Source organism: Nitrospirillum karajorum (genome assembly GCF_036348415.1).
Classification (GTDB): Bacteria; Pseudomonadota; Alphaproteobacteria; order Azospirillales; family Azospirillaceae; genus Nitrospirillum; species Nitrospirillum amazonense_B.
The window spans coordinates 1,542,579-1,598,163 of record NZ_JAZBQB010000001.1 but is presented as its reverse complement, the minus strand read 5'-3'; the positions used below and the strand labels follow the sequence as shown (position 1 = coordinate 1,598,163).

Sequence of the window (55,585 nt, the reverse complement as noted above, 5' to 3'; positions counted from 1 at the left end):
GATGGCGAGGGCGCCGAGGGTCTGGAGACGGCCGACGGCGATGACGCCAATGGTGAGCGCAAGAAGCGCCGTCGCGGCAAGCGCGGCGGTCGCCGTCGCGGCCGCCATGGCGCCGAGGGCGAAGGCACCGAGGGTGAGGTCACGGGGAGTGACACCTTTGAGGGCGACGATGGTGACGTCGTCGCGGCCGAAGGTGCGGAAAGCGACACCGTGATTGCCGAGGTGGATGCCGCCGTTCCGGTGCCCGCCACCGAGCCGGTGGTGAAAGCCCCGGTCGAAGCGGTGACGGCCCCGGTGACGGAGCCCGTCCCGGTCGATGCGGCCCCGGCCGCCGAGCCGGTCGCGGAGGAGGCCCCGGCCAAGCCCAAGCGCGCCACCCGTAGCCGCAAGAAGGCCACCCCCGCCGCCGAAGTCCCCGCCGAGGAAGCTCCGGTCGTGACCGAAGCCGCGGCCCCCGCGGCTGACACCGCGCCGGTCGCGGAGGAGGCCCCGGCCAAGCCCAAGCGCGCCACCCGCAGCCGCAAGAAGGCTACCCCCGCAGCAGAGGCCCCCACCGCCGAAGTTTCCGCCGAAGAAGCGCCGGTTGCCGAGGCGGCACCCGCTGCCCTGGCGCCCGAGGCGCCGGTGGTGACAGCGGAGCCGGCGGTAACGGAACCGGCGGCCGACGTGGCCCCGGCCGGCGAAGCGGCCCCCGCGGTGCATCCGTCGGTGGAGCTGAACCCGCCGGTGGAGCAGCCGAAAAAGGGCTGGTGGAGCCGCGTGCTGAAGTAAGCCCTTCTGGCCCTAGGCCCCTTCGGACAGAGGGCCTAGGGCCATAATCCTAAAAGAATCAGCCCTCCCGAACTGCGGTTTGGGAGGGCTTTTTCATGTACGATGTGTTTCAGATGAATGAATTCCCCGTGTGAAGGCGGCGGTGCCTTTGGGCGCGGAGTCGCTGGAAACCATCACGCGTGCCTCCCGCCGCCGCAGGAGCCGCCCGAACGCCAGGCAGTCCGAATGCGCACCGACACCGACGCCTTGATCCTGATCGACATCCAGAACGATTTCTGTCCCGGCGGGGCCCTCGCCGTCGCCGATGGCGACGCGGTGGTGGGGCCGGCCAATGAGCTGGCCGCCCATTTCGCCACCGTGATCCTGACCCAGGACTGGCACCCGGCGGGCCACCGGTCCTTCGCCAGCGCCCATGCTGGCCATCGCCCGTTCGACATGGTGCAGATGCCTTATGGGCCGCAGATGCTGTGGCCAGACCATTGCGTCCAGGGTACGCAAGGAGCCGCCTTCCACCCCGGCCTAGCCCCGGCGGTGGACAAGGCGCAGCTGGTGGTGCGCAAGGGCTTCCGCCCGCATATCGACAGCTATTCCGCCTTTTTCGAGAATGACCGGGTGACACCTACCGGCCTGGCCGGCGCACTGCGCGAACGCGGGGTGCAGCGGATCTATCTGGCGGGCCTGGCCACGGACTATTGCGTCGCCTACTCCGCCACCGACGCCGCGCGCCTGGGCTTCGAGGCGCTGATCGTGGAGGACGCCTGCCGGGCCATCGACCTGCACGGCTCCCTCACCGCCGCGCGGCGTGACTGGACGGCCGCTGGCGTGCGCAGCGTCAGCCTGGCGGATGTGCTGGCCCTGGACGCGCCCTTGGCCTCCGTCGCCTGACACACCCCCCGGCGCGGCGGCGTTCGCAAAGCGGCGACCTTCAAGGCGCGCCGCCGCAAGGCACCCCTGTCCTATCCAGCACCCCGGGGCAGGCCGCCCTTGTTGACGCTGGCGGCAAACTGTAGCTTCCTGCCCCAAACATATCCCGGGCGCCTCTGCCGAGGCGGCGGCCCGGATTTTTTCGTGCCCTCCGTGCGCCGAGGTGATGGGTTTGCGCTACACCATCCTGATTTCCGTCCTGAACGAGCAGGGCAACATCCTGCCGCTCCTGGAAGAGCTGCAAGCCGTGGCGCCCTACCCCGGGGATTATGAGGTCCTGTTCGTCGACGACGGCAGCACGGACGGCACGCCGGCGGAGTTGCAGCAGGCCAAGGCCAAATACCCGTTCGTGCGGGTCCTGCGCCACGGCCAGCGCGCGGGCAAGAGCCGCGCCATCCGCAGCGGCTGCCATGCGGCCAAGACCGACTGGATCATGATGGTCGATGGCGACATGCAGAACGACCCCCGCGACATCGCGCCCATGCTGGCGGCGGTGGAGCGGGACCCAGAGGTAAAGGTGGTGTGCGGCATCCGCCGCCGCCGCGACGACACCCTGGCCAAGAAGATCACCTCGCGCCTGGGCAACGGCATCCGCCGGTCGCTGCTGCGCGACGGCTGCCCCGACACCGGCTGCGGCTTCAAGCTGGTGCACCGCGCCGCCATGCTGGAACTGCCGCAATTCGACGCCATCCACCGCTTCATTCCGACCGTGGCGACCTACAGCGGCTGGAAGATGGCCAACGTGCCCATCAACGACCGCAAGCGCCACGCCGGCCGGTCCAAGTACACCAACATCGGCCGCGCCTTCGTCGGCTTCTTCGACCTCCTGGGCATGCTGTGGATGCTGCGGCGGAACACCATGCCCGGCACCGTGCGGGAGGTCTGAGAGCATGGTGTGGGAGCATATCGCCCAGTTCCTGGCGCACTGGTGGCAGGAAGCCCTGGGCAAGAACGGCTGGATCGCCGCCTTCGGCCTGTTCGGCCAGGCGATGTTCATGTCGCGCTTCATCGTGCAGTGGATTTCCAGTGAGCGCGCCGGCCGCAGCGTCGTGCCGGTGACCTTCTGGTATTTCAGCCTGGCGGGTGGCGCCCTGGTGCTGCTGTACGGCCTGCTGAAGCCGGACCTGGTCATCATCGCCGGCCAGATGCCGGGCCTGGTGGTCTATGCCCGCAACCTGCACCTGATCCACAAGCACAAGCGCGCCGAAGCCGCCGCCGCGACCTGACGGGACGTCCAATCGATGAACGATACTTTCCGCCCCGCCGTCCTGCGGCCCGTGCACTACGTCATCCTGGCGCTGCTGGCCCTGGCGACGTTCCTGCCGGGCTTCACCACCATCCCGCCCTTCGACCGGGATGAAAGCCGCTTCGCCCAGGCGACCCGGCAGATGCTGGAAACGCACGACTTCGTCTCCATCCGTTTCCAGGACGAGGCGCGCAATAAGAAGCCCGTGGGTATCCATTGGCTGCAGAGCGCAACCGTCACGGCGGTGCAGGCCGTCACCGGCGACCATGACCCCGAAACGACACCCATCTGGGCCTACCGCCTGCCCTCGCTCATCGGTGCCGTCACCGCCGTGCTGCTGACCGCCTGGGCGGGGCAACTGCTGTTCGGCGCCACCGCCGGCTTCGGCGCCGCCCTGCTCATGGCCGTCAGCGTGCTGCTGAGCGTCGAGGCGCGCATGGCCAAGACCGACGCCGTGCTGCTGGCCACGGTTGTGGCGGCCATGGGCGCGCTGGGCCGCATCTATCTGGACCGGCGCAAGCCCCTGCCCCCCACCTGGGGCCTGACCCTGACTTTCTGGGTGGCTCTGGGCGTCGGCATCCTGATCAAGGGGCCGGTCATCCTGCTGCCGGTTCTGGGCAGCATCGTCACCCTGGGCTTCGCCGACCGCGACTGGTCCTGGCTGAAGGGCCTGCGCCCCCTGCCCGGCCTGGCCATCGTGCTGGCCATGGTGCTGCCCTGGGCCATAGCCATCGCCGTGGCCACCAAGGGCCAGTTCTTCGCCGACGCCATCGGGCACGAGTTCCTGGGCAAAGTAAACTCCGGCCAGGAAAAGCATGCCGGCCCGCCCGGCTATTACCTCATCACCTTCTGGCTCAGCTTCTGGCCCGGCAGCTTGCTGGTGGGACTGGGCGCCGCCTGGGCCTGGCGCCGCCGCCATGACGACGCCGTGCGCTTCTGCCTGGCCTGGATCGTGCCCACCTGGCTGATCTTCGAGGCGGTGGCGACCAAGCTGCCCCACTATGTCCTGCCCACCTTCCCCGCCCTGGCCTTCCTGGGCATGGCGGCGCTGCTGTCGCGCATCGACGCCAAGGCGGCGGCCGGTCGGGGCAGCACCCAAGGCACGCTGGATCAGCCCACGACAGCCGGCCGCATCGGCCGCTGGGCCGTCGTCTTCGTCTACCTGGTCATCACCGTGGCCCTGGCCATCCTGGGCGCCGGCGCGCCGTTGCGGCTGGAGGGCACCAACCTACCGGCGGGCTTCGTCGCCGGCGCCTTGGCGCTGGCCACCGGCATCGCCTTCGTGGTGCTGGAGCGGATCGGCTGCCTGAAGCGGCTGACCCTGGCTGTGGCCGCCGGCGGCGCGCTCAGCATGATCACCATCCTGGGCCTGGTCATGCCCAGCCTGAAGGCCATGTGGCTGAGCCCCACCATCGCCCAGGCCGTGGCGGACCACCGCCTGTGCCCCACCACTGTGCTGGCGGCGTCGGGGTACACCGAGCCCAGCATGGTCTTCCTGGTGGGCACCAAGACCAAGCTGGGTGAGCCGGACATGGTGGCCAACCACCTGGCCGACGATCCCGGCTGTGGCCTGGCCCTGGTGCGGGACAAGGAGGAACCGGCCTTCGCCGCCCAGCTGGCCGCGCGCGGCCTGTCGCCGGAACTCATCAAGCATTTCCGCGGGTTCAACTACTCGCGCGGCAACTGGGCCAACCTGGCCCTGTACCGCGCCGGCGCGCCGGTCAACGCGCCCGCCCCCGCTGATCAGGCGCCCACGGATCAGCCGAAGCCGGCGACGCCCCAGCCGTGAGGCGTTCGATCCTGATCCTGGCCGGCTTCCTGGCGCTGGAAGCCGGGCTCATGCTGTGGGTGGACCGGCCCTTCGCCCTATGGGCGGCGCAGCTGCCGCATTGGGTCACGGCCGTCAGCCATCATCTGACGCGGGCGGGTGACAGCCTGTACAGCCTGGTGCCCCTGGGCCTGGCGGCCCTGGCGCTGACCACGGCGCGCGCCCAGGCGGAGGGGACGCAGCGGGAACGGCTGGGCCGTTGGCTGGGGGCCGTGGCCTTCGTCTTCCTGGCCGTGGCCCTGTCCGGCCTGGCGGTGGACGGCGTGAAGGCGGTGGTCGGCCGGCCCCGGCCCATCCTGTTCCTGAGCGAGGGCGCCATGTGGCCCCAGCCCTTCCACATGGGCTTCCGCTACTATTCCTTCCCCTCCGGCCACGCCGACACCCTGGTGGCGCTGGCCCTGTCGATCGGCATCCTGTGGCCCCGGCACCGGCGGGCGCTGGTGGGGCTGGCCCTGGCCCTGGCCACCACACGGCTGTGGGTGGGCGCGCACTATCCGTCCGACGTGGTGGCGGGCGCGGCCGTGGCGGTGCTCACCACCCGCCCGTTGCGCGATCTCTTCATACGCCGTGGCTGGTTGCCGGCGCCCAATGGCGCTATGGTCCCCGGCCGATAGCAGTTTCAGTCCCAACGATCCCATCATGGAGGAAGACATGGCCGGCCGTATCGACGCCCGTCTGAAAGAACTCGCCATCGAGCTGCCGACCCCGGCCATCCCGGTGGCGGCCTACGTCCCGGCCGTGCGCACGGGCAACACCCTGTTCCTGTCCGGCCAGATTCCGTTCTGGAACGGCGAACTGCGCTGCGTCGGCAAGCTGGGCGACAATTTCACGGTGGAACAGGGCGCCGAAGCCGCCCGCCTGTGCGCCCTGAACCTGATCGCCCAAGCCAAGGCCGCCCTGGACGGCGACCTGGACCGCGTGGTGCGCGTGGTCAAGCTGGTGGGCTTCGTCAACTCCACCGGTGACTTCACCGACCAGCCCAAGGTCATCAACGGCGCCTCCGAGACCTTCGTGCAGGTGTTCGGCGACGCCGGCCGCCACGCCCGCTCCGCCGTCAGCGCCGCCGCCCTGCCCCTGGGCGTCGCGGTCGAGGTCGAGGCCATCCTGGAAGTGGCCTAAGCCACCTCATCATTTGCACGCCACCCGCTCTTGTTAAATGCCGTTCGGCACCCGACTATTAGCCTGGGTGCCGAACGGATCGGGATAGCGTGATGGCGGATGGAAGCAGCGACTGGACGTCGGGTCTCAAGGTGGCCGTGGCCCCGCGCATCGGCGCGCTGGACGCGGCGGATTGGGACAGGCTGGCGGCCAGCGACGCCTATCCCGGCCATCCCTTCACCCGGCACGCCTTCCTGAGGATTTTGGAGGACAGCGGCTCCGTCGGGCGCAAGACCGGATGGCTGCCGCAGCACCTGACGGTGCGCGACGCCCAGGGCCGCCTGGTGGGGGCGGCGCCGATGTACCTGAAGTCCCATTCCTACGGCGAATATGTCTTCGACCAGGGTTGGGCCAACGCCTATGAGCGCGCGGGTGGGGAGTATTATCCCAAGCTTCAGGTCTCCATCCCCTTCACGCCGGCGACCGGGCCCCGCCTGCTGGTCGACCTCACTTGTCCCGATCCGCAGGGCGTACGGCGGCTCATGGTGGCCGCGCTGCGCAGTGCGGCGGTGGACAACAAGCTGTCATCCGTCCACGTCACGTTCCCCGCACCGGAGGATCGCGCCGCCCTGACCGGGGCCGGCTGGCTGGATCGCCACGGCGTGCAGTACCATTGGGAGAACAGGGGCTACCGCGACTTCGCGGACTTCCTGGCCGCGTTCAGCAGCCGCAAGCGCAAGGCCGTGCGCAAGGAACGCCAGGCGGTCGCCGACAGCGGGGTAGAGGTGCTGACCCTGACGGGCGGCGACCTGACGGAGGAACACTGGGACGCCTTCTTCCGCCTGTACAACGCCACCAGCGACCGTAAATGGGGCTGGGCCTACCTGACGGAAGACTTCTTCCATCGGCTGGGGGCGGAAATGGCAGACAGCGTCGTGCTGGTCATGGCCCGCGACCCCGCCCGTCCGGACGAGAAAGGCCGCCCCGCCTGGGTGGGGGGGCTCTGAACCTGATGGGCGACGATACGCTCTACGGCCGCAACTGGGGCTCCGCCGGCGACTACCCCTTCCTGCATTTCGAGGCCTGCTACTACCGCGCCATCGAGTTCGCCATCGAGCGTGGCCTGAAGCGGGTGGAGGCCGGGGCGCAGGGCGAACACAAGGTGCAGCGCGGCTACCTGCCGGTCACCACCCACAGCGCCCATTATATCGCCGACCCCGGCCTGCGCCGCGCCGTGGCCGATTTCGTGGAGCGGGAGCGCGCGGGTGCCGCCGCCGACATCGAAACGCTGATGGCGGAGAGCCCCTACCGCCAGGGCGACGGCGGGTCCGAATGAACATCGTCCACCGGCTGACCGTCGGCGCCCATGGCCTGAGCGTCCTGGCCGCCGGACCGGACCCGGTGGAGCAGGCGGCCCGTCCCATCATCCTGGTGCACGGCACACCGGGCAGCGCCGGCGGCTGGCGCTGGTTCCTGGGCCATGGTCCCCAGGGGGTGTCGCTGCTAGCCCCGGATCGGCCGGGCTTCGGCCACAGCGCCCCGCGAGAGGCGCTGATCGGCCTGAAGGCCCAGGCCGGACGGCTGGCGCCACTGCTGGCGCTCAACCCCGCCAACCCGCCGGCCATCCTGGTGGGCCATTCCATGGGCGGCCCCGTGGTGGCGCGCCTGGCACTGGACCAGCCGGAGCGCGTGGCCGCCCTGGTGCTGGTGGCGACCTCTTTCGATCCGGACATTGAACACCAGCATCCCTTGCAGCCCTGGGCGGATCGGGAACCCTGGCGCCGGCTGCTGCCCCGGCCGCTGCGCAACGCCAACCGGGAATTGCTGACCATCGTGCCGGAGCTTCACGCCCTGGCGCGGGACCTGGGCCAGGTACGCTGCCCCGTGGTCATCCTGCACGGAACGGCCGACCGGGAATCGCCCTACGGCAACGTCGCCTATCTGCAACACCACCTGTCCCAGGCGATGGTGGAGGTGAGGACGCTGGACGGGGCCGGCCATTTCCTGCCGTGGACCCGCCGCCACGATGTGATGGCGGCCATCGAGCGCGCCCGGGCGCTTTGCACCGTTTAGCGGATCAGAACGGGCTACGGTCTAGGACGCCAAACGCCAGGCTGAGCAGCAAGGCCGCGTTCAGCAGCATAAGCGGCGGGGTGACCCAGGCGGCGACGCCGCTGAATTGGCGTCCCACCGCCCGGCCGGCCACCGCCACGGTCATCAGGCTGGGGGCGGTGCCCACGGCGAAGGCCGCCAGCACCAGCGCGCCGCCGCCGGCGGACCCGCTGCTGACCGCCGCCGCCAGCGCCGCATAGACCATGCCGCAAGGAATGAAGCCCAGCAGCACGCCCAGAAGATAGCCATTCAGGCCGCGCGGATCGGCGAACAGCCGGCGCAACGGCCGGGCCAGCGCCGCCGTCAGGCGCGCGGCCCCCGCCGTTCCCAGGCTGAACCGGCCGGCCGGCACAAGACGCACAAGGCGGGGCGCCACCCGGCCCAGCCCGGCCAGGCCCTGGCGCAGGAACAGCAGCGCCGCGATCCCCAGGAACACGGCCAGCAGCCAGCGATATTCCGTCGCCCGCACCACCAGGCCGGATAAGCCGCCGGCGACGGCGCCCAGCGCGGCATAGGTGGTCATGCGGCCCAGGTGATAGGGCAACAGCAGGACGCCGGCGGGCCGTGCCAACGCTGGCCTCGCCGCCTCACCCGCCCCCACCTGCGCCAACACGAACGGGCCGCACATGCCGACGCAATGGCCAAAGCCGCCTGTCAGGCCGGCCATGAACACGGCGGCCATCAGGGCGGGCAGGCTCAACGGCGCGGACTGCAGCATGGACAGGTGGTCGTGCATGGGACGGTGTCCGGATCAGGATTTGCCTAATACGCGTGGCATTTGATCGTGACCGCTCAAATGCCTCCTCAGTCGCCGGGCGCCAGCATCCGCTGGCCAGGCTTCCTCGCTACGCCCTGCGGTGCTCGCTCCGGCGGACGCAGTCGCGTCCTACCAGCGGCACGAGCCAAAGTCTCGCGCCGCTGGTAAAAGCCATAAACCATGCGCCGGCCGCATCGCTTGATCCGGATCAGTCCTTTTCACTTTTCTCCAGGGATGGTTCGCCCAAACTCAGGTCGCTGGCACCAGGCGGTACAGCCCGACATCAATCACGCCGGCACGAAAGCCCGCCTCGCAGTACGCCAGGTAATAGTCCCACAGCCGGCGGAAATGGGGCGGAAAGCCCATGGCGTGGATATCCGTCCACGCGGCGTGGAAGCGCTGGCGCCATTCCGCCAGCGTGCGGGCGTAGCTGTCGCCGAACGTCTCCGCCCCCTCCAGACGCAGGCCGGCCGCCTCGGCCTCCCGCACCAGGCGCGAGGGGGACGGCAGCATGCCGCCGGGAAAGACGTGGCGCTGAATGAAGTCGACCTCGCGCCGGTAATGCTCGAAACGGGATTCGTCGATGGTGATGACCTGCAGCACGGCGACACCCTGATCGGACAGGCGCCGGCGCAGCGTCTGGAAATAGACGGGCCAGTAGCGTTCGCCCACCGCCTCCAGCATCTCGATGGAGACGATGCGGTCATAGGTGCCGGTCACGTCGCGGTAGTCCTGCATACGCAGGTCGGCCCGGATGCCCAGACCGGCATCCGTTAGACGTTTTTGGGCCACGGCCAACTGCGACGGCGACAGCGTCAGGCCGGTGACATGGCAACCCTGGCGCGCAATCCGCTCCGCCAAGCCGCCCCAGCCGCAGCCGATCTCCAGCACCTGCTCCCGCCCGCTGAGGCCCAGAAGGTGCACGATGCGGTCCAGCTTGGCCTCCTGCGCCGCCTCCAGCGTCTGGTCGGCAGCCGTGTACAGGGCGGAGGAATAGGCCATGCCCTGGTCCAGCCAGCGTGCATAGAAGTCATTGCCCAAATCGTAGTGGGCCATGATGTTGCGCCGGCTGCCCTTGCGCGTGTTGGCGCGGCCACGGTGGACCAGGGTCTTCACCATGCGGGCCAGGGGCGTGCCGGCGAAGGCGCCGTCCAGGCGGCTGATGTTGCGCGCGGCCAGTTCCAGCAGGGCCGGCAGGTCGGGGCTAGACCAGTCGCCATCGGCATAGGCTTCGGCGAAGGCCACGTCCCCGCCAAAGGCCAGGCGCCGCACCGCGCGCCAGCGATGGATCTCCAGCACGCCGTCCGGCCCGGGATGGGCAGCCTGGCGCGTCAGGCGGGTGCCGTCCGGCAGTTGCACCGTGATCCGCCCAGCCGCCACACGGGCCATGACGCGCGACAGCAAATGAGCCGCCAGCCGCCGCAAGGGCTGCGCCGAGGTCGGGGATTTGGAAGAGATATCCAAGGTAGACATGGGCGGAGAGATCCTACAGGCCGGAGTCAGTGGGAGAGACGATGGTGACGGGCCGGGACGGCGCCGGTGGGCTGGGGCGGAATCCGACGCCCTTCAACCACAGCTTGAGCGCCTGCCAGTGGATGGCGGCCATCACCTTGAGGGTAAGCAGGGGGTGCGCCGACCAGGCGGCCAGGATGCTGGCATCGTCCAGCGCCTGGCGCCGGCCGCTGAAGCAAGCGGACAGGATGGGAAGGCCCAGGCTGTCATCCTGGCGCACCTGGCCGCAGCGCACCTGTATGGCGACGCTCAAGCTTTCCGCCGGGGGTGCGATGCGGAAATCATAGCGGGCGTCCATGTCCATGAAAGGGGAGACATGCAGGCGCTTGGCGCAGCGCTGTCGGACCAGGCCGCCATCCCCGGCGCCGACGGGGATGACGTAGCTATGGCGCAGCCCAAAGGTGTTGTTCACCTCATGCACCAGGGCGCAGAGCGACCCGTCGCGGCGATGACAGAAATAGATGCTGAGGGGGTTGAAGACGTAGCCCAGCACGCGGGGCATGCACCACAGCCGGATGGGCCCGCCGTCGTACCCGGCGTCCGCCTCCGCCAGCAGGCGCGCCACCTGGGCGCGCAGGGGCTGGCCGGACCCGTCGCCATGGTCGGCGTCATGGAAGGACAGCAGGTTGAACCGGTTGTACGAGAATAGGCGCAGCCGGCGGTGCAAGACCGGCAATTCGTCCAGATCAAGCACCATGGACCAGACGCGGTACCGCAAATGATGGTGACGCGGCCAAGTGCGACGGTGCGCGACCACCCCGCGATAGAGGGCACTGTGGATGGCCGACGGGCGGGAAGTCTTATCCCCGTCCACCCCGCTGTCCCCATCGCAGGCCCGCGTCGCCCCCGTCATCCGAGCCATTCCTCCCGCACATCCGGCAGTTAATGTTTGCCGTTCCTATACGCGCCGCGGGCGATAGCGGATCAGTTGATAAAGGACTGATCCGAACCGGCCGTGGTTCGTATAGAGTGGCATGCATGACGCTCGCACCCTTCGCAACTCCTTCCCGCGCCGCCGGCCGTCAGCTGGCCGACCGGGCACGCCCTGGACTTTGCCCGGAGATGGCCGCCCTGCAGACGGTCGCGCCGGAGACATCCGCTTGACCGGCGGCGGTGACACGGGCCTGCCGGACGCAGGTCCGGCGGCCGCCCCGGCGGCTGGCACCGTGGTGCTGGAGGATGTCCACGCGCGGCACCTGCGGGCCATCGCCACGCAGGGCGACCGCGCCGCCTACTCCGCCCTGTTCCGACACTACGCGCCACGCATTAAAAGTTACTTGATGACCACGGGATTGCCGGCGATGGAGGCGGAGGAGCTGGCCCAGGAGGCCATGCTGACCGTCTGGCGCAAGGCCGCCATTTTCGACCCGGCCCGCGCCCGCGCCGCCACCTGGATATTCACCATCGCCCGCAATCTGCGCATTGACGCCGCTCGCCGCAGCCGCGCGGCGGAGGCGGCGCTGGCCCAGGAAAGCCTGACCCCGGCGGAGCCGGAGCAGGCGGACGAGGTGTTGTCCGCGGCGGAGATCGCCGACCGCCTGCGGGCCACGCTGGATACCCTGCCGCCGGATCAATTGGCAGTCGTGCGACTTTCCTTTTTCGAAGACGCGCCCCATCCCGATATCGCCCGCCGTCTGGGCATCCCCCTGGGGACGGTCAAATCGCGCCTAAGGCTGGCCATGGCCCGCCTGCGCGGCTTGATTGATCCGGTGGGGGTCAAGCCATGATCACCGCCATGAGCAAACCACCGTCCATCCCCCTGCCCACCCATCACCCCGATGCGGACCTGCTGATGCGGTACGCGGCCGGGACCCTGCCCGGTGGCCCCGCCTTGGTGGTGGCCACGCACCTGGACTTCTGCCCCGTGTGCCGCCGCCAGGTTCACGCCTGGGAAGCGGTGGGCGGCGCGCTGCTGAACAGCCAGCGGCCGGAGGTCCTGGCGGATGATGCGCTGGAACGCGCTCTGGCACGGCTGGATGTGCCACTCCCGGCGGCAAAGCAGCGTCCGAAGGCGGAGCCCAAGGCCGACATGGCGCTGCCGCCCGCCCTGCGCGCGCGCGCGTTGGGCCCCTGGCGCTTCGTCGCCCCGGGCATACGGGGTCGCGCCGTGCGGATGGACCCCGCCGAGGATTACAAGGTCATGCTGTTCCGCGTGGGCGCCGGCATGGCCATCCCCACGCACGGCCATCGCGGGATGGAGTACACCTGTGTCATCGACGGCGCCTTCAGCGACGTCTTTGGACGGTTCGCCTCCGGCGACATGGCGGCGATGGACGCGGCCGCCGAACATCAGCCCCTGGCCGATCCGGGCAGCGACTGCCTGTGCCTGATCGCCGTGCGCGGCCGGCTGCGTATCCACAGCCTGCTGGGCCGCCTGGTCCAGCCCCTGGTGGGACTTTAGCCGGTGACACCCCTGGCGCTGCTGCTGGCCATCGCACTGGGCCAATGCGCCCTCATGGCGCTCGCCTGGGCGGTGCAGCGGCTGACGCGGCAATCCGGTTGGGTGGACGCCACCTGGTCCTTCACCGTGGGTGCGGGCGGTCTATGCGCCGCCCTGATCCCGGTGGGTGACCTGCCGACCAGCGCCCGGCAAGTTCTGGTCGCCACGCTGGTGGGGTTATGGTCTGCGCGACTGGCCGGCCACATCGCGCTGCGCACCCGGGGCGCCGGCGATGATCCACGTTACGCGGAATTGATGCGCACCTGGGAGGCACGGGCGCCGTCCCGCCTGTTCTGGTTCCTGCAAAGCCAGGCGGTGGCCGCGGCGCTGCTGGCCGTCACGGTCTACGTCGCGGCGCGCAATCCCGCACCTGGCCTTGGTGTCCTGGATGTGGTGGGGACCCTGGTGCTGCTTGCGGGGATCGCCGGCGAAGGGATCGCCGACGCCCAATTGACCCGTTTCCGCCACGGCGCCGACACCCATGCCCCCAACGCCCAGGGGCGTATTTGCGATGTCGGCCTTTGGCGATGGTCGCGCCACCCGAATTATTTCTTTGAATGGGTCATCTGGCTGGCCTATCCCTGCTTCGCCCTGGTGCCGTCCGCCGACGGACCCTGGGCCTGGGGTTGGCTGGCGTTCATCGGGCCGGCCATGATGTACGGCCTGCTGGTCCACGTCTCCGGCATTCCCCCGCTGGAGGCGCACATGGCCCGGTCGCGCGGGGCCGCCTTCGCCGCCTATTGCCGGCGCACCAGCGCCTTCTTCCCCCTGCCGCCGCGGCGGCCGGACACGGATTAGCCCCTTGACCATCCCCCGGCGCTCTGTCCAATAGCTTGGGAAGGGTCGCAAAGGGGGATGGCATGCGCGCTTGGCTTAGGATTATGCCCGTCTTGGGCCTGGGTGCCAGCTTGGCGCTGGCAGGCTGCTCCGGCGAGGACCCGATGGGCCCCGGCCCGGACCAGAAGATGCTGCAAGCCGCCTGCACCTTGGACCTGCACACCACCCGCCCCACCGGGACCGACGTGCTATCCTTCTATCGCATCGAATTGCCACTGACGCCGGTGGACGTGCGCCGCGTCGAATCCATGGTGCTGGCCGATGGCCGCGACACCTATTACGTCCGCCCCAAGTTCAACGACCAAGTGTGCATCGGCGGCGATGTGGCGATGGTGTCCTTGGCGAATGGCAAGGTGCATGTCCACTATGAGATCGCGGATCTGGCGCATCTGGATATGGTGGGCAAGCCGGTTTTCACCCGGCTGACCCTGGACGACACCTTCGACTATACCCCCGGCCAGAGCGTCAACCGGACGGCCGGGGGCCGCTATTACGGCTTCCTGCTGAAATAGAGGGCGACGGCGCAGCCGGCCGTGGCCGCCAGGGCGGTCAGGACCGCCCCCCAGGCCATGTCCAGTGCCGTCAGCCGCGCGGACCACAGCCGCAGGGTGGCGTGGTTGGTCAGGTCATAGGTGCCATAGGTGAGCAGGCCGAAAAGCGCGCCCCGCACCAGCGCCTGGACCAGGGGGGAGTCCGTGCGGGTCGCCGGCTCGACAGCGAAGAAAACAATGCCGGCGCCCATCAGCAGATAGAAAAGCGCCGCCGGCCCGACGCGTGGCTGGTCTGCCACCATGTCGCCCATGACCTGGCGATAGAACCCGATCATGCGGGTCAGCCAGACGGCATCCAAGGAGACGAAGGTGATGAGGGTGGCCGCATAAATCGCGGCATGACGCAGCACCGGGCCCATAGGCTATCCCTTCCCCCGTTTCAAAGAAAAAGCGCCCCGGGATCAAGTCACGGGGCGCTTTTCTATACGGGGCGCCGACCCGGACGGATCAGCGCCGAGCCAACGGACGGCTCAACGGACGGGTGAGCGCGTCAGCGACTTGATGCGGCCGCGCGGGCTGCCGGACATGAGGGCGATTTCGCGGTCCTGCGCCTCGATGATGGCGCGCGCCGGTTCGTCACCATCCAGGCCGCCCAGTTCGGAGGACGGAACGCGGCGGTTGGACGACCGCGACCCATCGTCATAGAGGACATCGAACAGGACGAATTCGTTGACGGACTTGGATTTCGGCTTGCTGCTGCGGCCCATGGGGACCTCCTCTTCCTAAAAAACCATCACACTTCGAAACGACCCGCGGCTCAGCGGCGGCGGCGGGGACGGTCGCGGCCCTCACGCGTCGGCTGCTGCTGGTCTTCGTTCGCGTTCAATGCCGCAACGAAGCTGGAGAACGGGGTACCGCGGCCACCGTCCTGGGCGGGACGCGGGGCCTGGGGCCGGGGGGTGGGCCGGGCGGTGGGGTGGGCGGCGGCGGGACGGGCGCCTTGCGGCTGAGCCGGACGCGCGGCCTGCGGACGGCCCTCGGGGCGCGGGCCCGCCTGGGCGGGACGCGGCCCCTGGGGCTGGGCCGGGCGGGCCTGCTGCGGACGGCCACCGTCCGGACGGGCGGGACGCGGGCCATCATTACGGACGGACGAACGTCCTTCCGCCTGACCGTCGGAAGCCCGCGCGCCCTGGCGCTGCCCACGGCCCGGATTGCCACCGTTGCGCGCCGGGCGGGCCGGCAGCGGCGGGCGGCTCACCGGGGCGGCGGCGGCCTGGGGCGTAGCCTCCGGCCGCTCACCCACGGGAATGGACTTGCGGATCAGCTTCTCGATGTCGCGCAGGTAGCCGCGCTCCTCCCCATCGGCCGTGCACAGCGACACGGCGACGCCGGAGGCGCCGGCGCGGGCGGTGCGGCCGATGCGATGGACGTAGGTTTCCGGCTCGTTGGGCAGGTCGAAGTTCACGACATGAGTGACGCCATCGACGTCGATGCCGCGCGCCGCGATGTCGGTCGCCACCAGCACGCGCACGGTGCCGGCGCGGAAGCCGTCCAGCGCCTTCTGCCGGGCGTTCTGCGACTTGTTGCCATGGATGGCGGCGGCCTCGATGCCCGCCTGCTCCAACTGCGCGGAGACGCGGTTGGCGCCGTGCTTGGTGCGGGTGAAGACGATGCTGCGCTGCATGCCGGTATCCCGCCGGATCAGGTCGACCAGCACGTGGCGCTTTTCCGGCGCCGGCACGAAGATGACCTTCTGGTCGATGCGCTCGGCGGTGGTGGAGACGGGCGTCACCTCCACGCGCAGCGGATCGCGCAGCATCTTGTTCGCCAGCTCCGACACGTCGCCCGGCATGGTGGCGGAGAAGAACAGCGTCTGCCGGTTGGCCGGCAGCTTGGCCATGATCTTCTTCAGGCTGTGGATGAAGCCCATGTCCAGCATGCGGTCGGCCTCGTCCAGCACCAGCACCTCGACCTTGTCCAGGCGCACATGGCCCTGGGTCATCAGGTCCAGCAGGCGGCCGGGGGTGGCGACCACGATGTCGATGCCGGCGGCCAGCGCCTTGACCTGGTTACCCTGGCCGACGCCGCCCAGGATGACGGTGTGGCTGAGCTTCAGGCCGGTGCCGTAGTTGGTGATGCTCTCGCCGATCTGCACCGCCAGCTCACGCGTCGGCGTCAGGATCAGGGCGCGGGGCATGCGCAGCGGCAGGGCCGACGGGGCGGCGCCCAGGCGCTGCAGGATGGGCAGGGTGAAGGCGGCGGTCTTGCCGGTGCCGGTCTGGGCGATGCCCAGGATGTCGCGGCCCTCCAGCGCATGGGGAATGGCCCGCGCCTGGATGGGGGTGGCGGTATGATGGCCCAGCTGGGCCAAAGCGGCCTGAATCTCAGGACGCAGCGAAAGGGTATCGAAAGCGGTCAATGTCGTAGAATCCCAGGGCGACGCGCCGGCTGCGGTCAGGTGCGCGGCTGCGAAATCGCGGTCAAGCCCTTGCCCGGGCGCGTGCCGGCAGGCGTGGTGTCGAAAGGGTCAGCATGCCCTGGGTGCACAGGGGCGATTTGGCCGCCACCGCTACGCGCCACCCGGGGGATACCGCCAGGCCCAGCGGCCCGGCATGGGAACGGATGAGGCTCATCCATTCCTTAAGACCGCATAAGTGGCTGTGACCGCTCCCAGGTACAAGGGAAATCGCTCGGGGTGCCCCGAATTGCTGCCATGTCCGCGCCAGGGTAGGCCATGTCATACAACCGACAAGCTTGTCCGTCAGGGTGCTTGCCCCGACGTCAGCTACAGGTCGGCCAGCCCCTCCTCCACCGTCAAATCGGTGGCAAGGCGGTCCTCGGGCCCCATCAAAGCCACCGCCGCCTTGTGGCCACTGGCCAGGTCGCGCGTCCATAGCCGGCAGCCCTGGCCCACCGGCAGGGAACCGTCGTCGCGGATCAGGCGCGGCATATCCGGCTGGATGGCGAAGCTGTCGGTCGGCAACGACAGGCCCATACCCAAGGCCTTGATGTAGGCCTCCTTCAAGGTCCACACGCTCACCATGTCCGGCCCCGAGCGGCCGGCGGGGCGGGCGTCCAGCCAGGCCAGTTCCTCCGCCGCGAACATGGCCGTCGCCACGTCGGCTCCGATGTGGCGGCCGCCCGGCTCCACATCCACCCCCACGCGGCAGCCCGGCTGCAGCGTCACGACGCAGGCCACCAGGCCCTCGGTGTGCGACAGGTTGAAGTCCAGGCCCGGTGGCCCATCCACCAGGCCCGGCTTGCCCTGCACTGTGACCGGGGTGAAGGCCAGCGCCGCTGGCGGCCGCCCCACCAGACGGCCCAGCCATAGGCGCACGAGGCCGTGGGCCGCCACATATTCCCGCCGGTTGGCCTCGAACATGAAACGGTTGGCCCGCGCCCGCTCCCCCTCATCCAGCAGGGACCAGAGGCGGGAATAGGTTTCCGCGTCCAACAGGACCAGGGGCAGTGTCCGTAGCAGCGGCATGGGCGGGCATCCAACAGGTCGGCGATGAAACATCGGCCAGATCAAAACCCGCGCGCCCTTCTGTCAAGGCGGGCCTCGCCACGGCGGCGTCACTGACCAACCGAAGAGGGTCATCCGAATCCGCCGGGAACCGGAACAAGGCCGGCCCCATTTAAGCGCAGCATGACCGTAGCGGACGGCCCGTCCCTTGACGTAAAGGAACCGCCCCACGGCCTTGATGACGTCCGGCCGTGGCCGTCCCGGCTGGGACGATACCCACCTGGTAACCGGAGCGCCTACCGATGCCCATCCGCCGCAATGCCCGCCTCACCCTGACCGCGGCCCTGGGGGGCGTCATGGCGCAGGTTGCCGTCTTGTCCGCGCAGGCCCAGACGGCGGACGGCCTCCAGCTGAGCGCCGGCCCGGTGGTCAGCACCCTGGGCTTGGGCGCAGAGATCGGCGCCCGTTTCGACGACCGTTTCGGCCTGCGGCTGAACGCCAACGGCTTCGCCTTCTCCGCCAACCACACGGTGCGCGACGTGCGCTATGACGGCGACGCCACGCTGGAATCCTTCGGCCTGCTGGCGGACCTGCATCCCTTCGGCGGCGGCTGGCGCTTGACCGCCGGCGCACGCCTGAACCTGAACGAAGTCGACCTGAAGGGGACGCCGCGGAACGCCACCTACACCATCCACGGCATGACCTACACCGCCAGCGAGGTCGGCAGCCTGAACGGCAAGATCGCCTTCAACCGCTTCGCCCCTTATGTCGGCGTGGGCTATGAGGGCGCGGTCGCCGACCACTGGCGCTTCGGCATCGACCTGGGTGCCATGTACCACGGGACGCCCAAAGCCTCCCTCGACGCCACCGGCCCCGTCACCACCACCCCCGACTTTCAAAACCGCCTGGACGCCGAACGCCAGGAACTGCGCGACGACGTGAAAGACTACAGCTGGTACCCGGTGCTGAGCCTGACGATGAAGTACGCGTTCTGAAGCGGCAGAGGGCCTGAGAAGCGGCAGAGGGCATGAATCGAAAACGGGCGCCGTCGCCGACGCCCGTTCCGCTCAAGCCTGAACCATCCCGCCCGCTTACTTCCGGGCGAAGTCCAAGGCACCCGTCAGGTCGCCCAGGGCCGGGCTGCCGTTGGCAGCCAGGGCGGCGTCGCGCTGCTTGATGCCTTCCAGCTTCGGCAGGTCAAAGCGGCGGGTGATGAAGCGCAGGATGGAGGTGGTGTCGTAGAAGGTGTGGTCGACATAGCCCTTCTTGGCGAAGGGCGAGATGATGATGGCCGGGATGCGGGTGCCGGGGCCCCAGCGGTCGGCCTTGGGCGGGGCCGCGTGGTCCCAGTAGCCGCCGTTCTCGTCGTAGGTCACCACCACCAGCATGTTCTTCCACTGCGGCGACTTGCGCAGGTGTTCGATCACATCGGCGATGTGGGCGTCACCCGACTGCACATCGGCATAGCCCGAATGCTGGGTCAGGTTGCCCTGGGGCTTGTAGAAGGTGACGGCGGGCAGCTTGCCGGCGTCGATGTCCTTGATGAAGGCCTTGCCCGCCAGCCCGCCGTCGCGCAGGTGTTCCTTGCGCGCCGCCGTGCCCGGGGCCATGTCGGCGAAATAGTTGAAGGGCTGGTGGTGGTACTGGAAGTTGGGCACCGGCGCCGCGTTGCCGTGGTCCAGCGTCTCCTGCCAGGCGCCGCTGTACCAGGCCCAGCCGATCTTCTTCCGGCTCAGCAGGTCACCGATGTTGGGCATGGTCTGTGGTGGCAGCGTGGTGGGGTCGGACGGGTCGGCGAACCGCGGGTCACCGCCCGGCGCCGGCTTGTTGGCACTGGGCTGGTAGGGCGGCTGCATGGTGTTCACGGCATAGAAGTCGGGCGTCAGATTGCCGCTGTTCACGAACTTCGGCGGGCCCTGCAGCGCCGACTTGGGCGAGTTCGGCGCCTGGGTCAGGGTGACGCGGTCAGGCTCCACCACCGAGATCGACTCCTTGGCCGGCCCCTGGTCGGCATTGGGGTAGTAGGGCGCGCAGGAGCAAATCAGGATGAAGTGGTTGAAGAAGGAACCACCGAAGCCGCCCATGAAGAAGTTGTCGGCCAGCGTGTATTGCTGCGCCAGCTTCCACATCGCCTGCTTGGTTCCGTCATAGTGGCCCATGACCAGCGCGCCGGAATCGGCATAGGCGACGAACTTGTCGTTCTTGCCGCCATCGATCTGCATCTGGTTTTCATAGAAGCGATGCACCAGGTCGCGGGTGATGACGCCCTGCCCCTGGTTGAAGCCCTTGGGATCGTCGATGGCGAGGGGCTGGTTGGGCAGGTGCTCCGTCTGGGCCTGCGTCACCTCCGGCGTCACGCCGCGGGCGGTGAGGCCCTTCCAGATGGGCGGCAATTCCTTGAGCACCGTCCCGTCACGATCGCGCTGCGCCAGGCTGTCCTGCGGCGCGTTGGCGATGCCGTTGGCGCCGGGGAAGGAGCCATACAGGTTGTCGAAGCCGCGGTTTTCCGCGTAGATCACGACCACGGTCTTGATCTTGGCCAGGTCGGCGTCAAGGCTGGCGGCCTCGGAACCGGTGGTGGGGGCCGCTGCCATCGCCCGGTCACCAAACCCTGCCATGATCCCGGCGGCCAAGGCCACCGCGGCCACACCCAGACGCAAGCCACCGCTCCGACCCATGTCCACTGCCCCCATTTCCACTGCCATGATGTTCCCCTTCTTCGTTGTCTCGCTTTTGATGACGGTCTTATACGGACGCGTGGAAAAACGCATCCCCTGGCGCCGCGCCCTTGGGCTTGGCGCGGCAATTTGGCTGGCCGGCACGGCGGGCCTGACGCCCGCGACGGCCACGGCACAGGGGCTGAGCCGGGAGGAGGCGCGACGGCAGGCGGCGGCCCTGGCGGAGGTGGGGCGGCAACTGTTCTTCGACCCGCGCCTGTCGGCCAGCGGCATACTGGCCTGCGCCAATTGCCACGATCCGGCGCATGCCTTCGGCCCGCCGGATGGGGCGGCGGTGCGCCTGGGCGGCGCCGATGGCCATACGCCCGGCCTGCGCGCCGTGCCATCGCTGATGTACCTGCAGGACGTCCCCCCTTCGCCCAGCACTACCGCACCTCGGAAGATGAAGGGGATGAGAGCGTCGACAACGGCCCCACCGGCGGCCTGACCTGGGATGGCCGGGTGGACGGCCAGCGGGAACAGGCCCGCATGCCCCTGTTCAGCCCGTTCGAGATGGGGAACACCGACCCGGCCGATTTGGCCGCCCGCCTGGAAAAGGCAGGCTACGCCGCCCCGCTGAGGGCGGCCGTCACCCCCGGCGGCGAGCACGGGGATTTGGTGGACCTGGCATTGCGCGCGCTGGACGTGTTCCAGCAGGACGGATCGCTGTTCCACCCCTACACCAGCAAGTACGACGCCTATCTGGCGGGCAAGGCGGCGCTGACTGAGGAGGAGACGCGCGGGCTGGTGGCGTTCGAGGACCCGGCCCGGGGCAATTGCGCCAGTTGCCATGTCAGCCGGCCGGGGCTGGACGGCACCCCGCCGCACTTCACCGACTATGGCCTGATCGCCCTGGGTGTGCCCCGCAACCGGGACATTCCAGCCAACACCGACCCGACCTATTTCGACCAGGGCCTGTGCGGCCCCTTGCGCACCGACTTCACCGGCGTCACCGACTATTGCGGCCGCTTCCGCACCCCCACCCTGCGCAACGTGGCGCTGCGCCAGGTGTTCATGCACAACGGCGTCTTCCATACCCTGCGCCAGGTGATGGAATTCTATGCGGAGCGCGACAGCGATCCGGGCAAATGGTATCCGCGCGGCGCCGGCGGCAGCGTCATGAAGTTTGACGACATCGCCGCCGCCGCCCACGGCGGGGTGGCCGAGGCGGTCAACCAGGAACCGCCCTTCGGCCGGCGGCCGGGCGATGCGCCGGCGCTGAACGCACGCGAGATTCAAGACATCATCGCCTTTCTGGGCACCCTGACCGACGGTTGGTCGGCCAAGAAAACGGCCGGACGATAATCGACGCGCATCTCAGGATGATGACAGGACGCAAGGCCGCCAGCCCAACACCGAAACGGGGTTGGCAAAGCGATACGTGCGTCGGGCGCAACCAGCGACGCCTGTCACAGACGAAGCGCGCCGTCCAGGATAAGATTTAACAACCGCTTCTACTTGAACGAGCGCGCCCATGGTCTTGTCCCCGCTCTTCCCCACCCGGCGCGACGGTGGTGTGTTCAACCTGTTGACCAGCGCGGCGGTCCTGGTGGTGCTGCTGGCGGTTCTCACCTGGGATGGGCTGCGCGACGTGGTGGCGGCCGCCACCGGCCTCAGCATGGCGCGGGGAGAGATGCTGAGCCTGTTGGCCCTGCTGGCCATCGCCGGCCTGGCCCTCCATCTGGCACGCCGCATCTGGACCCTGATCCCCCACACCCGTTTCTCGGCGGATGAGCGGCGCATCCTGCGCAGCCTGCCCCACGCCGTGGCGCGTGGCGAGATCCAGCCCTACTTCCAGCCGGTGGTGGACGCCGGCACCGGCCAGGTGGTGGCGGTGGAAGCGTTGGCGCGCTGGATCAAGGCCGACGGCACCCTGTTGTCCCCCGGCCAGTTCATCGGGCTGGCGGAACGGGGCGGGCTGATCCGTCTGCTGACCAAGGGCATCATTGAGCACGCGGTGCGCACCGCCGCCGCCTGGCGCGCGGAGCATGACCTGGACATCCCCATTTCCATCAACCTGTCGGTGGAGGATCTGGAGGCCAGCGACCTGGTGGACCATCTGATCGCGCTGTGCGACCAGCACGGCGTGCCCCACGGCGCCATCCGGGTGGAACTGACGGAAACCCAGTCGATTGTTCATTTCGATGTGGTCGACAGGGCGGTGGCCACGCTGCGCCAGGCGGGCATGGCCGTGTACCTGGACGATTTCGGCACCGGCTATGCCTCGCTCAGCGTCCTGCACCGCATTCCGTTCACCGGAATCAAGCTGGACCAAAGTTTCATCCGCACCTTGCGCGATGATCCACGCGCCGATGCCATCGTGCGGGCCAGCGTGGCCATCGCCCAGGATCTGGGGTTGTCGCTGGTGGCGGAAGGGGTGGAGGATTGGGAGACGCGCGACCGCCTGGGCGAAATGGGCGTGCGGCACATCCAGGGCTTTGTCTACGCCCGCCCCATGCCGGCGCCCGAGCTGATCGCCTTCGCCCAGCAGGTGCAGCCGGCCCTGACGCTGTCGCTCTAAGCGGATCTTCCAGGGCGCGCCGACGCGGCCCAATGTCGCCACACAGACGGACAAAAGGTCACCGTGCCGTACAAGCCAGGTGAGCCCGCGTCGGTCATGCTGCCCATCGTGCCGCCCAGCCTTGAAGGAGATGACGAGAATGGCCCGCTATCCCGCCCTGTTCTGCATCACCTGCGGCCGCGTTGAATCAGTGCCGGGCCAGGCGGCGGCCTCCCCCGCCACGGCCGCCAACGACCCGATGGCCCCGGCCGCGTACGACACGACGAGTGAAGGAGCCCGCACCATGGCCAGCATGAACGCCTTGTTCCGCCTGTTGAGCCCGGCGCAACGCGCCATCCTCATGGACGACGTGGCGGCAAGCATGCAGGGGATGCCGGTGGCCCTGCAACAGCGGCAGTTGGCCCATTTCGGCCGCACCGACCCCGCCTATGGCGCCGGTGTCGCCGCACGGCTGGGCTTGACACCGCCGTCGGCGTCGCGGCCCACCCTGATGGAAGCCGGTCACCAAGCCGGCTGACCGGAGAAGGTCAGGCCCCGGTTGTTCCGCCTTCAATGCGCGTCAGCGGATGGCCCCCGGGGCGGCGCCACCTTGCGCATCGCCGGCGCCAGCAGCGTGGCGATGATGAAGCACACCATGATGACCAGGAAGGCGTCGGCATAGGCCATGGTCTGCGCCTCGCGGTAGGCCAGGGTCCACAGCTGCTTCAACGCCGCGCCCTGCCCCCGCAGCACATCGCCGCCCAGGCTCGCCCCGTCGGATGCCCCTACCTTGGCCAGCAGGGCGCGCAGAGGCGCGCTGGCAGGGGTCAAATGTTCGGCCAGGCGCAGGAAATGCAGGTTGGTGCGGTCGTTCAGGATGGTGCCGCACACGGCGATGCCGATCGCACCCCCCAGGTTGCGCATGAGGTTGAACAGGCCCGACGCCTGCTTCAGCCGCGCCGGCGGCAGGCCGCCCAGGGTCAGGGTGACGATGGGCGCCACCGCGAACTGCTGGGAGAAACCGCGGAAAGCCTGAGGCAACAGCAATTCCCGCCACCCCCAATCATGGGTGATGGGGGTGAAGTTCCACATGCTGAGGGCGAAGCCGGCCAATCCCACCATCATCAGCCAGCGCAGGTCCACGCGCCTGGCCAGGATGGTGTAGAGCGGGATGGCGCTGACCTGGAACAGGCCGGTGGAGAACACGGTGAGGCCGATGTCCAGGGCACTAAATCCCCGCACCCGGCCCAGGAACAGCGGCGTCAGGTAGATGGTGGCGAAGATGCCGATGCCGGTGATGAAGGAGAACAGGCAGCCCAGGGCGAAGTTGCGGCTTTTCAGCGCCCGCAGATCCACCACCGGCTGGGCGTAGGTCAGGCTGCGCACGATGAAGGCAACGCCGGCGATGGCCGAGATCCAGGCCGTCAGGCGGATGGTGTCGTCATCGAACCAGTCCCAGCGGGGCCCCTCCTCCAACGTGTATTCCAGGCAGCCCAGGGCAATGGCCATCAGCAGCATGCCGGGATAATCGGCCCCCTTCAGCAATGACCAGTCGGGCTCATCGATGCGCACCATCAGCGGCACGGCGATGGTTACGAACAGGCCCGGCACCAGATTGATGAAGAACAGCCAATGCCAGGAATAATGGTCGGTGATCCATCCGCCCACCGTCGGGCCCAGGGTGGGCGCCAGGGACGACAGGGCCCCCACCGTGGCGGCGGCCACCACCACCCGTGGGCCGGCGAAGAAGGCGAAGGCGGAGGTGAAGACCATGGGGATCATGGAGGCGCCCAGGAAGCCTTGCAGCGCCCGGAAGACGATCATGCTCTGAATGTCCCAGGCCCAGCCGCACAGCAGGCTGGTCAGGGTGAAACCGGCGGCGGAGACGGCGAACAGCCAGCGGGTGGACATGACCCGCGCCAGCCAACCGGACAGGGGGATGACGATGATCTCGGCGATCAGATAGCTGGTCTGGACCCAGGCCGTCTCATCCGTGCCGGCCGACAGCCCGCCGCCGATGTCGCGCAGCGAGGCGGAGACGATCTGGATGTCCAGCAGCGCGATGAACATGCCCACGCACATGATGGCGAAGGCGACGATCTTGCCCCGGGGGAAAGCTCCTTCCTTTGCGGGCCGGCTGTTTGCGGGAGGGCCGTCACGGCACCGTCTTCCCGGCTGCGGCGACCGCCTTGCCCCGGGAACCCGCGCCGTCCTTGGTGTTGATGGCGGCGGTGACCGACAGGCCGGGCCTCAGGCTACCCAGCAGGCCGCCTTCGCCCTCCAACAGGATGCGGACCGGGACCCGCTGCACGATCTTGGTGAAGTTGCCGGTGGCGTTCTCCGGCGGCAGCACGCTGAACTGCGCGCCCGTGGCGGGCGCCAGGCTGGCCACATGGCCCCGGAACTCGCGCCCCGGCAGCACATCCGCCACCACCGACACCGGCTGACCGGCCTTCAGGCCCGCGATCTGGCTTTCCTTGAAATTGGCGTCCACCCACAGGCCCCGCGCCGGCACGATGGCGATCAACTGGGCGCCCACCGTGGCGTAGGCGCCCGGCCGGGCGCTGCGGTTGCCCACCGTCCCATCGATGGGGGAGCGCAGTTCGGTGTAGCTGAGGTTCAGTTCTGCGGTGTCGCGGTCGGCGATGGCGCCGGCCAGCGCGGCCTCCGCCTGGCGCTTCTGGGTATCGATGACGTCGATCTGGCGCTCGGCCGCCTGCAGGGTCGCCGTCGCCTTCTCACCGTTCGCCACCGCCTGCTTGTAGGCGGCATCCGCCTTCTCGAAGGCCTGGATGGAGGCGGCGGCCGTGGCCGACAGCGCGCGGTAACGGTCCTGGTCGTACTTGGCGCGGTCGCTCTCGGCCTTGGCGGCCCCCACGCCGGCGATCGCCTGGCTGATGACCGCCTGCTGCAGGCGCCGCTGCGCCTCCAAATTGGCCAGCGTCGCCTCCTGCGCCTGCACCGCCGCCACGGCCCGGGCAAGGGCGGCGCGATAGTCGCGGTCATCCAGCGTCAGCAGCAGGTCGCCGGCATGCACCGCCTGGTTGTCGGTCACCGCCACCTGGGCGATGAAGCCGGACACCTTGGGCGCGATGACGGTGACGTCGCCGCCGACATAGGCGTCGTCCGTGCTTTCGATAAAGCGCCCGCTGGTCCACCAGTCATAACCATAGGCCGCAGCAGCGACGCCCAGGGCCGCCCCCAGGGCGGACAGGAGAAGCGCGCGGCCCAGGCGCCGCGGCTTCACCGGCGCGCCGGCTGGAAAGCCGTCCTTTTGCTCATAGGTCTGGCTGGTCATGGGGGCATCCTTCAAGCGCCGGCACACGCGGATGGGCATCGGTGTCGGCGGGCTGGATCTGCGGCTCGGTACCCGGAACCGGGGCGGGCGCTGGCGTGGTGGCCGGCCAGACGGGGTGGACCGCCAGGGTGTGGCTGTCGGCGGCGGGACCGGCCACGACACGGAACGCGGGGAACGCCAAGGGCTGGCCGCTGGCCCGGTCGATGAGCAGGGGATCGGCCGGCACGCCGGTGGCGCTGTTCACCACATGCACGGCGGGGCCCTCGGGGGCGAAATACCGGTTGCCCCAAGCCATGAGCGCCCACAACACGGGGCGGAAGTCCCGCCCCGCCTGGGTCAGCAGGTATTCATGGCGCACGGGCCGCGTGCTGTAGGGCCGCTTTTCCAGCAAGCCGTGCGCGACCATGGCACGCAGGCGGCGGCTCAGCATATTGGGCGCGATGCCCAATTTCTTGTGAAACTCGTCAAACCGCTGGGCACCCAGGAAGGCCTCGCGCAGGATGAGGATGTTCCAGCATTCCCCCACGCGCTCCAGGCTGCGCGCGATGGGGCACTGCAAATCGCCAAAGCTGTTGTGCTGCATGATGCTCGTCCCTATGTTGCTTTCATAATGAAAGCAACGACACCATCTAGGTTCCGTTACTTTCATTATGCAAGTGATAAACCACGCCATATCCTGCCAGGGGAGCGCACCACCCATGTCCGAAACGGCGGCCATCCTGTCCCAGCCCGGTAAGCTGTACCTGGACGACCTGCAACCGGGCCAACGCCATGTGACCGGCGCCCGCACGCTGGATGCTGACGCGATCAAGGCGTTCGCGGCGCAGTTCGACCCACAACCCTTCCACCTGGATGAAGAGGCCGCCGCCACCAGCTTCTTTGGCGGGCTGGCGGCCAGCGGCTGGCATACGGCGGCCACCACCATGCGGTTGATGGTGGACGGCCTGCCCATCGCCGGCGGCGTCATCGGCGCAGGCGTGGAGATGAGCTGGCCCACCCCCACCCGCCCCGGCGACACGCTGCAAGCCCATTGCGAAATCCTGGAGGTGCGGCCCTCCCGCTCCCGCCCTGACCGGGGGATGGTCACCATCCGCACCGAAACCCACAACCAGCGGGACGAGGTGGTGCAGCTGATGACCACCAAGGTGGTGGTGTTCCGCCGGCCGGCCGGCGCGTAAGGCCGCCCGTCTTCCCGCCGCCACCGCTTTTCGCCATACTGCGGCGGCAGCCAAGGGGACGCTCTCAGCGTGCCCACCCCGGCCCCCATCTCAGGAGTACCATTCCCGTGTCCAAGAAAAGCGGAGTCGCCATCGTCGTCGGCTCCTTCCACAAGAACGAATGCGAGACGATGCTGGCCGCCGCCGCCGGGGCCATCAAGGAACGCGACATGGACCTGCGCGCGGTGGTGCGCGTGCCGGGATCTTACGAAAAGCCGTTGGCCACCAAGCGCCTGCTGCTGCGCGATGATGTCGACGCGGTGGTGGTGCTGGGCATCATCGAGCATGGCGAAACCGCGCACGGCCGCGTCATGGGCCAGTCGGTCAGCGACGCCCTGGTCACCATGCAGCTGGAGTTCATGAAGCCCATCGGGGTGGGCATCATCGGGCCCGAGGTCTTCCCCACCCAGATCCAGCCCCGCCTGGTGGGCCATGCCGTGGCCGCCGTGGCCGCCGTGGAGGTCATGCTGGCCGGCGCCGAATCCCCCTACCCGATCTGATCCCATACGCTTGTGCCAAAGGCGCCCCGAAGCGCTGAACGCGAAAGCGCTGGCATGGCACGCCAGCGCTTTCGTCGTGCCTGCCCGGGGCCAACTTCGACTATCCCAAAATGATCAAGGGAAGTGCCAGGCAGGGCACCCCGGCAGGGATAGGCTGATGACCGCAGACGTGATGGACGCCCCACCAGCAGCCCCCGCCGATGGGTTGCCCGACAGGCCCCGGTTCTGGGCCATGGCCGCCATCCTCACGGCCGTCGGCATGGCGACGCTGGACACCGCCATCGCCAACACCGCCCTGCCCACCATCGCCGCGGACCTCAAGACCACCGCCGCCGATTCGGTGTGGGTGGTGAATGCCTATCAACTCGCGGTGGCTGCCGCCGTGCTGCCGCTGGCCTCGCTGGGCGACCTGCTGGGACAGAAGCGGGTCTATCTGGCGGGCCTGATGCTGTTCGCCGTGTCGTCGCTGGCCTGCGGCCTGGCCCCGTCCCTGACGCTGCTGGAATTGGCGCGCGTGGTGCAGGGGCTGGGCGCCGCCGCGTTGATGAGCGTCAACATCGCCCTGATCCGGCACATCTACCCCAGCCGCATCATGGGCCGGGGATTCGGGCGCAATGCCCTGGCGGTCGCCATCTCCTTCGCCATCGGGCCCACCGTCACCTCGACCATCCTGTCGGTGGCGACATGGCATTGGCTGTTCCTGGTCAACGTGCCCTTCTGCCTGTTGGCCCTGGGCCTGGGTATCGTGACCCTGCCCACCATTCCGCCGCTGGGTCACCGCTTTGACTGGATCGCGGCCGTGCTGACGGCGGGCCTGTTCTCCCTGCTGGTGCTGGCGATGGGGGAGGTGGCGCACGCGGCCGCCTGGCCCCGGGTGGCGGCCGAGGCGGCGGGGGCTGCCCTCTGCGGTGTCCTGCTGCTGCGGCGCCAGCGGGGGCATCCAGCACCCATGCTGGCCGTGGACCTGTTCCGTAACCGGGTCTTCGCCCTGTCGGCGCTGACGTCGGTCTGCACCTTCGTCGCCCAGGGACTGGCCTTCGTCGCCCTGCCCTTCCTGTTCCAATCGGTCATGGGCCGGTCGGCGGTGGAAACCGGCCTGCTGATCACCCCGTGGTCGGTGGTGGTGGCGGTGATGGCGCCCATCGCCGGTAAGCTGTCCGATCGCTATCCTGCCGGTATTCTGGGCGGCCTGGGCCTGGCGATGCTCTGCCTGGGTATGGTGCTCACCGCGACGATGCCGGCCAACCCGTCCAGCCTGGATATCGCCTGGCGGCTGGGCGTCTGCGGCGCCGGCTTCGGCTTTTTCCAGTCACCCAACCTGAAGGCCCTGATGAGCAGCGCCCCCCTGCACCGCAGCGGCGGGGCCAGCGGCATCGTCGCCACCGCGCGGCTGATGGGCCAGTCGACCGGCGCCGCCCTGACCGCCGCCTGTTTCGGCCTGCTGGCCAACCACGACCTGACCTATGGCGCCATCCTGGCGCTGTGGCTGGGCGCCTTCGCCGCCGGGGCGGCCAGCATCGCCAGCTTCCTGCGCTTGACGGTGAGGACTCAGCCCGCCGTCTGAATCTGGCATACCACCGTCTCGCACAGGCGGTGGGTTTCCAGCGCGTCGCGGGCGCTCAGCGTGCGGCCGGCGCGCAGCGCCGCCAGGAAATACTCCACCGCCTGATGGATGCCGCGCTGGTCGGACACCGGCGTCCAATCGCCCCGGCGGGTGCTGATATGGGTGCCGGCCTCGGCGATGTGGATGTCCGCCATGTCGACGACGCGATGGCGCAGGGCCTGGCCATGGTGGTCCATGCCCGAAACCTCCAGCACCTCCTCATTCACACCGGCGACGCGGTTCATGGTGCCGATGGCGGTGCAGGCGCTGGCGCCAGCGCCGCCCGCTAATGTCAGCACCACATGGTGCAGCAGCCCGTCCACCACCCGAGCATCCACCCGCAGGTCGCGCACCGGCGCCGGCAGGAGGAAGCGCAGCGTATCCACCACATGGATGAAATCGTCGAACACCACGGTGCGCGGGGTGTCGGCCAGATCCACCCGGTGCTTTTGCATCAACACCAAGTCGCGCGGCGCCGCCGCCAGCGCGGCATAGGCCGGGGCGTGGCGGCGGTTGAACCCGACCATCAGGCTGACGCCCCGCGCCTCCGCCAGGTCCACCAGCCGTTCGGACGCCTCGGCGGTATCCGCCAGGGGCTTGTCGACATAGGTGGGGATGCCGGCCGTCAGCAGGCGGGTAACCAGTTCCTCATGCGCGGCGGTGGCGGCATGGACAAACGCGGCGTCCAGGCCATCGCGCAACAGGTCATCTAGGTTGGTGTGGGCATGGGCGACGCGCCAATCTGCGGCAAGGGCCCGAACCTTGTCCGAGTCCCGCGACATCAGGGACAGGGTCAGGTCCCGCCGCATACCCAATACCGGCAAGTAGGCCTTCCGGGCGATATCCCCCAGGCCAATCATCGCCACGCGCATCCCCGCCCCCGTCGCATTCCAACATTCCGGCCCCACCTTAACGCCCGGTCCGGCGCAAAAACCAGCTATTGGCAGGTGCGATACCGCACGCAATTTAAAATCGAGGGTGAAATGTACAAGCGGGGGTTCAGGAACGGCGGCACCCTGCGCCTCGGTTCTTCCCGGAAACGATAGTCATGACAAAGAAATTGGCGGGCAAAGTGGCCCTGGTCACCGGTGGGTCGCGGGGCATCGGGGCCGCCACCGCGCGGGCCTTGGCCGGCCAGGGGGCGGACGTCGCGATCAGTTACCTGACCTCCTCGGCGCTGGCCGACGCCGTGGTGCGGGACGTGCAGTCCCGAGGTGGCCGCGCCGCCGCCTTCAAAGCCGATCAGGCCGATCCACACCAGGTCGATGGTCTAGTCCGCCGGGTGGCCGCGCAGTTCGGCCGCCTCGACATCCTGGTGAACAACGCCGGCATGTTCGCCACCGGCGACGTGGACGACCCCGATTGCGATATCGAGGCGCTGACCCTGCAATACGCCGTGAACCTGACCGGGGTGGTCGCCGCCATCCGCGCCGCCTCACGGGTATTGGCGGACGATGGCCGCATCATCACCGTGGGCGCCAGCGTGGCGTCCCGGGTGGGCTTCCCCAGCCTGGCCGACTACACCGCCGCCAAGGCGGCGGTGGCCGGCTATTGCAAAGGGGCCGCCCGTGACCTGGCGCGGCGCGGCATCACCGTGAACGTGGTGCAGCCCGGGTCCATCGACACCGACCTGAACCCCGCCATGGGCCCCTTCGCCACCGTGCAGACGGCGGAAAACGCCTTCGGCCGCTATGGCCGCCCGGAGGAAGTGGCCGCCGGCATCGTCTTCCTGGCCAGTCCCGACGCCTCCTTCGTCACAGGCACGGTCCTGACCATAGACGGCGGTTACGGGGCCTGACCCCGGAAGGCGCTTCCCACCGATGCCGGCATTCGGCACCGGCCGCCAGTCAGGCATCCGGCCTCAACTGGTCCAACAGGACGTCCGCGCCCTTGTCGATGCCGGTCTTCGCCGCCCCCAGCGACCCAAAGCTGGCGCCGATGTTCATAGCCCCGGGATATTGCTTGGTGATGTAGGCGGACAGCAGCTTGCCGCTGGCGGCATCGTGGATTTCAACGGCGTAGACGACGGCGCCGCTGATCATGCCCTCGCGTCCCCGGATGGCCTGGACCCCATTGTACAGCCCGCCGGCCAGATCGAAATGGCTGAAGGGGCCGATGACGGCGGGCGTCGTGGTGGCGCCGGTCAGGGTCAGATGGATGCGCAAGGTGCCGGGTGCCGGGGTCCCGGTGATTTGAAACCGGGTGGCCAGCCGCTCCCGGAATTGGGCCTGCATATAGTCGGCCAACTCCACCTTGTCCTTTTCATCCATGTCCCCGAACTGGCTATCGATGCCGTAATAGATCGCCACCGGGTCGACGATGACCCTGGTGTAGGTCCGCCAATCGACGGGTGTCGCATAGCGATAGGGGAAGCGGCCGGTTTCGTCGGCCGGATCGGGCCGCAGATAGCGGGCCGAGGCGATATCGCGGTACGGCGCCGGCTCTATGCCGCCGCAACCGGCCAAAAGGGCGCACGCCATCAGCGGCGGCAACAGCCGCCGGATCAACAGGTCGGACATTCATGTCTCCACAGGTCAAGGCCACGGGCGGGCCTGCGGCCCGGCCCGGGATGATGCCGGCGGCCGGCATCCATCCCTCGGACGCCACCTTAGCGACCCATAAACAATCCGTCTAGTCGGTTTTTATAAGTGCGCCCTGCCGCCCCGATGGGAATCCCCTGTCAGCCGGCGGCCTTACATCCCTTCCAGCGCGCGCCGTCCTGCAGCAGATCGAACAGGCGGTCGCGTTCCCCTTGGGTCAGCGGACACATCCCCATCAGGGCGGGGATGGCCAAGCCGCGCGCCGCCACCCAGCGCAGCAGGGCCATGTCCCGCATGTTTCCGTCCTGGGCCTCATCCTTCAGGGCCTGCAGCTTGGGCTCACCCGCCGCCCTGATGATGGACAGCAAATGGGGGTCTTCCGCCATGGCGCCGACCAGCGCGTAGGCGACGGAGGTCGGGTCCGTCGACACCTCGCGCAGCACCGCGATCTGCGCCTGCAGATTGGCCTCGCCGCTGGCCGGGTCGATCTTGGTCAGGTGGGCCTGGGTCCTCTGGTCCGAATGGGCGACCTGGTGGTCCAGCAGGGCCTCCAGCACCGCCTGCTTGGTGCGGAACTGGTGCATCACCCCGCCCTTGCTGATACCGCTTTCCCGGGCGATGGCATCCAGGGTCAGTTTCCCCGCGCCATCACGCGCGATAACGGTCAGGGCCGCCTGGATCACAGCGGCGCGGGTACGTTCTGAACGGGTGGCGTTATCCATGGGATCGCTCTTGAGGCTGAACGGATGTTCCAACCCCGGGCCCCCAGGGTGGCGGAGATCCGCAATACCCTGGCAAGCGGAAAAAAGCAATCCGCCCGGTCTGTTTTCTTTTGCCTGGATGGGGCCCTCAGCAGGCGATGCCGGGAAAGGGCACCACCTCTCCATCCCATGGATCACCGAGGCCGGACGGGTGGACGTCCGCCGGCAGCACGGATGGGGCGGGCCGCGCCGGGGCCGCCCCATCCGATGCTCCACCAGCCCCTGGACAGGCCATGTCCTGGCCAACCATGTCCTGACTTAGGGACGCCACCAGGTCACGGGCGGCGATCAGGTCGGCGGTCTGGAAACCTTCTGTGAATCGCCCCTGCACTTCCGTCAACAGCGCGTGGGCGTCGGCCGGCCGCCCCTGGCCGCGCCACAGCCGGCCCAGGCTGAGGGCCGCGCGCAGTTCCCAGGACAGGGCCCCCTGGCGTTGGGCCCAGGAAAGCGCGTCCTGGAAATGGGCTTCAGCCGCATGGGCGGTGGCCTGCGGGCCATCAGGGCCGTCCTCGCGCAGCAGCAGTTCGCCCTTGATGCGTAGCAACTCCGGCATGACCCAGCGGATGCCTTGCGTTTCCGACCGGTCCAGGGCCCGGTCCACGGCCGCAAGACCTTGGCGGCCCAGCCCGGCCTGGCCTAAGGCCTCAGCCCATTCACCCTGATAGCCGATAAGGCGCAGGCGGAAATTGAGAGCCTCCAGCTCCGCCAGCGCGGCCCCCATGCCGGCAAGGCCCGACGCCGTGTCGCCGCGAACCACCTGCAGGCGGTGTCTGAAATAGCGTGCCAACACCGCCCAAGGCCCCAGACCGTGCCGGGTACTTTGGTCCTGCAGCAGGCTGACATGGCGCTCCACCGCGGCCAGGTCCCCCACCAGGAAAGACACCTGGCATGCGGCGGTGGACAGGACATAGCCCAACGTCAGGGCATGGTCGATGCGCTGCGCCTCCTCCACCGCCATGGCCACCATAGCCGCGGCCTTGTCCGGATAACCCTGAATCCACAGGATGACCGACAGGGGCACGCAGGCGGCCACCCGCTGGTCGTACTGATAGCGGACCAGGTGGCCGCGATGGGCGGGCCGGACATAGCGGCGCATCCCATCCTCGATATAGCGCCGGCCGGCGGCATGATCGCCGATCAGATGCAGCGCGAAGCCACGCATGCGGTCGGCCGCCATGAGGTCGACGGGATCGGCGGAACGGACCGCCACGGCCCGGAAGCGGTCCGAAATCTCCAGCGCCTGGGCGTAATGTCCCTCGTTGAAGGTCTCCACGTACAGCCCCCACAAGACCCGCAACTGGTAATCGACGGCATCCAGCCGCCGCGCCAGCGTCAGCGCCTGGCCCAGGGCCGCCCGTATCTCCGGCGCCGGCCCTTTCGTGTAGATCAGCGACAGTCCCAGGGCCGACAACAGGCGCATGGCCGCTTCAGCCTCGGGGCTCGGCGGCGCGTCGGCCGGCAGCGGCGGCACCATTTCCAACGCCCGCCGCACCGCCTCGCGGCATTCGTTCATCAGCGACAATTGCATCCAGAGCGGCACAGCCGCGGCCGTCAGGGCGACGCCCAGGCACGTGTCACCCTCCGGCCCGAAGGCCCAGATCAGGGCGGCACGCAGGTTGTCGATCTGGCGGCCATACACGTCCAGCCATTCGGCCGTCGGACGCTGGTCCCATTCCTGCTCCGCCCGCACCAGCAGGTCGCGGTGGCACTCCGCATGGCGCCGCAGCACCCGGGGAAGCTCGCCGCTGGCGGAAAGCTTTTCCAGGGCATAGGCCCGGGTCATCTCCAGCAGCCTGTACTGGGGGCCGTTACCGCCCACGTCGGCGACCAGCAGCGATTTGGCGACCAGGTTCGACAGCGCCACCAGTATGTCCGTGCGGGTCGACAGGGCGTCGCCCGCCACGATGACGGCGGATTCCATGCTGAACCCCCCCGCGAATACCGCCAGGCGGTGCAGGACAGACCGTTCCACCGGCGGCAGCAACTCATAGCTCCAGTCCAGTGTGGCGCGCAGGGTCTGATGCCGGGGCAGCGCGGTGCGCCGGCCCCGCACCAGCAGCGCGAAGCGGTCGTGCAGGCGCTCGGCCAGGCCCCGCAGCCCGAACAGGTCCAGGCGGGCGGCCGCCAGCTCGATGGCCAGGGGGATGCCATCCAGGCCCCGGCAAATCTCGATCACCAGCGGCACCTCGGCATCGCCGAAGGTGAAGGTGCCGTCAGAGGCCGCAGCGCGCTCCACGAACAGGGCGACAGCGGAATAGGTCAAGGCCTGAGCCGCGTCCACCGCCGCCGTCACCGGCGGGGTTTCCAGCGAGGCCAGGCGCTGGACCCATTCACCTTCCGCCAGCAGCGGTTCGCGGCTGGTGGCGAGGATGTGGACACCCGGGGCGCCGCGCAGCACCGCCTCGGCCAACACCGCCGCCGTGCCCACAACATGCTCGCAATTGTCCAGGATGAGCAGCATCTTCCGGTCCTGAAGGATGCCGCCCAGATCGGCGATGGACTCGACCGCAACCCCCAAGGCCCCCGCCAGGACACTGGCCGCCAGGGTGGCGTCCCCCAGCGCGGCATCGGTGACGGGGGCGAAGTCCACAAACCGCACCCCATCGGCATAGCGGGCCCCGATAGCCTCGGCCAGGGCCAGCGCCACCGTCGTCTTGCCAATACCGCCCGGACCGACCAGCGTGACGAAGCGGCGGGCCGGCAGCTGTTGGGACAGGGTCTGGATGAGGGATTCGCGACCCAGCACGCGGGTCAACCGGACCGGCGGGGTGTGACCGCCCGCGCCGGGGCCGGGCGAGGTCTGCGGCGGCGGCATCACCGCCGTTTCCACCTGGACCACGGGGGCGACGAAGCAGTACCCCCGCCCCGGCACGTTGGTGATGTAGCGGGCGCCGTCGCGCCCCTCCCCCAGGGCCTTGCGCAGGGCCGCGACATGAACCCGCAGATTGGCGTCGTCGACCAGGCTGTCGGGCCAGACACTGGCGACGAGGTCGTCCTTGGCCACCACCTCGCCCGCGCGGTCCGCCAGGAGGATCAGGATGTCCAGGGCCTTGCCGCCCAGACGCACGGGGGCTTCGCCAGCCAGCAGAAGCTTACGGTCCGGCATGAGGCGGAACGGCCCGAACGTGAGCAGCCGTTCGGAGCTTGAACCAACCGTATCGGTCATGCCGCGCCCCTCAAGATTCCACATCCCTTCCATACACGTCCCCGCACACGCTCCTGTGTCCGGGAAAGCCTTCCATTCCTCTGGCGCCCAAAATGCCGCCGGTGGTGACGCGCCCGGCGTCGGCCCACGGCTGTACCGGCCCTCCGCCGCAAGTGCGACAAAGTGATGCTGGCGTACCATGCCGTAACGGGCAATCGTTCAAGAGGCAATACACCAACGAGACTGCGGAATTTAAAAATAGGTGTTGTTTTCGCCTATCGCCGCCGCAGCGATATCACGTCCGTTACTGCGGGGCGGACACCTCACCGGGCAGGATGGCCCGGGATGCGCATTGAGATCACCCCCGGCCTGAGTCGCACGCCGTTTACGGAACGTCACCGGCCCATCGCCCCCGGCGAGGTCACCATGTCGCCGCAGGAACATGCCGCATGACACCGGTGGACGGCCCGATGGCGGGGGTCTCGGCCGTGACCATTGCGCATGGCTGGCCCAATTGACGCAGAAATTGAAAATGACTTGAGTTTCACGCGGCCTCTCGCGCCATAGTGCCGGGGTAAGAAGGAACCCTATGCAGATCACCAGCAACAGCTTTCGTGACGGCGGACGCCTGCCAGATGCCTGCGCTTTCGCAGTGCCGTCCGCCATCGGCCGGGTTCGGCCTGGCCCGAACCGCAATCCCCATGTGGCATGGAGCGACCCGCCGGCGGGAACACGATCCTTCGTGCTCACCATGCACAGTCCCGACGCCCCTCACCACTGGGCCGACGCCAACCGCGAGGGCAGGACGCTGTCACCCGAGTTGCCGCGCGTGCCCTTTTACCATTGGATTCTGATCGACCTGGCGCCCCGCGTCCGGGAAATCAAGGAAGGGCGCCATAGCGTCGGCATCACCAACCGGGGCAAGGCGGGGCCGCTGGCGCCGGACGGCGCGCGCCACGGCATGAACGATTTCACCATCCTGTTCCTGGAGGACCGGGCGCGAACGGGCGACTACTACGGCTATGATGGCCCTTGCCCGCCCTGGAATGACAGTATTTTCCACCGCTACATCTTCACCATTCACGCGCTGGACGTGTCCCGCCTGCCGGTGGTGGGGCCCATCAACGGCACGTCCACCCTGCTGGCCATGGCCGGGCATGTGCTGGGACGGGCCAGCATGATCGGTGGCTATTCCCTGAACCCGGGCCTGCTGGGCGCGCCCTGACCTTGCCGGGTCAGGGACCTGGTTCCCCGCCGGCCAGGACCACGACCGGCTTGCCGCGCAGCGGATAGAGGGCGGCCAAGCTGACCAGGGCGGCGCCCGCCAGGTACAGCCCGACATAGGGCAGGCCGCCGGACTGGGCCAGGGACTGCGCCAGGGCGGGCGCCACACCGCCCCCCAGGATGCCGCCCAGGTTGAAGGTCATGGAGGTCCCGGTGTAACGCACCCGCGCCGGGAACAGGCTGGGCAGCCAGGCCCCCAGGGGGCCATAGACGAAGCCCATGACCATCAGGGCGAGGCAGAGGAACAGGCCGACGAGGGACAGCGATCCGCTGCCCAGCATCGGGGCCAACAGCAACCCGACGGCCACCGTCATGACGCAACCGGCCATCAGCACGCGGCGGGGGGAAGCGACATCCGCCCACCAGCCGGCGATGACGATGCCCAGGGCCAGAAACAGGATGGCGCCCAGTTGCACGCCCAGGAAGGCGGTGCGGCCATAGCCCAGGGTGGTGGTGCCATAGCCCAGCGCGAAGGCAGTGGCGAGATAGAACAGGGCGAAGCAGACGATGGCGGCGAAGGTCCCCCCACCGTCTGGCGGGGGTAAGCGCGCACCACCTCGGCCAAGGGCACGGCAGGCGGCGGCGCCTCCTCCATCGCCTTGGCGAAGGCCGGCGTCTCCGTCAGCTTCAGACGGACCCAGAGCCCCAGCAGCACCAGCACGGCACTACCCAGGAAGGGCAGCCGCCAGCCCCAGGCCTGGAACTGCGCCGGGGTCAGAAAGGCGCCCAGCAGCAGGAACAGCCCGTTGGCGGCGATGAAGCCAACCGGCGCGCCGATCTGCGGGAACATGCCATAGCGGGCCCGATGGCTGGCCGGCGCGTTCTCCACCGCCAGCAGGACCGCCCCGCCCCATTCCCCACCCAGGCCGAAGCCCTGGCCGAACCGCAGCAGGCACAGCGCCAAGGGCGCCAGCCAGCCGATGCTGTCATAGGTGGGAAGGACACCGATCAGCACGGTCGACCCACCCATCAGCAACAGCGACGCCACCAGCGTGGACTTGCGGCCCACACGGTCGCCGTAGTGGCCGAAGACGATGGAGCCCAGGGGACGGGCCAGGAAGGCGATGCCGAAACTGCCGTACGCCGCCAGCAACTGCGCGGACGGGGAGGCGGCGGGGAAGAACAGCGGCCCGAACACCAACGAGGCGGCGGTGGCGTAGATGTAGAAGTCGTAGAACTCCACCGCCGTGCCCACGAGGCTGGCCAGCAGCACCCGCGTCGGCGACGGTCCGCCGCGCCCTTCTGTCGACATGACCTTCCCCCCTTGTTTCCCTCGGCATACGCGATCCGGTATCGCCCGCAGGCCCCGCGGGGGTCAAGCGGGGGACGGAAGGAAAGGCCGGCTGAATGCACATTGACAACAGTTATTCTTTATAACAGTGTTCATCCAGTACGGTCCGCGAGAGATCGGCACGGGGAGGACGATATTGGGACAGCTGTACCCCCGCCCGGCGCAGCCGGCCACCAGCCCCATCCTGGCGCTCAATCCCGCCACGGATCGGACGGCGGCCTGGATGAAGACGGCCAACTACGCCCTGATCGCCACGGAAATGGAGGATGAGAGCGGGCTTGGCGCCATCACCGCCGCCGCCATCGAGGACGCGCTGGTGGAACAGGATTGGCCGGTCAACGCCGTCTGCGGCCCTGAAAGCATGCTGGCCAGCAATTTCGGCGTCAGCGTGCGCCTGGTCCGCCAAGCCTTCCGCATATTGGAAATCCGGGGCGCCTGCCGCATGCGCCGGGGACCATCGGGCGGCCTGGTGGTGCAGAATCCCCAGCGCGCGGACGCCGCGCGGGCGCTGGCCAGCCACATGCGCTGGACGGGCGCCACCCCGGCGGAGGTCTGGGCGGCGCGCCGCCTGATCGAGCCGATGGCCCTGCGCCGCGCGGCCATCAACCGTCGCCACCTGGACCTGCCCCTGGATACCGGCCGCCTGCCGCTGGGCAGCCTGGTGGGCAATCCCTGCTTCGCGCTGGCCCTGGACAGCCTGGAACAATTCCCCGGCGGCCTGTGCGAGACGGTCACGCCCCTGCGCCCTGATCTGCGCGCCGCGGTGGAACGGGGCGAGGATGAGCAAGCGGCCTGCCTGGCGCTGGCGGACCTGGAGGCCCGCGAGGCCGACTATTTCCGCCTCCATGGCCCGGAATGGCCGCGGCAGGAACCGCGGCAGGCCGTTAACGGCAACGATCCACACCGCAACCTGGCCACCGCCGTGGCGCGGCGCATCGGCGCCGATGTCCGGCATGAGCGATGCCGCGACCATGATCGCCTAGGGTCGTTGCCCGACCTGGCGCAGCGCTACGACGCCAGCCTGGCGGTGATGGTGGAGGCCGTGCGCATCCTGGAGGATCTGGGCGTGGTGGAAAGCCGGCGCGGCCGCGGCGGCGGCGTCGTGCTGTCCGTCCCCTCCCCCGCCTGCATCATGCGCATGGTCCATGGCTTCCTGGCGGCGGCGCGGCTGGATCGTCTGCAGTGCGACGACTTCACGGACGCGCTGAACACCGTCGTTATCGAACAGGCGGCGACCCTGGGGGCCGGCGGCCACATGCGGGCCCTTGAATCGATCGCGCAGGGCATGGAACAGACGCCCAGCCGGCCGTCCAACCTGCTGCTGTACCTGGAGATGATGCGGGGCATCTACGACATCGTGGGAAACGGGGTGCTGCATACCCTGATCCGCTGCATCGCCGGTCATAAGACCCGCATCTATGCCCGTGACATCCGCGTGTCGCCGCGCCACGACCCGACACAGGACCTGATGCGGGCCGGCCAGATGATCATCCGCGGCGTGCTGACCGGCGACCCGGCCACCGCCCGCCAGGGCCAGGATATCACCGCCGCGACCTGCCGCCAGGTCCAGGCCGAAGTCACGGGGACGGTCACCCCGCACATTGTGGGCTCTATTTAGCCCGCACCTCCCCTCCTAGACTGTGATCAGGCGTCCCCACCGGGAATGCCCAATAAAATCCTCGGGAGGCATCAAGATGGTGAATTTCGCTTCGCGCCGGAAGTCGGCGGCCCTGTTGGGGTCGGCCGCCGCGCTCTGCCTGACGTCGCAGGCCCTAGCCCAGTCGGCAACCGACACGTTGCAGGAGGTGGTGGTGACGGCCGAGCGCCGGACGGAGAACCTGCAGAACGTCGCCATTTCCGCCACGGCCATCAATGGCGACCAATTGGCGGAAAAGGCGGTGACCCGCCTGTCGGACCTGCAGTTCGCCTCCCCGGCCCTGACGGTGACGGACGCGGGCCTGACCCAGTCAGTCAACATCCGCGGCATCGGCCTGGCCAGCGGCTCGCCCCAGGTGGCCAACGGCGTCGCCACCTATGTCGACGGCCTGTTCCAGCCCCCCATCGTCACCACCAACAGCTTTTACGACATCGCCAATGTCGAGGTGCTGCGCGGCCCCCAGGGCACGCTGGTCGGGTCCAACTCCACCGGTGGCGCCATGTTCATCACCAGCAAGAGCCCCGAGTTGGACAGGGTCGAGGGATATGGCGAGTTGGCCTATGGCAACTACGGCACCGTGGCCACGCAAGGCGCCATCAACATCCCCCTAACCGACACGCTGGCGATCCGCGTGGCCGCCAACCATCGTGAGCACGACAGCTATTACGACGACGTCGGCCCCTACCACAACCAGCCCGGCGGCCTGAACGAGACCGACGGACGGCTGGGCGTGCTGTGGCGTCCCGGCGCCTTCCAGGCGCTGCTGAAGGTGGAGGCGGCCAACAAGAACACGGGCGGCTATGCCTACCGCCCCGTCCCGGGCACCCAATACGCGGACGATGCCGTTCCCGGCATCCGCAACCTGGACTACAACGCCCCGACGATGAATTCCGAGCGCGCCCTCATCAACAGCCTGGAACTGCGCTATGAGTTCGAGGACGGCATCACCGTGCGGTCATTGAGCGGCTTCCAGAACAAGCGCATCAACAACCTGTACGACAGCGACGCCACCGAGGCCGCGACCCAGACCGAGCAGCAGTACGTGCGCGAACGGGAATGGACGGAGGAGGTCAACATCCTCTCCCCCACCGATGGCCCCTTCAACTGGATCGTCGGCGGCTATTACCAGCGCAACAAGATCGACGTGGACATCCTGAACCAGGATGCCGGATTCCCCACCAACATCGGGACCAAGAACAACAAGCTGACCACCGGCGTGTTCGCCCAGGGCGGCTACAAGATCACGCCGGACCTGGAACTGCAGGTGGGTGCCCGGGAAAGCTGGTTCCATGTCACCGGCGACGGCGGCGTCTACATCGGCCGGGGCATTCCCGGCTTCCCGGCCAACGGCCTGAAGGTGGCCGACACCGCCGGCCGGCACGATGACAGCATGCCCACGGGCAAGGTGGCGCTGAACTGGAAGCCGGATGCCGACACCCTGGTCTACGCCTTCGCCGCGCGCGGCTACAAACCGGGCGGCTACAACTCCTCCACCTCCCAATTCAGCCCGGAGACGGTGTGGGATTATGAGATTGGCTGGAAGTCCACCCTGCTGGACGGGCACCTGCGCACCCAGCTGGGCGCCTTCTACAATGATTACAAGGGGTTCCAGTTCGGCCGCATCGACCTTACCAACGGCCAGAACGGCGTGACCAACCTGTCCAACGCCACCATCAAGGGCATTGAGGGCCAGGTGCAGGCCAAGTACGGCGGCTTCGGCGCCGATGCCGGCTTCGCCTATGTCGACAGCCAGTTGGGGTCCGTCACCGTGGTGGACCTGCGCCTGCTGCCCTCCGGCACTCTGGGGCCGCAATGTCCGGCCGGCAACGCCAGCAATCCCCCCACCTGCTTCGACTACACGTCCTACCTGCGCACCGGCGGCGGCGGCCCCAACCTGTTCTCGCCCAAATGGACCGGCAACGCCGGCGTGGACTACACCTTCGAGTTGCCCCGCGGCATAACGCTGACGCCGCGCCTGAACCTCGCCTATGTGGGCCCCAGCTACACCGACATCCTCTATTCCCGCGTGACCGACTATCTGGCCGGCCGCACCCTGCTGTCGGCCCTGGTGACGCTGCGCACCGGCGACTGGACGGTGGAGGCCTATGCCACCAATCTGACGGACCGGAAATATGTCAGCGGCCAGTTCGGCAACAACGAGTTCTATGGCGCGCCCCGGGAATACGGCCTGCGCGTGCATGTCGAGTTCTGACCCCCGCCAAGAGAGGGAAATCCCCATGCCATCCCGTTCCCGCGTCCGCCATTCCCACGCCCTCTTGGGCCTGGCCGCCAGCGCCAGCCTGCTGGCCCTGGTCCCCACAAGAGGGGCGCAGGCCGCCGACGCCGATCTCAAGGGCCGCTGCCTGGCGCTTGAAAAGACCATGGCGGGCCATTGGCCGGACGCCAGCACCCATATCGTCTCGGTCACGCCGCAGCCGGCGGGCCCCATCACCCTGCCCCCCATGATGCCGGGGGCGCCCGGCATCCCCCTGCAACTGCCGGAACATTGCGAGGTCTATGGCATCCTGCATGAGCGCACGGGCGTGGACGGCCAAGCCTACGCCATCCGCTTCCATGTCCGCCTGCCCGCCGCCTGGAATCAGGGCTTCTTCTTCCAGGGCGGCGGCGGCACCAATGGCGAGGTGGGCAATGCCATCGGTCCCACCGGGTTGGATACCCCGCCGGCCCTGGTGCAAGGCTATGCCGTCGTCAGCCAGGATTCCGGGCATGACAACCAGCGCAATATGGACCCGACCCATGGCGGCACCGCCGCCTTTGGTTTCGACCCCCAGGCGCGGGCCGACTATGGCAACGCCTCGCTGAAACCCGTTGCCGACGCCGCCAAGGCCCTGGTGGCCGCCTTCTACGGCAATGCGCCGCAGCGATCCTATTTCGTCGGCTGTTCCAAGGGGGGTGAGGAAGGCATGGTCTTCGCCCAGCAACATCCCGAGGAGTTCGACGGCATCCTGGCCAGCGCGCCCGGCTTCGCCCTGCCGCGTGCCGCACTATCCCAGGCCTGGGACGTGCAGTCCTTCGCGCCGCTGGCCAAGGGACCGGACGGGCAGCCCAGCTTCGCCCGCCTGTCCGGGACCTTCAGCGACGCCGACCTGGGCCTGGTCCGCGATGCCATCCTGGAGGCGTGCGACGGGGATGACGGTGCCAAGGACGGCATCGTCGGCACCTTCGCCCAATGCACCGCCGCCAAGGTGGCGCCCGCCCTGAAGGCGCGCACCTGTGCCGGGGCCAAGGCCGACGGCTGCCTGAGCGGGGAGCAGGTCGCGGCCATCACGCGGTCCTATGGCGGGCCGCGCACCAAGGCCGGCCAGGCGATCTACAGCGATTGGGCCTGGGACGCCGGTATCGCCGCTCCCGGGTGGCGCCTGTGGAAGCTGGGCCTGGCCGACAAGGTGCCCAGCCTGAACGTGGTCCTGGGCGGCGCCTCGCTGGCGTCCGTCTTCACCACGCCGCCCACGCCCCTGCCGCCGGACCCGCAGGCCCTGCTGCGGTGGCAGTTGTCCTTGGACATCGACCAGGTCGCGGCGCAGTTGACGGCCACCAACGCCACCTTTACCCGCTCCGCCTGGCAGGACGTGTCGGCGCGCTCCGCAGACCTGTCGGGGCTCAAGGCGCGGGGGGCCAAGCTGATGGTGCCGCACGGCGCCTCCGACCCCGTCTTCTCCATCAACGACACGCTGGCCTGGTGGCGGGAGGTCGACGCGCGCGAGGGGGGCAAGGCCGCCGCCTTCGTCCGCGTCTTCCCGGTGCCCGGCATGAACCACTGCACCGGCGGCCCCGCCACCAGCCATTATGACGCCTTCAGCGCGCTGGTCCGCTGGGTGGAGCAGGGCCAAGCGCCGGATCGCATCCTGGCCAGTGCGGGCCCCGATACGCCCTGGCCCGGTCGCACCCGCCCCCTCTGCCCCTATCCCAAGGTGGCGCGGTACAAGGGCAGCGGCGACCTGAACAGCGCCGACAGCTTCGAGTGCCAGTTATAAAACTTGCGCCCTTGATAAGACCTGATACCGGACGCCCCCTCCCATCCTGGCGGGGGCGTTCTCCTGTTGAAAGGATACGGTTCGCGATGCGGATGAAGACCCCTTTTCTGTGCATGATGGTCACCGCCCTCCTGGCCTGGGCACCCCACGAGGCCGGCGCGCAAGAGGCCGTGGTGCCCGCCAAGGACCCGGACGCGCTGTTCACCAGCCCCGATCCGGTGCTGAATCGCAACAAACAGGCCGCCTATCACATCGTGAAGGACCTGCTGGAGGCCGACCATTGGAACGAGGCGGACCGCTGGCTGACGGCGGAATATCACCAGCATAATCCCCTGGTCGCGTCGGGGCGCGACAATGTCGTCACCTTCTTCACCAAGGTGCTGAAGCGCACCCCGAAGCCAGTGCCGGAGAAGATGGCGACGCCGGTGGTGGCCGTCTTGGCGGAAGGCGACCTGGTGACGGTGGTCTTTCCGCGCGTCCTGAAGGACCCCAAGGACCCGTCCAAAACCTACACGACCACCTGGTTCGACATGTGGCGCTTCAAGGATGGCAAGGCGGACGAGCATTGGGACCCCGCCAGCAAGGACATTCCCCCCGGCCCCTGACCCAGACGGCCTCTGACCCCGTAGCCTCCACTCCAAGAGGCCCGGATGCCGAGACGGTCCCTCCCCCACGGATGCGGGAGGGGTTGTTTGTGTTGGGCAAGGCGTTCGGCGAACACATCTCATGATTGAGCTGAAAGCGTCACAATAGATCATTTTTGACACTATTGACCCCACCCAGCGCGCCAAGACATCTTAAAGGAGATCTTCTTGGTGGATTAATATTTTAAATGGAAAGAGGCGCACCATGTCCAGCTCCCCGACCTTCGCCATCGTTGGTGATTTTGGATCTGGCGGGGTCGATTGCGATGGCAACACGGACACCGTCAGCGCAACCGCGGCGTTGGGCGTGGCACAAGCCGTGACCTCAGCAATGCCGGCTGCTGATGGAGGCTTCATTATTTCCTTGGGCGACCAAGTTTACCAACCTTGGGTCCACGGCGACGAAAATGAACCTGCGACCCCTACCGAATATGAGGCCGCAATTGGCGCCACTTATGGCGCCTATATTGACTATACCAATGTTCCTAGTGCGTATATTGGGTCGAATACCGGAAAAACCATGCAGCTATTCCCCGTTATTGGGGATCACGATTGGTGGAAACAGCAACAACGGGGTGGGTTAATCAACACGGTGACCGATTCCACCGGGATCATCTATGAAATGTCCGCGCCGGCACCATCCGGCGAGCCAACGGACAATTATCAGAGCTATTTCGCCGGCTTGGGATTGCCCGTCGGGGCGCCCGGTGACGACAGCAACGGCGAAAGCGCGTGCATTCGCTATTACGACCGTGTCCTGGCAAATGGACAAATTCATCTTTTCGTGTTGAGCAATGATCCTAACGAAGTGGCGCTCGGTACCTTGAGCATGACGGCGCTTGAATTCTGCGCCCCGGAGCCGAACCTGTCGTCTCCCCAGATCACATGGTTCAAAAGCGCTCTCTCAAACTCCACCGCGACCTGGAAGATCGTGGCCATGCACCAACCCCCGTACACGACCTCAGACCCCAGTGCAGGCGGCCACTATCCTACCCGATATTTCCAACTCGTCGACTTGGTGGCGAACTCAGTGGGCAAGACCGTGGATCTTGTCTTGGCGGGCCATGTGCATTCGTACGAACGGCTGCAAGGCGTTGATACATCTGGCGGCCTGACGACCTACATCGTCAACGGCGCGGGCGGCTCACCGGAATCATTCGCGAAGTTCTTGTCGCAAACGAATCCCGATATGCAGCCCCCGGCGGTCAGTCCCGTCCAGGTATTCGGCTATTACGGCTATCAACTTGCGACGGCGACTTCGTCTACCCTGTCCCTCCAGTTTTATGGGTCGCCGGATCCAGCCAATAGCCAGAAAACCGACCCCGCTCCGCCCTGGTCACTTTTTGACAGCGTCATGATCGTGAAACCGGGAACGACCCTGGACGTGTCTGACATCGCGACGGCGCAGTCTATCGGCCTTGTCGTTCAGGGCGCCACGACCCTGCAAACCGGCGGCGCGACATCAACCTTGTCTCTGAGCCTCTTCGGGCCGGGCGACATCACGGTCACCGGCGGCGGCACCTTGAGCTTCGAGAATCCCGTCTCCAGCCCAATGTCCTTAACGGGGCCCCACGCTTCTTACAACGCCATGCCCTCCCTATACACCGGAACCATCACTGCGGACAGCGGAACCACCATCAATTTCTACGGCGAGACGATACCGGCCAGTTCCTGATCGCTGATCATGGCCGGCGGGCGTGACCCGCCGTTAGGCGCGCCCCCCAGCGCGCCCATATTGAAAAGCCCAGGACGTTCCCCGACGTCCTGGGCTTTCGCATGACCAGTACGCGCGACTTGCGCACGTCCATTCGATCAAGCCGCATGCTATGATCAAATCCAATTCCTACAAAAATGCACAGCAGCGGATCATCGACAAAAGCGCTGCATTTAAAGATATTTTCAAATTCTTGAAGCCCTATTTAGTTTGCCCCTGCGGGCCGGATCGACCGATATTGGCGGCTATACCCTGGCCTTCGTGAACAATAGCGCCTTCGTCCACGACAAGATCATCCAGGTCGCCTGGACCGGCGCCCGCTACGCCGTCACGCCCAAGGTGGATTTGGCGGCGGGCTACTACCACTATGGCCAGAACAGCTTCGGGGCCAAGAGCTGCGCCGACGCCAGCGCCGCCACCTGCTCCGGCACGCTGAACGCCTATTCCCTGGTGGCGGATTACCGCTTCGCCCGCCGCTTCGACGCCTATCTGGGCGTCATGTACTCCGAGGTCGCGGGCGGCTTGGCGGCCGGCTACCTGCACACCGACAACATCTCCCCCACGACGGGGGTGCGCTTCAACTTCTAACGCCGGCTTTACATAGAGCATACCGGAACCGATGCGGGCGGCGGAGGCCGCCGCCCGCGAACCGGCGCCTCAGTAGCGGTCCTCATCGATCCGCTTGTCCATGATGGCGTGCTCCACGGCATGGCGCGCCTCTTCCAGGTGATGGAAGGCGGCATTGCGCCAGCCCGCGGCGTTCGGATTGTCCTCTTCGGACCGCAGGTCGCGCTCGGCGGAGGCGATCAGGTCCCGCGCCTTGCTCAGGCGGCCACGGTGATTGATGTTGGCGTCGATGGGCGGGTTCCAGTTGGGGTCCTTGCCATCGTCGTAGCTGGCGTGGCGAATTTCGCCAATCGCCCCGTTCACATGATCAATGGCGAAGAACTGGTCGCGCACCACGTTGTATTCCGCCGGGCGGTCCAGCAGGGCGCGGGCCAGGCGCAGGTCCGACAGGGCATGCAGATAGGCGGGATGGGCCGGCTGCGCATGCGCCGGACCGGGGACGGTGGCGCAGGCCGAGGCGGCCATCAGAACCAGGGCGGCGCCCAGGGCTTTCACATGCTTCATGATATAGTGCTCCTTCCTTCCAAACGGCGGTTAACCCCTGGCGGGGTCCGCCTGTCGTTCGCCCACCCACGGTCGGGGCGGATTGGAGCCTAAATGGGGCGCGATGGCGGCGTGTCCACGGCGGCGTCCGCGCCAAAACCGCGCACCCCGAGGCACACCCAGGGCGGAGCGGCCTCGCCGGAAATCCATCTAATCAACTGATATCATTTGGATTTCGACTCGAGTGGATCGTTTCCACGCGGGCCATCCAAGCCATGGGCCGGCGACGGGACGCCTCATTCCCGCCGTATCACCGGACGAGAACCGTTCCGCGAACGATCAACATGAGGTGCCCGGCACCATGGAAAGCACCGTACTATTGGGCAGCCTGTCGGGGCTGATGAGCGCCTACAACCTGTCCCAGGGGCAGTTGGGCTGGTCCATGCTGCTGGCCCTGAAGCAGACCTTGGACCAGCGCCTGGCACCGGACGCCCTGAGGGCCGAGGGAGCGGACGTCGCCGAGGGCGAGAGCCCCGGCCCCCTGTCCTGACCCGTCAGGCCGTCAGGCGGCGGCCTGCGCTGGCCTTTTCCCACAGTAGGGGGGCCGGCCGCCAGAACTGTCCCTGATACCCATCCAGGAAGCCTTCCATCAGGCGCAGAACGTTCTCCAGCCCCAGGCTGTCGGCATGGTACATGGGGCCGCCCTTGTGGGCCGGGAAGCCATAGCCGTTGAGATAGACGACGTCGATGTCCGACGCCCGCTGGGCGATCCCCTCCCCCAGCAGGGCCGCGCCCTCGTTGGCCAGCGCCAGCAGGCAACGGGCCACGATCTCCTCATCCCCGATGACGCGGGGCGTCAGGCCGAAATCCTGGGCCACCTCCTTGGCGTGGGCCTGGGCCAGGGCGTCGATTTCCGGGTCCGTCTCCCGCGCGCGGGTGGCGGGGTCGTATTGGTAATAGCCCTTGCCCGTCTTCTGACCATAGCGGCCCAAAGCGCAGATCTTGTCCGGGAAGGTGGAATAGGGCCGGTCATCCCCCGCCGCCCGGCGCCCGGCCCGGATGGCGCGGCCGATGTCGTTGCCCGCCAGATCCATCATGGCGAAGGGCCCCATGGCCATGCCCCAGCGCTCCAGCGCGCCGTCCACATGCCAGGGCAGCACCCCCTCATCCACCAGGAAATAGGCCTGGCGCAGGTACTCCTCCACCATGCGGTTGCCGATGAAGCCGTTGCAAACGCCGGCGACCACCCCGACCTTGCCCAGCTTGCGCGCCAGCGCCATGGCCGTGGCCAGCACCTCGGGCGCCGTCTCGGCCCCCCGCACCACCTCCAGCAGGCGCATCACCGGCGCCGGGCTGAAGAAATGCAGGCCCACCACCTGCCCCGGCCGGCCGGTGACGGCGGCGATGGCATCCAGGTCCAGGGTGGAGGTGTTGCTGGCCAGGATGGTGTCCGGCCCGCACACCTTGTCCAGGGTGCGGAAGATGTCCTGCTTCACGCCCATGTCCTCGAACGCCGCCTCGATCACCAGGTCGACGGCCGCGGCGGCAGCCAGATCGGTGGCGGTATGCAGGCGGCCCAGGCGGCGGTCGCGCTCCGCCTCGTCCAGGCGGCCCTTGGCCAGGGCGGCGTCATAGCCCTTGGTGATGCCGGCCAAGCCCTTGCGCACCGAGGCCTCGTCCCGGTCCAGCAGGATGACCTCCAGCCCGGCGTTGGCCGCCACGGTGGCGATGCCCGCCCCCATGGTGCCGGCGCCGATCACGGCCACGCGCTGAACGCTGCGGGGCTGGACATCCGGGGCCAGGCCATCGATGCGGGCAGCACGGCGTTCCGCGAAAAAGGCATATTGCAGCGCCTTGGATTCCGGCGTCACCACCAGGTCGCGGAACAGAGCGAATTCCCGCTGCAGGCCCTGGTTGAAGGGCAGCTCCACGGCCGCCCGCACCGCCTCGATGCAGGCCAGCGGGGCGGGCAGCGGGCGCTTCAGGCCGTCCACCTGGCGCTGGAACCAGTCGGCCCCGGCATCCGCCGGCAACTCGGCCCGGCGCAAGGACAAGCGCGGCTTGGCGCCGTCGCGCGCCGCCTGCCGAGCCACGGCGACGGCATCCTCGATCAGGTCGCCCTCGGACAGCGTGGCCAGGCCCAGCCGGGCCGCCGTGGGCGCGTTCACCGGCGTGCCGGACAGGACCATGTCGAGCGCCGCCTTCACCCCAATGGCGCGCGGCAGGCGCTGGGTGCCGCCCGCCCCCGGCAGGATGCCCAGCTTCACCTCCGGCAAGCCCAGGCTGGCGTTGGCCGCGACCACGCGGTGATGGCAGCCCAAGGCCACCTCCAGCCCGCCGCCCAGGCAGGTGCCGGCGATGGCGGCCACCACCGGCTTGGCCGCCTGGTCCAGGTCGATGATCACGTCGGGCAGGGTGGGCACGGCCGTGGCCCCGCCCCGCGTGCCGGCAGCGAATTCCTCGATATCCGCCCCCGCCGAGAAATGGCGCGTACCGCCGGTCAGCACCACGGCCTCCACGTCCGGCCGGGTCATGACCATGGCCAGCGCCGCGCGCAGGTCACGGCGCAGCGCCAGGTCGAAGCTGTTGACGGGCGGTCGGTTCAGGGTCAGGACGGCGACGCCGTCCCTGATGTCGATCTGCACCGGCATGGCGTAACGCTCCTTGGTTCCCGGGGAAATGGCTCAGACGGACTCGATCAGGGCGGCGATCCCCTGCCCGCCGCCGATGCACATGGTAACCAGGGCGCGGCCCCCACCGATACGGCGCAGTTCATAGACCGCTTTCACCAAATTGATGGCGCCGGTGGCGCCCACCGGATGGCCCAGGGAAATGCCGCTGCCGTTCGGGTTCACCCTGTCAGGATCGAAGCCCAACTCCCGCGCCACGGCGCAGGCCTGGGCGGCGAACGCCTCATTGGATTCGATGACCGCCAGGTCGGCCACTGACAACCCGGTGCGGGCCAGCAGCCGGCGCGTCGCCGGGATGGGGCCCAGCCCCATGAAGGCCGGCTCGACACCGGCATGGGCATAGCCCACCAGCCGGGCCAGCGGCGTCAGCCCCAGGCGCCGCACCGCCTCACCCGACGCCAGCACCACGGCCGCCGCGCCATCGTTGATGCCGGAGGCGTTGCCGGCGGTGACCGTGCCATCCTTGCGGAACACGGTCCGCAACTTGGCCAGGTCCCCGGCGGTGAGGTCGGGGCGCACATGCTCATCGGTGGCGAAGGACACCGTCTGGCGCTTCACCGTCACCTCGACGGGCAGAATCTGCGCGGTGAAGCGCCCCTCCGCCTGGGCGCGGGCCGCGCGGCGGTGGCTTTCCAGGGCCAGGGCGTCCTGCTCGTCCCGGCTTATGCCGTAACGCTCGGCCACATTCTCCGCCGTGACGCCCATCAGGCTGCGGTCGAAGGGGTCGGACAAGGTGCCGTTCAGCGCATCCACCACCCGGGCGTCGCCCATCTTGCTGCCCCAGCGGGCGTCGGGCAGCAGGTAGGGCGCGCGGCTCATGCTCTCCGCCCCGCCGGCCACCGCCAGGTCGCACTCGCCCAGCAGGATGCCTTGCGCCGCCGACACCACCGCCTGCAGGCCGGAACCACAGAGCCGGTTGACGGTCAGGGCCGGCACCTCGACCGGCAATCCGGCGCCAATGCCCGCCACGCGGGCAAGGTAGGCATCGCGCGGCTCCGTGGGGATGACCTGGCCGAAGACGACATGGCCCACGGCCTCATTGGCGACGCCGGCGCGGTCCAGCGCCGCGCGGGCGACCTTGGCCGCCAGGTCACCCGGCGTCAGGTCCTTCAACGCGCCGCCGAAATCGCCGATGGCGGTGCGCACGCCGGAAACGATGTAGACCTCGGTCATGGTGCTGATCCTGTCTGCTGGGGCGCCGCTTAAAAGGCGGCGGGGTCGATGGTCTGGGTCAGGTCGCTGCGCCGGCCGACGATGCCCAGCCAGACATCAATGCGCGGCACCTCCGTCTCGAAGAAGAAGCGGCAGGCGGCCAGCTTGCCGGCGCGGAAGGCTGCCTCCTCCGCGTCGGGTGCGGCGTCCAGGGTGCCGGCCACCAATGCCTGGTCCAGCCACTGCCAGGCCACCAACGCATGGCCGAATGCCGAGAGGAAGGGGGTCGCCTGCGCCAGGCTGGCGGCATCGTCGCCCGCAGCCTTCAGGTGGCCCACCAGGGCGCCGATGCGGGCCCAGGTGACGTCCAGCACATGGGCGAAGTCGGCCAGGGCCGGCAGATGGCGCGCCCGTTCCACCGTGGCCTGCACCCGGCGGCGCAATATGGCCAGCGAGGCGCCGTCGTCCCGCAGGGTCTTGCGTCCCATGAGGTCCAGGCCCTGGATGCCGGTCGTGCCCTCATGGATGGGGTTCAGGCGGTTATCGCGGTACAGCTGTTCCACATCGAAATCGCGGGTGTAGCCGTAGCCGCCATGTACCTGGATGGCCAGGTCGTTGGCCGCCAGGCCCCATTCCGCCGGCCAGGTCTTGGCGACAGGCGTCAACAACCCCAGGAGGCTGCCGGCCTCGGTCCGCCCCTCGGCCGGGCCATGCCGTTCCTCATCCACCAGGCGGGCGCAGTACAGCACCAGGGCCAGCGCCCCCTCGGCATAGGCCTTCTGCGCCAGCAGCAGGCGGCGCACGTCGGGATGGTCGATGATGGCGATGGGGGCGCCCCCTTTTTGGGCCGCCAGCGGCCGGCCCTGACGCCGGTCGCGCGCATACTCCACCGCCAGGCGATAGCCGCGATAACCCAGCATGGCGGCACCCAGGCCGACGGAGATGCGGGCGCTGTTCATCATCTGGAACATGATGGGCAGGCCCTGGCCCACCCCGCCGACGCGATAGCCCACGGCGCCCGCCTCGCCCCCCGGCCGGTGGTGCGCCCCCTCGCCGAAGTTCAGCAGGCAGTTGGCGGTGCCGCGATAGCCCATCTTGTGGTTCAGGCCGGCCACCACCACGTCGTTGCGCTGGCCGGCGAAGGCCGACCCGTCCACCAGCACCTTGGGCACGACGAACAGGCTGATGCCCTGGGTGCCGGGGATCAGCTTGCCATCAGGGCCGGGCACCTTGGCCAGCACCAGATGGATGATGTTGGCGCTGGCGTCCTGGTCGCCGCCGGAGATCCACATCTTGTTGCCGAACAGGCGATAGCGGGGGCCCAGCTCATCGCTGCCGTCCGGCACGGCCCGGGTGGCGATGTCGGCCAGCGACGACCCCGCCTGGGGTTCGGACAGGCACATGGTGCCAAAGTAGCGGCCCTGGATCTCCGGCAGGGCGCAGGCCCGCACCAGCGCCGCGCCGGCGTAGCGCACCAGCAGTTCGGCATTGCCCATGGTCAGCATGGGATAGGCGGCGGTCGCCACGTTGGCGGCCATGAACTGCGCCATGGCGGCGCTGTAGGCCAAGTGGGGCAACTGCAAGCCCCCCACCTCGGCATCGAAGGGGGCGGCGAACATGCCGACCTCGGCGAAGGCCGCCAGCGCCTGGTGGATGGCGGGCAGGATGCGCACCTGCCCGTCCACCAGATGGGGTTCGTGCTGATCCGCCGCCTTGTAATGGGGCAGGAAGGTGTCGGCCGCCACGCGGCCGGCGATGTCCAGCATGGCGTCCACGGTTTCGCGACCATGGTCCTGGAAATGCGGGTAGGCCAGCAGCCCCTCCAGGGACAGCCAGTCGTGCAGGAGGAAGCCAAGGTCGCGGGCGCGCACCGGGGGCGTGGTCATCGTCGTCGTCCCTTCCCTCGCCGTGCTCAGATGACGCTGACGCCGCCGTCCACCGCCAGGATCTGGCCGGTGATGTGCCCGCCGGCGGGCGAGGCCAGCAGCAGGGCCGCCCCCTTCAGGTCCTGGTCATTGCCCAGCTTGCCCAGGGGCGTGCCGTCCACCAGGTCGGCCTCATGCTTGGCCAGGGTGCCGCGCGTCATCTTGGACGGGAAGAAGCCGGGCGCCAGGGCATTGACATTGATGCCGAGGGGGCCCCACTCCGCCGCCAGCACGCGGGTCATGTTGACCAGGGCGCCCTTGGTGGTGCCATAGGCGACCGTGCCCATCATGCGCGGGTGGTGCCCCTGCATGCCGGCGATGGAGGCGACGTTGACGATGCGCCCCCGCTTCAGGGGCAGCATGGCGGCCCGCGCCACCGCCTGGGTCAGGAAAAAGACCGCGTTCAGGTTCAGGTCCACCACCTTGGCCCACTGTTCGGGCGTGTGGTCCTGCGCCGGGGCGCCCCAGGTGGTGCCGGCATTGTTGACCAGCACGTCGATGCGCCCGTGATCGGCCATCACCTTGTCCACCAGCGGGGCCATGGCCTCCTGCCGGCTGAGGTCGGCGGGGATGGCGCTGGCGGCGATGCCCTGCCCCGCCAGGTGGGCGACGGCGGACGCCAATTCATCGGCCTTGCGCGCCACCAGCACGGGATGGGCACCGAACTCGCCCAGGGCCTCCGCGATCTGCAGGCCCAGGCCGCGCGAACCGCCGGTGATCAGGGCGACCTGGCCCGTGAGGTCGAAAAGGCGATGCAGGGCATCCGTCTTGGCGGCAGCGGACATGATGGGCGTTTCCTCCTGTCGTCGGCGCGTTCCGGATGCGTTGCCGGCGCCGGGTTCTCCCCCGCGCCGGCACCCTCGGCATCCTGCGCGTGGCGAAACTGTATGTCATTGTTCGTTTGTTGGACAATTGAAATATCACGCTGAAAACGCGAGACTAATTCCGGCCGGCGCCGGCGTGTGCTAAAGGGCCGGCCGGCGACAGGGCTGCAGTCCACTGCCGCCTGGGTTTTCATCGGCGCTCAGGGCAGTTTCGGTCCTAGAGCGGGTTGCGGGCAAAGGGGCATTCGGCGCATGGCGTTCGCACGGCTGGCCATCCTGCCCACCTATAAGGTGGTCAGCGACACCATAGAGCGGGAGATCCTGGCCGGCCGGCTGGCCGCCGGCGACATCCTGCCGACCGAGACGGAATTGGCCGACCAGTTCGGCGTGACCCGCCACACGGTGCGTGAGGGCATTCGCATCCTGGAACAGAGCGGGCTGGTGCGGCGGGAAGCGGGACGCCGCCTTTATGTGGCCGAGCCCCATTACGGCGACCTGGCGCCGCGCCTGTCCCGCGCCATGGTGATGCAGCGCGTCACCTTCCGCGAGTTGTGGGAGGTATCCATGGACCTGGAGCCCAGCACCGCCGCCCATGCCGCCACCCGCATCGATGCCGGCCGGCTGGCCCAGTTACGCGCCAATGTGGAGGCGACGGAGCAGGCGGTCGCCGCCGGCGCCTCCGTCATCCCCCTGGACGTCGCCTTCCACATCCTGGTGGCGGAGGCGGCGGGCAACCGCGCCCTGCTGCTGGCGCGGGAACCGGTGACGCAGCTGTTCTATCCCGCGCTGGAACGATTGTTCCGCCATCCCAAAACGGCGGAGGTCGGCCCCCGTCGCCTGGTGGAGGCGCACCGCCGCATCGTCGAGGCCCTGTCCGACGGCGACGCGGAGGTGGCGCGGGAGTGGATGCGCAAGCACATGGTGGATTTCCGCCGGGGCTACGACACCGCCGGCCTGGACCTGGACGACGCCCTGGAAGCCACAGCCGCCCCGCCGGCGCCGGGCCCCTCCCGACGCTGATTTGCCACCTTGCGGCGAGACATCAGGCCATTTCGCGCACGCAGCAATTGCGGACTCAACCACGATCCGGGCCATTAAGAAGCCGCTAACCATAAACCGTTGGTGGTGCAGGGGAATTCCGAATCGGTGGCGACAATGCGCCCGGTGGTGGCCGCCCCCGTCCCCCTTAACCACGCGCAATGCCCGAGGCAGGGACACGGCAGGCTTACGCCGTACGCATGTCACAGGATGGCAAATCTGTTTCTGGCACGACCGTTCGCCGGAAGAATCATAAAAAGTCTTTCTAATACAAAGCGCTAACCTGTTGAACGAATCTCGCGCCCGCGCATACGCGGACAGGAAGGCCGCGCGCCCTTGGACCAATTGTCCAATCCCCCCTACACAATGAACTCGATAAATGACGCGGCGAAGGTCTAGTTCTTTTGCAGTGCGGAACCTCACACGGCGGTGCCAGGTGGTACGCCTTGCGTAGAGGCCATCCGGGCCTTCGGACGCAAGCGACGCCACAACCCAGGC

Annotated in this window: 55 protein-coding genes (1 of these 55 running past the window's edge); 32 read left to right on the top strand and 23 right to left on the bottom strand. The window is 68.5% G+C overall.

Annotated features, from left to right (window positions below; translation table 11 throughout):
* From UCD39_RS07010 to UCD39_RS06965, 10 genes are all read left to right on the top strand, one after another.
* Positions 1–771: the end of an Rne/Rng family ribonuclease gene (locus tag UCD39_RS07010; protein WP_330495326.1), read on the top strand. 2,412 nt of this gene lie to the left of the window's left edge; only the last 771 of its 3,183 coding nucleotides appear in the window; its start codon lies beyond the left edge, outside the window; its stop codon occupies positions 769–771.
* A gap of 225 nt (positions 772–996) precedes the next feature.
* Entirely contained in the window at positions 997–1,656 is a 660-nt protein-coding gene (gene pncA / locus UCD39_RS07005; RefSeq protein ID WP_322485094.1) for a bifunctional nicotinamidase/pyrazinamidase, read from the top strand.
* Positions 1,657–1,861: 205 nt separating this feature from the next.
* Positions 1,862–2,581, top strand: a complete 720-nt coding sequence (locus UCD39_RS07000; protein ID WP_145729387.1) for a glycosyltransferase family 2 protein — start codon at positions 1,862–1,864, stop codon at positions 2,579–2,581.
* A gap of 4 nt (positions 2,582–2,585) precedes the next feature.
* Entirely contained in the window at positions 2,586–2,921 is a 336-nt protein-coding gene (locus UCD39_RS06995; RefSeq protein ID WP_145729386.1) for a lipid-A-disaccharide synthase N-terminal domain-containing protein, read from the top strand.
* Between the two features lie 15 nt (positions 2,922–2,936).
* Positions 2,937–4,730 carry a phospholipid carrier-dependent glycosyltransferase gene (locus UCD39_RS06990; RefSeq protein WP_330495325.1) on the top strand — a complete coding sequence of 598 codons (1,794 nt, stop codon included), beginning with the start codon at positions 2,937–2,939 and terminating at the stop codon, positions 4,728–4,730.
* Entirely contained in the window at positions 4,727–5,383 is a 657-nt protein-coding gene (locus tag UCD39_RS06985) for a phosphatase PAP2 family protein (RefSeq protein WP_330495324.1), read from the top strand. The genes UCD39_RS06990 and UCD39_RS06985 overlap by 4 nt, the downstream gene beginning before the upstream one ends.
* 37 nt (positions 5,384–5,420) lie before the next feature.
* Positions 5,421–5,888, top strand: a complete 468-nt coding sequence (locus UCD39_RS06980) for a RidA family protein (protein WP_330495323.1) — start codon at positions 5,421–5,423, stop codon at positions 5,886–5,888.
* 92 nt (positions 5,889–5,980) lie between these two features.
* Positions 5,981–6,874 carry a GNAT family N-acetyltransferase gene (locus tag UCD39_RS06975; RefSeq protein ID WP_330495322.1) on the top strand — a complete coding sequence of 298 codons (894 nt, stop codon included), beginning with the start codon at positions 5,981–5,983 and terminating at the stop codon, positions 6,872–6,874.
* 5 nt (positions 6,875–6,879) lie between these two features.
* Positions 6,880–7,203 (top strand): peptidogalycan biosysnthesis protein, encoded by a 324-nt coding sequence (locus tag UCD39_RS06970; RefSeq protein WP_330495321.1) that lies wholly within the window; start codon positions 6,880–6,882, stop codon positions 7,201–7,203.
* Positions 7,200–7,940: an alpha/beta fold hydrolase gene (locus UCD39_RS06965; RefSeq protein ID WP_330495320.1), complete on the top strand. Its 741-nt coding sequence runs from the start codon at positions 7,200–7,202 to the stop codon at positions 7,938–7,940. The genes UCD39_RS06970 and UCD39_RS06965 overlap by 4 nt, the downstream gene beginning before the upstream one ends.
* A gap of 4 nt (positions 7,941–7,944) precedes the next feature.
* Here UCD39_RS06965 and UCD39_RS06960 read toward each other — a convergent pair whose 3' ends face one another.
* The 3 genes from UCD39_RS06960 to UCD39_RS06950 all read right to left on the bottom strand — a co-directional run bounded on the left by UCD39_RS06960 (position 7,945) and on the right by UCD39_RS06950 (position 11,101).
* Entirely contained in the window at positions 7,945–8,715 is a 771-nt protein-coding gene (locus tag UCD39_RS06960) for a sulfite exporter TauE/SafE family protein (RefSeq protein ID WP_330495319.1), read from the bottom strand.
* 270 nt (positions 8,716–8,985) lie between these two features.
* On the bottom strand, positions 8,986–10,209 hold the full coding sequence (locus UCD39_RS06955) for a class I SAM-dependent methyltransferase (RefSeq protein WP_330495318.1): 1,224 nt from the start codon (positions 10,207–10,209) through the stop codon (positions 8,986–8,988).
* Between the two features lie 13 nt (positions 10,210–10,222).
* Positions 10,223–11,101, bottom strand: coding sequence for a DUF1365 domain-containing protein (locus UCD39_RS06950; RefSeq protein WP_330495317.1), 879 nt, complete (start codon positions 11,099–11,101; stop codon positions 10,223–10,225).
* Positions 11,102–11,348: 247 nt separating this feature from the next.
* On the opposite strand from UCD39_RS06950, the gene UCD39_RS06945 reads away from it, so the two are divergent.
* The 4 genes from UCD39_RS06945 (at position 11,349) to UCD39_RS06930 (ending at position 14,037) form a co-directional block, all read left to right on the top strand.
* A complete protein-coding gene (locus UCD39_RS06945) occupies positions 11,349–11,975 on the top strand; it encodes a sigma-70 family RNA polymerase sigma factor (RefSeq protein ID WP_330495316.1) in 627 nt (208 codons plus the stop codon).
* Between the two features lie 8 nt (positions 11,976–11,983).
* Positions 11,984–12,649: a ChrR family anti-sigma-E factor gene (locus UCD39_RS06940; protein WP_330495315.1), complete on the top strand. Its 666-nt coding sequence runs from the start codon at positions 11,984–11,986 to the stop codon at positions 12,647–12,649.
* A 3-nt stretch (positions 12,650–12,652) separates the two neighbouring features.
* Complete coding sequence (locus UCD39_RS06935) at positions 12,653–13,486, top strand: DUF1295 domain-containing protein (protein WP_330495314.1); 834 nt, start codon at positions 12,653–12,655, stop codon at positions 13,484–13,486.
* Positions 13,487–13,569: 83 nt separating this feature from the next.
* Positions 13,570–14,037: a hypothetical protein gene (locus UCD39_RS06930; protein WP_330495313.1), complete on the top strand. Its 468-nt coding sequence runs from the start codon at positions 13,570–13,572 to the stop codon at positions 14,035–14,037.
* Here UCD39_RS06930 and UCD39_RS06925 read toward each other — a convergent pair.
* The 5 genes from UCD39_RS06925 to UCD39_RS06905 form a co-directional block, all read right to left on the bottom strand.
* Positions 14,016–14,435 carry a DUF2177 family protein gene (locus UCD39_RS06925; protein ID WP_330495312.1) on the bottom strand — a complete coding sequence of 140 codons (420 nt, stop codon included), beginning with the start codon at positions 14,433–14,435 and terminating at the stop codon, positions 14,016–14,018. The genes UCD39_RS06930 and UCD39_RS06925 overlap by 22 nt on opposite strands.
* 111 nt (positions 14,436–14,546) lie before the next feature.
* Positions 14,547–14,783: a hypothetical protein gene (locus UCD39_RS06920; protein ID WP_145729376.1), complete on the bottom strand. Its 237-nt coding sequence runs from the start codon at positions 14,781–14,783 to the stop codon at positions 14,547–14,549.
* 50 nt (positions 14,784–14,833) lie between these two features.
* The gene (locus tag UCD39_RS06915; protein ID WP_330495311.1) at positions 14,834–16,435 is read right to left on the bottom strand and encodes a DEAD/DEAH box helicase; all 1,602 of its coding nucleotides are present in this window, start codon (positions 16,433–16,435) and stop codon (positions 14,834–14,836) included.
* A gap of 61 nt (positions 16,436–16,496) precedes the next feature.
* The gene (locus UCD39_RS06910) at positions 16,497–16,649 is read right to left on the bottom strand and encodes a hypothetical protein (RefSeq protein WP_330495310.1); all 153 of its coding nucleotides are present in this window, start codon (positions 16,647–16,649) and stop codon (positions 16,497–16,499) included.
* A 152-nt stretch (positions 16,650–16,801) separates the two neighbouring features.
* The gene (locus tag UCD39_RS06905) at positions 16,802–17,503 is read right to left on the bottom strand and encodes a 4'-phosphopantetheinyl transferase family protein (protein WP_330495308.1); all 702 of its coding nucleotides are present in this window, start codon (positions 17,501–17,503) and stop codon (positions 16,802–16,804) included.
* Between the two features lie 281 nt (positions 17,504–17,784).
* On the opposite strand from UCD39_RS06905, the gene UCD39_RS06900 reads away from it, so the two are divergent.
* Positions 17,785–18,477 carry a hypothetical protein gene (locus tag UCD39_RS06900; protein ID WP_330495307.1) on the top strand — a complete coding sequence of 231 codons (693 nt, stop codon included), beginning with the start codon at positions 17,785–17,787 and terminating at the stop codon, positions 18,475–18,477.
* A gap of 96 nt (positions 18,478–18,573) precedes the next feature.
* Here UCD39_RS06900 and UCD39_RS06895 read toward each other — a convergent pair whose 3' ends face one another.
* Entirely contained in the window at positions 18,574–20,160 is a 1,587-nt protein-coding gene (locus tag UCD39_RS06895) for an acid phosphatase (RefSeq protein WP_330495306.1), read from the bottom strand.
* Positions 20,161–20,218: 58 nt separating this feature from the next.
* Here UCD39_RS06895 and UCD39_RS06890 point away from each other — a divergent pair, with 58 nt between their 5' ends.
* From UCD39_RS06890 to UCD39_RS06875, 4 genes are all read left to right on the top strand, one after another.
* Positions 20,219–20,647: a cytochrome c peroxidase gene (locus tag UCD39_RS06890; protein ID WP_330495305.1), complete on the top strand. Its 429-nt coding sequence runs from the start codon at positions 20,219–20,221 to the stop codon at positions 20,645–20,647.
* 14 nt (positions 20,648–20,661) lie between these two features.
* Positions 20,662–21,504: a cytochrome-c peroxidase gene (locus tag UCD39_RS06885; RefSeq protein ID WP_330495304.1), complete on the top strand. Its 843-nt coding sequence runs from the start codon at positions 20,662–20,664 to the stop codon at positions 21,502–21,504.
* 169 nt (positions 21,505–21,673) lie between these two features.
* Entirely contained in the window at positions 21,674–22,720 is a 1,047-nt protein-coding gene (locus UCD39_RS06880; RefSeq protein ID WP_330495303.1) for an EAL domain-containing protein, read from the top strand.
* Between the two features lie 139 nt (positions 22,721–22,859).
* Positions 22,860–23,237 (top strand): catalase-related domain-containing protein, encoded by a 378-nt coding sequence (locus tag UCD39_RS06875; protein ID WP_330495302.1) that lies wholly within the window; start codon positions 22,860–22,862, stop codon positions 23,235–23,237.
* Positions 23,238–23,269: 32 nt separating this feature from the next.
* Here the strand turns inward: UCD39_RS06875 and UCD39_RS06870 are convergent, their stop codons facing one another.
* Genes UCD39_RS06870 through UCD39_RS06860 form a run of 3 tightly spaced genes read right to left on the bottom strand, consistent with a single transcriptional unit; the run spans position 23,270 to position 26,580 of the window.
* Positions 23,270–24,799, bottom strand: a complete 1,530-nt coding sequence (locus tag UCD39_RS06870) for a DHA2 family efflux MFS transporter permease subunit (protein ID WP_442943596.1) — start codon at positions 24,797–24,799, stop codon at positions 23,270–23,272.
* A 55-nt stretch (positions 24,800–24,854) separates the two neighbouring features.
* Positions 24,855–25,997, bottom strand: a complete 1,143-nt coding sequence (locus UCD39_RS06865) for an HlyD family secretion protein (RefSeq protein WP_330495301.1) — start codon at positions 25,995–25,997, stop codon at positions 24,855–24,857.
* Positions 25,978–26,580 carry a winged helix-turn-helix transcriptional regulator gene (locus tag UCD39_RS06860; protein WP_330495300.1) on the bottom strand — a complete coding sequence of 201 codons (603 nt, stop codon included), beginning with the start codon at positions 26,578–26,580 and terminating at the stop codon, positions 25,978–25,980. Before UCD39_RS06860 ends, UCD39_RS06865 begins: the two co-directional genes overlap by 20 nt.
* Before the next feature lie 115 nt (positions 26,581–26,695).
* Between UCD39_RS06860 and UCD39_RS06855 the strand changes: the two genes are divergently transcribed.
* The 3 genes from UCD39_RS06855 to UCD39_RS06845 all read left to right on the top strand — a co-directional run bounded on the left by UCD39_RS06855 (position 26,696) and on the right by UCD39_RS06845 (position 29,278).
* Positions 26,696–27,175: a MaoC family dehydratase gene (locus UCD39_RS06855; protein WP_330495299.1), complete on the top strand. Its 480-nt coding sequence runs from the start codon at positions 26,696–26,698 to the stop codon at positions 27,173–27,175.
* A gap of 107 nt (positions 27,176–27,282) precedes the next feature.
* Entirely contained in the window at positions 27,283–27,714 is a 432-nt protein-coding gene (locus UCD39_RS06850) for a 6,7-dimethyl-8-ribityllumazine synthase (RefSeq protein ID WP_330495298.1), read from the top strand.
* 157 nt (positions 27,715–27,871) lie between these two features.
* Positions 27,872–29,278 carry an MFS transporter gene (locus UCD39_RS06845; protein ID WP_330495297.1) on the top strand — a complete coding sequence of 469 codons (1,407 nt, stop codon included), beginning with the start codon at positions 27,872–27,874 and terminating at the stop codon, positions 29,276–29,278.
* Here UCD39_RS06845 and UCD39_RS06840 read toward each other — a convergent pair.
* Positions 29,263–30,189 carry a Gfo/Idh/MocA family protein gene (locus UCD39_RS06840; RefSeq protein WP_330495296.1) on the bottom strand — a complete coding sequence of 309 codons (927 nt, stop codon included), beginning with the start codon at positions 30,187–30,189 and terminating at the stop codon, positions 29,263–29,265. The genes UCD39_RS06845 and UCD39_RS06840 overlap by 16 nt on opposite strands.
* Before the next feature lie 176 nt (positions 30,190–30,365).
* Between UCD39_RS06840 and UCD39_RS06835 the strand changes: the two genes are divergently transcribed.
* A complete protein-coding gene (locus UCD39_RS06835) occupies positions 30,366–31,115 on the top strand; it encodes an SDR family NAD(P)-dependent oxidoreductase (protein ID WP_330495295.1) in 750 nt (249 codons plus the stop codon).
* 49 nt (positions 31,116–31,164) lie between these two features.
* Here the strand turns inward: UCD39_RS06835 and UCD39_RS06830 are convergent, their stop codons facing one another.
* From UCD39_RS06830 to UCD39_RS06820, 3 genes are all read right to left on the bottom strand, one after another.
* Complete coding sequence (locus tag UCD39_RS06830) at positions 31,165–31,836, bottom strand: DUF3313 domain-containing protein (RefSeq protein WP_330495294.1); 672 nt, start codon at positions 31,834–31,836, stop codon at positions 31,165–31,167.
* 161 nt (positions 31,837–31,997) lie between these two features.
* Positions 31,998–32,579 (bottom strand): TetR/AcrR family transcriptional regulator, encoded by a 582-nt coding sequence (locus UCD39_RS06825; RefSeq protein ID WP_145729361.1) that lies wholly within the window; start codon positions 32,577–32,579, stop codon positions 31,998–32,000.
* 127 nt (positions 32,580–32,706) lie between these two features.
* Entirely contained in the window at positions 32,707–35,784 is a 3,078-nt protein-coding gene (locus tag UCD39_RS06820) for an ATP-binding protein (RefSeq protein WP_330495293.1), read from the bottom strand.
* Between the two features lie 568 nt (positions 35,785–36,352).
* Here UCD39_RS06820 and UCD39_RS06815 point away from each other — a divergent pair.
* The gene (locus UCD39_RS06815) at positions 36,353–36,988 is read left to right on the top strand and encodes a YbhB/YbcL family Raf kinase inhibitor-like protein (RefSeq protein WP_330495292.1); all 636 of its coding nucleotides are present in this window, start codon (positions 36,353–36,355) and stop codon (positions 36,986–36,988) included.
* Between the two features lie 10 nt (positions 36,989–36,998).
* On the opposite strand, the gene UCD39_RS06810 is transcribed toward UCD39_RS06815, so the two are convergent.
* Together UCD39_RS06810 and UCD39_RS06805 are read right to left on the bottom strand one after the other, a co-directional pair.
* The gene (locus tag UCD39_RS06810) at positions 36,999–37,361 is read right to left on the bottom strand and encodes an MFS transporter (protein WP_330495291.1); all 363 of its coding nucleotides are present in this window, start codon (positions 37,359–37,361) and stop codon (positions 36,999–37,001) included.
* 14 nt (positions 37,362–37,375) lie between these two features.
* A complete protein-coding gene (locus UCD39_RS06805) occupies positions 37,376–38,299 on the bottom strand; it encodes an MFS transporter (protein WP_330495290.1) in 924 nt (307 codons plus the stop codon).
* A 175-nt stretch (positions 38,300–38,474) separates the two neighbouring features.
* On the opposite strand from UCD39_RS06805, the gene UCD39_RS06800 reads away from it, so the two are divergent.
* The 6 genes from UCD39_RS06800 (at position 38,475) to UCD39_RS06775 (ending at position 46,936) form a co-directional block, all read left to right on the top strand.
* Positions 38,475–39,956 carry a FadR/GntR family transcriptional regulator gene (locus UCD39_RS06800; protein WP_330495289.1) on the top strand — a complete coding sequence of 494 codons (1,482 nt, stop codon included), beginning with the start codon at positions 38,475–38,477 and terminating at the stop codon, positions 39,954–39,956.
* Positions 39,957–40,032: 76 nt separating this feature from the next.
* Positions 40,033–42,207, top strand: coding sequence for a TonB-dependent receptor (locus tag UCD39_RS06795; RefSeq protein WP_330495288.1), 2,175 nt, complete (start codon positions 40,033–40,035; stop codon positions 42,205–42,207).
* A gap of 25 nt (positions 42,208–42,232) precedes the next feature.
* Positions 42,233–43,990 (top strand): tannase/feruloyl esterase family alpha/beta hydrolase, encoded by a 1,758-nt coding sequence (locus UCD39_RS06790; protein ID WP_330495287.1) that lies wholly within the window; start codon positions 42,233–42,235, stop codon positions 43,988–43,990.
* Between the two features lie 86 nt (positions 43,991–44,076).
* Complete coding sequence (locus UCD39_RS06785) at positions 44,077–44,595, top strand: nuclear transport factor 2 family protein (protein ID WP_330495286.1); 519 nt, start codon at positions 44,077–44,079, stop codon at positions 44,593–44,595.
* A gap of 244 nt (positions 44,596–44,839) precedes the next feature.
* A complete protein-coding gene (locus tag UCD39_RS06780; RefSeq protein WP_330495285.1) occupies positions 44,840–46,309 on the top strand; it encodes a metallophosphoesterase in 1,470 nt (489 codons plus the stop codon).
* A gap of 249 nt (positions 46,310–46,558) precedes the next feature.
* Entirely contained in the window at positions 46,559–46,936 is a 378-nt protein-coding gene (locus tag UCD39_RS06775) for a porin family protein (protein WP_330495284.1), read from the top strand.
* Positions 46,937–47,005: 69 nt separating this feature from the next.
* Here the strand turns inward: UCD39_RS06775 and UCD39_RS06770 are convergent, their stop codons facing one another.
* Positions 47,006–47,479 (bottom strand): hypothetical protein, encoded by a 474-nt coding sequence (locus UCD39_RS06770; RefSeq protein WP_322485056.1) that lies wholly within the window; start codon positions 47,477–47,479, stop codon positions 47,006–47,008.
* Between the two features lie 340 nt (positions 47,480–47,819).
* On the opposite strand from UCD39_RS06770, the gene UCD39_RS06765 reads away from it, so the two are divergent.
* Positions 47,820–48,008: a hypothetical protein gene (locus UCD39_RS06765; RefSeq protein WP_330495283.1), complete on the top strand. Its 189-nt coding sequence runs from the start codon at positions 47,820–47,822 to the stop codon at positions 48,006–48,008.
* A gap of 4 nt (positions 48,009–48,012) precedes the next feature.
* Here the strand turns inward: UCD39_RS06765 and UCD39_RS06760 are convergent, their stop codons facing one another.
* The 4 genes from UCD39_RS06760 to UCD39_RS06745 are packed head-to-tail and all read right to left on the bottom strand — an operon-like array spanning position 48,013 to position 54,010.
* On the bottom strand, positions 48,013–50,109 hold the full coding sequence (locus UCD39_RS06760; protein ID WP_330495282.1) for a 3-hydroxyacyl-CoA dehydrogenase NAD-binding domain-containing protein: 2,097 nt from the start codon (positions 50,107–50,109) through the stop codon (positions 48,013–48,015).
* Positions 50,110–50,142: 33 nt separating this feature from the next.
* Positions 50,143–51,321, bottom strand: a complete 1,179-nt coding sequence (gene bktB, locus UCD39_RS06755) for a beta-ketothiolase BktB (RefSeq protein WP_330495281.1) — start codon at positions 51,319–51,321, stop codon at positions 50,143–50,145.
* Between the two features lie 29 nt (positions 51,322–51,350).
* Complete coding sequence (locus tag UCD39_RS06750) at positions 51,351–53,186, bottom strand: acyl-CoA dehydrogenase (protein ID WP_330495280.1); 1,836 nt, start codon at positions 53,184–53,186, stop codon at positions 51,351–51,353.
* A gap of 26 nt (positions 53,187–53,212) precedes the next feature.
* A complete protein-coding gene (locus tag UCD39_RS06745; RefSeq protein ID WP_145729347.1) occupies positions 53,213–54,010 on the bottom strand; it encodes an SDR family oxidoreductase in 798 nt (265 codons plus the stop codon).
* Positions 54,011–54,301: 291 nt separating this feature from the next.
* Here UCD39_RS06745 and UCD39_RS06740 point away from each other — a divergent pair, with 291 nt between their 5' ends.
* On the top strand, positions 54,302–55,069 hold the full coding sequence (locus UCD39_RS06740; protein WP_330495279.1) for a FadR/GntR family transcriptional regulator: 768 nt from the start codon (positions 54,302–54,304) through the stop codon (positions 55,067–55,069).
* Positions 55,070–55,585 lie beyond the last annotated feature (516 nt).

Coding starts and splice junctions, on each gene's coding strand:
- pncA (WP_322485094.1), top strand. CDS start 997: ATGCGCACCGACACCGACGCCTTGATCCTGATCGACATCCAGAACGAT.
- UCD39_RS07000 (WP_145729387.1), top strand. CDS start 1,862: ATGGGTTTGCGCTACACCATCCTGATTTCCGTCCTGAACGAGCAGGGC.
- UCD39_RS06995 (WP_145729386.1), top strand. CDS start 2,586: ATGGTGTGGGAGCATATCGCCCAGTTCCTGGCGCACTGGTGGCAGGAA.
- UCD39_RS06990 (WP_330495325.1), top strand. CDS start 2,937: ATGAACGATACTTTCCGCCCCGCCGTCCTGCGGCCCGTGCACTACGTC.
- UCD39_RS06980 (WP_330495323.1), top strand. CDS start 5,421: ATGGCCGGCCGTATCGACGCCCGTCTGAAAGAACTCGCCATCGAGCTG.
- UCD39_RS06975 (WP_330495322.1), top strand. CDS start 5,981: ATGGCGGATGGAAGCAGCGACTGGACGTCGGGTCTCAAGGTGGCCGTG.
- UCD39_RS06970 (WP_330495321.1), top strand. CDS start 6,880: ATGGGCGACGATACGCTCTACGGCCGCAACTGGGGCTCCGCCGGCGAC.
- UCD39_RS06965 (WP_330495320.1), top strand. CDS start 7,200: ATGAACATCGTCCACCGGCTGACCGTCGGCGCCCATGGCCTGAGCGTC.
- UCD39_RS06960 (WP_330495319.1), bottom strand. CDS start 8,715: ATGCACGACCACCTGTCCATGCTGCAGTCCGCGCCGTTGAGCCTGCCC.
- UCD39_RS06955 (WP_330495318.1), bottom strand. CDS start 10,209: ATGTCTACCTTGGATATCTCTTCCAAATCCCCGACCTCGGCGCAGCCC.
- UCD39_RS06950 (WP_330495317.1), bottom strand. CDS start 11,101: ATGACGGGGGCGACGCGGGCCTGCGATGGGGACAGCGGGGTGGACGGG.
- UCD39_RS06940 (WP_330495315.1), top strand. CDS start 11,984: ATGAGCAAACCACCGTCCATCCCCCTGCCCACCCATCACCCCGATGCG.
- UCD39_RS06930 (WP_330495313.1), top strand. CDS start 13,570: ATGCCCGTCTTGGGCCTGGGTGCCAGCTTGGCGCTGGCAGGCTGCTCC.
- UCD39_RS06925 (WP_330495312.1), bottom strand. CDS start 14,435: ATGGGCCCGGTGCTGCGTCATGCCGCGATTTATGCGGCCACCCTCATC.
- UCD39_RS06920 (WP_145729376.1), bottom strand. CDS start 14,783: ATGGGCCGCAGCAGCAAGCCGAAATCCAAGTCCGTCAACGAATTCGTC.
- UCD39_RS06910 (WP_330495310.1), bottom strand. CDS start 16,649: ATGAGCCTCATCCGTTCCCATGCCGGGCCGCTGGGCCTGGCGGTATCC.
- UCD39_RS06905 (WP_330495308.1), bottom strand. CDS start 17,503: ATGCCGCTGCTACGGACACTGCCCCTGGTCCTGTTGGACGCGGAAACC.
- UCD39_RS06900 (WP_330495307.1), top strand. CDS start 17,785: ATGCCCATCCGCCGCAATGCCCGCCTCACCCTGACCGCGGCCCTGGGG.
- UCD39_RS06895 (WP_330495306.1), bottom strand. CDS start 20,160: ATGGGTCGGAGCGGTGGCTTGCGTCTGGGTGTGGCCGCGGTGGCCTTG.
- UCD39_RS06890 (WP_330495305.1), top strand. CDS start 20,219: ATGACGGTCTTATACGGACGCGTGGAAAAACGCATCCCCTGGCGCCGC.
- UCD39_RS06880 (WP_330495303.1), top strand. CDS start 21,674: ATGGTCTTGTCCCCGCTCTTCCCCACCCGGCGCGACGGTGGTGTGTTC.
- UCD39_RS06875 (WP_330495302.1), top strand. CDS start 22,860: ATGGCCCGCTATCCCGCCCTGTTCTGCATCACCTGCGGCCGCGTTGAA.
- UCD39_RS06865 (WP_330495301.1), bottom strand. CDS start 25,997: ATGACCAGCCAGACCTATGAGCAAAAGGACGGCTTTCCAGCCGGCGCG.
- UCD39_RS06860 (WP_330495300.1), bottom strand. CDS start 26,580: ATGCAGCACAACAGCTTTGGCGATTTGCAGTGCCCCATCGCGCGCAGC.
- UCD39_RS06855 (WP_330495299.1), top strand. CDS start 26,696: ATGTCCGAAACGGCGGCCATCCTGTCCCAGCCCGGTAAGCTGTACCTG.
- UCD39_RS06845 (WP_330495297.1), top strand. CDS start 27,872: ATGACCGCAGACGTGATGGACGCCCCACCAGCAGCCCCCGCCGATGGG.
- UCD39_RS06840 (WP_330495296.1), bottom strand. CDS start 30,189: ATGCGCGTGGCGATGATTGGCCTGGGGGATATCGCCCGGAAGGCCTAC.
- UCD39_RS06835 (WP_330495295.1), top strand. CDS start 30,366: ATGACAAAGAAATTGGCGGGCAAAGTGGCCCTGGTCACCGGTGGGTCG.
- UCD39_RS06830 (WP_330495294.1), bottom strand. CDS start 31,836: ATGTCCGACCTGTTGATCCGGCGGCTGTTGCCGCCGCTGATGGCGTGC.
- UCD39_RS06825 (WP_145729361.1), bottom strand. CDS start 32,579: ATGGATAACGCCACCCGTTCAGAACGTACCCGCGCCGCTGTGATCCAG.
- UCD39_RS06820 (WP_330495293.1), bottom strand. CDS start 35,784: ATGACCGATACGGTTGGTTCAAGCTCCGAACGGCTGCTCACGTTCGGG.
- UCD39_RS06815 (WP_330495292.1), top strand. CDS start 36,353: ATGCAGATCACCAGCAACAGCTTTCGTGACGGCGGACGCCTGCCAGAT.
- UCD39_RS06810 (WP_330495291.1), bottom strand. CDS start 37,361: ATGACGGTGGCCGTCGGGTTGCTGTTGGCCCCGATGCTGGGCAGCGGA.
- UCD39_RS06805 (WP_330495290.1), bottom strand. CDS start 38,299: ATGTCGACAGAAGGGCGCGGCGGACCGTCGCCGACGCGGGTGCTGCTG.
- UCD39_RS06795 (WP_330495288.1), top strand. CDS start 40,033: ATGGTGAATTTCGCTTCGCGCCGGAAGTCGGCGGCCCTGTTGGGGTCG.
- UCD39_RS06790 (WP_330495287.1), top strand. CDS start 42,233: ATGCCATCCCGTTCCCGCGTCCGCCATTCCCACGCCCTCTTGGGCCTG.
- UCD39_RS06785 (WP_330495286.1), top strand. CDS start 44,077: ATGCGGATGAAGACCCCTTTTCTGTGCATGATGGTCACCGCCCTCCTG.
- UCD39_RS06780 (WP_330495285.1), top strand. CDS start 44,840: ATGTCCAGCTCCCCGACCTTCGCCATCGTTGGTGATTTTGGATCTGGC.
- UCD39_RS06770 (WP_322485056.1), bottom strand. CDS start 47,479: ATGAAGCATGTGAAAGCCCTGGGCGCCGCCCTGGTTCTGATGGCCGCC.
- UCD39_RS06765 (WP_330495283.1), top strand. CDS start 47,820: ATGGAAAGCACCGTACTATTGGGCAGCCTGTCGGGGCTGATGAGCGCC.
- UCD39_RS06760 (WP_330495282.1), bottom strand. CDS start 50,109: ATGCCGGTGCAGATCGACATCAGGGACGGCGTCGCCGTCCTGACCCTG.
- bktB (WP_330495281.1), bottom strand. CDS start 51,321: ATGACCGAGGTCTACATCGTTTCCGGCGTGCGCACCGCCATCGGCGAT.
- UCD39_RS06750 (WP_330495280.1), bottom strand. CDS start 53,186: ATGACCACGCCCCCGGTGCGCGCCCGCGACCTTGGCTTCCTCCTGCAC.
- UCD39_RS06745 (WP_145729347.1), bottom strand. CDS start 54,010: ATGTCCGCTGCCGCCAAGACGGATGCCCTGCATCGCCTTTTCGACCTC.
- UCD39_RS06740 (WP_330495279.1), top strand. CDS start 54,302: ATGGCGTTCGCACGGCTGGCCATCCTGCCCACCTATAAGGTGGTCAGC.